The organism is Acinetobacter sp. XS-4 (assembly GCF_023920705.1).
In the GTDB taxonomy this organism is placed as follows: domain Bacteria; phylum Pseudomonadota; class Gammaproteobacteria; order Pseudomonadales; family Moraxellaceae; genus Acinetobacter.
This window is the reverse complement of the sequence record NZ_CP094657.1, coordinates 1,960,255-2,017,925: the sequence shown is the minus strand read 5'-3', so window position 1 is coordinate 2,017,925 and position 57,671 is coordinate 1,960,255. Positions and strand designations below refer to the sequence as shown.

General features: G+C 33.8%; 53 protein-coding genes and 2 pseudogenes (2 of these 55 only partly in view). 19 read left to right on the top strand and 36 right to left on the bottom strand.

Translation table 11 applies throughout. The annotated features are described in order from the left end of the window. The 4 genes from MMY79_RS09450 to MMY79_RS09435 form a co-directional block, all read left to right on the top strand. Positions 1–926 carry the 3' portion of a DUF1302 family protein gene (locus MMY79_RS09450; RefSeq protein WP_252613312.1) on the top strand. 319 nt of this gene lie to the left of the window's left edge, so the window shows 926 of its 1,245 coding nt (coding positions 320–1,245); its start codon lies off the left edge, out of view; the stop codon is at positions 924–926. Between the two features lie 257 nt (positions 927–1,183). Continuing rightward, complete coding sequence (locus MMY79_RS09445) at positions 1,184–2,263, top strand: amidohydrolase family protein (RefSeq protein WP_252613310.1); 1,080 nt, start codon at positions 1,184–1,186, stop codon at positions 2,261–2,263. A 121-nt stretch (positions 2,264–2,384) separates the two neighbouring features. Then, a complete protein-coding gene (locus MMY79_RS09440; protein ID WP_252613309.1) occupies positions 2,385–2,825 on the top strand; it encodes a DUF2147 domain-containing protein in 441 nt (146 codons plus the stop codon). 96 nt (positions 2,826–2,921) lie between these two features. Next, positions 2,922–3,158, top strand: a complete 237-nt coding sequence (locus MMY79_RS09435) for a VF530 family protein (RefSeq protein ID WP_003651786.1) — start codon at positions 2,922–2,924, stop codon at positions 3,156–3,158. Between the two features lie 391 nt (positions 3,159–3,549). Here the strand turns inward: MMY79_RS09435 and MMY79_RS09430 are convergent, their stop codons facing one another. The 5 genes from MMY79_RS09430 to MMY79_RS09410 form a co-directional block, all read right to left on the bottom strand. Next, positions 3,550–3,987, bottom strand: coding sequence for a hypothetical protein (locus MMY79_RS09430; protein WP_252613308.1), 438 nt, complete (start codon positions 3,985–3,987; stop codon positions 3,550–3,552). Then, positions 3,974–5,482, bottom strand: a complete 1,509-nt coding sequence (locus tag MMY79_RS09425) for a S1 family peptidase (RefSeq protein ID WP_252613307.1) — start codon at positions 5,480–5,482, stop codon at positions 3,974–3,976. Before MMY79_RS09425 ends, MMY79_RS09430 begins: the two co-directional genes overlap by 14 nt. A 444-nt stretch (positions 5,483–5,926) precedes the next feature. Beyond that, positions 5,927–7,231, bottom strand: a complete 1,305-nt coding sequence (locus MMY79_RS09420; RefSeq protein ID WP_252613491.1) for an MFS transporter — start codon at positions 7,229–7,231, stop codon at positions 5,927–5,929. Between the two features lie 298 nt (positions 7,232–7,529). Next, positions 7,530–10,637 (bottom strand): multidrug efflux RND transporter permease subunit AdeB, encoded by a 3,108-nt coding sequence (gene adeB, locus MMY79_RS09415; RefSeq protein ID WP_252613306.1) that lies wholly within the window; start codon positions 10,635–10,637, stop codon positions 7,530–7,532. Continuing rightward, positions 10,634–11,824: an AdeA/AdeI family multidrug efflux RND transporter periplasmic adaptor subunit gene (locus tag MMY79_RS09410; protein ID WP_252613305.1), complete on the bottom strand. Its 1,191-nt coding sequence runs from the start codon at positions 11,822–11,824 to the stop codon at positions 10,634–10,636. Before MMY79_RS09410 ends, adeB begins: the two co-directional genes overlap by 4 nt. Before the next feature lie 144 nt (positions 11,825–11,968). Here MMY79_RS09410 and adeR point away from each other — a divergent pair, with 144 nt between their 5' ends. From adeR to MMY79_RS09380, 6 genes are all read left to right on the top strand, one after another. Next, a complete protein-coding gene (adeR, locus tag MMY79_RS09405; RefSeq protein ID WP_252613304.1) occupies positions 11,969–12,712 on the top strand; it encodes an efflux system response regulator transcription factor AdeR in 744 nt (247 codons plus the stop codon). A 30-nt stretch (positions 12,713–12,742) separates the two neighbouring features. Then, the gene (adeS, locus tag MMY79_RS09400) at positions 12,743–13,813 is read left to right on the top strand and encodes a two-component sensor histidine kinase AdeS (protein WP_252613302.1); all 1,071 of its coding nucleotides are present in this window, start codon (positions 12,743–12,745) and stop codon (positions 13,811–13,813) included. 129 nt (positions 13,814–13,942) lie between these two features. Next, complete coding sequence (locus MMY79_RS09395; RefSeq protein WP_252613300.1) at positions 13,943–14,836, top strand: LysR family transcriptional regulator; 894 nt, start codon at positions 13,943–13,945, stop codon at positions 14,834–14,836. A gap of 103 nt (positions 14,837–14,939) precedes the next feature. After that, positions 14,940–15,353 (top strand): DoxX family protein, encoded by a 414-nt coding sequence (locus tag MMY79_RS09390; protein WP_252613299.1) that lies wholly within the window; start codon positions 14,940–14,942, stop codon positions 15,351–15,353. 66 nt (positions 15,354–15,419) lie between these two features. Then, complete coding sequence (locus tag MMY79_RS09385) at positions 15,420–16,019, top strand: dienelactone hydrolase family protein (RefSeq protein WP_252613297.1); 600 nt, start codon at positions 15,420–15,422, stop codon at positions 16,017–16,019. 92 nt (positions 16,020–16,111) lie between these two features. Continuing rightward, a complete protein-coding gene (locus MMY79_RS09380) occupies positions 16,112–16,876 on the top strand; it encodes an isochorismatase family protein (protein ID WP_252613295.1) in 765 nt (254 codons plus the stop codon). Positions 16,877–16,958: 82 nt separating this feature from the next. Here MMY79_RS09380 and MMY79_RS09375 read toward each other — a convergent pair whose 3' ends face one another. Both MMY79_RS09375 and MMY79_RS09370 read right to left on the bottom strand, forming a co-directional pair. Continuing rightward, positions 16,959–17,267, bottom strand: a complete 309-nt coding sequence (locus tag MMY79_RS09375) for a helix-turn-helix domain-containing protein (protein WP_199988203.1) — start codon at positions 17,265–17,267, stop codon at positions 16,959–16,961. Then, positions 17,264–18,595 (bottom strand): HipA domain-containing protein, encoded by a 1,332-nt coding sequence (locus MMY79_RS09370; protein ID WP_252613293.1) that lies wholly within the window; start codon positions 18,593–18,595, stop codon positions 17,264–17,266. The genes MMY79_RS09375 and MMY79_RS09370 overlap by 4 nt, the downstream gene beginning before the upstream one ends. 245 nt (positions 18,596–18,840) lie before the next feature. Here MMY79_RS09370 and adeT1 point away from each other — a divergent pair, with 245 nt between their 5' ends. Next, positions 18,841–19,836 carry a putative multidrug efflux protein AdeT1 gene (adeT1, locus tag MMY79_RS09365; protein WP_252613291.1) on the top strand — a complete coding sequence of 332 codons (996 nt, stop codon included), beginning with the start codon at positions 18,841–18,843 and terminating at the stop codon, positions 19,834–19,836. Positions 19,837–19,879: 43 nt separating this feature from the next. On the opposite strand, the pseudogene MMY79_RS09360 reads toward adeT1, so the two are convergent. From MMY79_RS09360 to MMY79_RS09310, 11 genes and pseudogenes are all read right to left on the bottom strand, one after another. Continuing rightward, positions 19,880–19,975, bottom strand: a pseudogene (locus MMY79_RS09360) (hypothetical protein); the annotation flags it as partial. Positions 19,976–20,095: 120 nt separating this feature from the next. Continuing rightward, positions 20,096–20,869 carry a formyltransferase family protein gene (locus tag MMY79_RS09355; RefSeq protein WP_252613289.1) on the bottom strand — a complete coding sequence of 258 codons (774 nt, stop codon included), beginning with the start codon at positions 20,867–20,869 and terminating at the stop codon, positions 20,096–20,098. Positions 20,870–20,895: 26 nt separating this feature from the next. Further along, positions 20,896–21,684, bottom strand: coding sequence for a PIG-L family deacetylase (locus MMY79_RS09350; protein WP_252613287.1), 789 nt, complete (start codon positions 21,682–21,684; stop codon positions 20,896–20,898). 187 nt (positions 21,685–21,871) lie between these two features. After that, a complete protein-coding gene (locus tag MMY79_RS09345; protein ID WP_252613285.1) occupies positions 21,872–22,099 on the bottom strand; it encodes an acyl carrier protein in 228 nt (75 codons plus the stop codon). Then, positions 22,089–22,964 (bottom strand): hypothetical protein, encoded by an 876-nt coding sequence (locus MMY79_RS09340; protein WP_252613283.1) that lies wholly within the window; start codon positions 22,962–22,964, stop codon positions 22,089–22,091. The genes MMY79_RS09345 and MMY79_RS09340 overlap by 11 nt, the downstream gene beginning before the upstream one ends. Before the next feature lie 14 nt (positions 22,965–22,978). Continuing rightward, positions 22,979–24,403 (bottom strand): AMP-binding protein, encoded by a 1,425-nt coding sequence (locus tag MMY79_RS09335; protein ID WP_252613281.1) that lies wholly within the window; start codon positions 24,401–24,403, stop codon positions 22,979–22,981. Then, the gene (locus MMY79_RS09330; protein ID WP_252613278.1) at positions 24,396–25,673 is read right to left on the bottom strand and encodes a condensation domain-containing protein; all 1,278 of its coding nucleotides are present in this window, start codon (positions 25,671–25,673) and stop codon (positions 24,396–24,398) included. Before MMY79_RS09330 ends, MMY79_RS09335 begins: the two co-directional genes overlap by 8 nt. 55 nt (positions 25,674–25,728) lie before the next feature. Further along, positions 25,729–27,423 carry a 1-deoxy-D-xylulose-5-phosphate synthase N-terminal domain-containing protein gene (locus MMY79_RS09325; protein WP_252613276.1) on the bottom strand — a complete coding sequence of 565 codons (1,695 nt, stop codon included), beginning with the start codon at positions 27,421–27,423 and terminating at the stop codon, positions 25,729–25,731. Continuing rightward, positions 27,413–28,663 (bottom strand): DegT/DnrJ/EryC1/StrS family aminotransferase, encoded by a 1,251-nt coding sequence (locus MMY79_RS09320; protein ID WP_252613274.1) that lies wholly within the window; start codon positions 28,661–28,663, stop codon positions 27,413–27,415. Before MMY79_RS09320 ends, MMY79_RS09325 begins: the two co-directional genes overlap by 11 nt. Beyond that, on the bottom strand, positions 28,648–29,967 hold the full coding sequence (locus tag MMY79_RS09315) for a nucleoside-diphosphate kinase (protein ID WP_252613272.1): 1,320 nt from the start codon (positions 29,965–29,967) through the stop codon (positions 28,648–28,650). Before MMY79_RS09315 ends, MMY79_RS09320 begins: the two co-directional genes overlap by 16 nt. A gap of 162 nt (positions 29,968–30,129) precedes the next feature. Next, on the bottom strand, positions 30,130–31,152 hold the full coding sequence (locus tag MMY79_RS09310) for a D-alanine--D-alanine ligase (RefSeq protein WP_252613270.1): 1,023 nt from the start codon (positions 31,150–31,152) through the stop codon (positions 30,130–30,132). A gap of 695 nt (positions 31,153–31,847) precedes the next feature. Here MMY79_RS09310 and MMY79_RS09305 point away from each other — a divergent pair. The 6 genes from MMY79_RS09305 (at position 31,848) to MMY79_RS09280 (ending at position 37,466) form a co-directional block, all read left to right on the top strand. After that, positions 31,848–32,804, top strand: coding sequence for a D-alanine--D-alanine ligase (locus MMY79_RS09305; RefSeq protein ID WP_252613269.1), 957 nt, complete (start codon positions 31,848–31,850; stop codon positions 32,802–32,804). Between the two features lies 1 nt (position 32,805). Continuing rightward, positions 32,806–33,534 (top strand): hypothetical protein, encoded by a 729-nt coding sequence (locus MMY79_RS09300; RefSeq protein ID WP_252613268.1) that lies wholly within the window; start codon positions 32,806–32,808, stop codon positions 33,532–33,534. Between the two features lie 174 nt (positions 33,535–33,708). Next, the gene (locus tag MMY79_RS09295; protein ID WP_252613267.1) at positions 33,709–34,374 is read left to right on the top strand and encodes a hypothetical protein; all 666 of its coding nucleotides are present in this window, start codon (positions 33,709–33,711) and stop codon (positions 34,372–34,374) included. A 266-nt stretch (positions 34,375–34,640) separates the two neighbouring features. Continuing rightward, entirely contained in the window at positions 34,641–35,417 is a 777-nt protein-coding gene (locus tag MMY79_RS09290; protein WP_252613266.1) for a glycosyltransferase family 2 protein, read from the top strand. A gap of 3 nt (positions 35,418–35,420) precedes the next feature. Then, entirely contained in the window at positions 35,421–36,542 is a 1,122-nt protein-coding gene (locus MMY79_RS09285; protein ID WP_252613265.1) for an acyl-CoA dehydrogenase family protein, read from the top strand. 57 nt (positions 36,543–36,599) lie between these two features. After that, positions 36,600–37,466: a hypothetical protein gene (locus MMY79_RS09280; protein ID WP_252613264.1), complete on the top strand. Its 867-nt coding sequence runs from the start codon at positions 36,600–36,602 to the stop codon at positions 37,464–37,466. Positions 37,467–37,472: 6 nt separating this feature from the next. Here the strand turns inward: MMY79_RS09280 and MMY79_RS09275 are convergent, their stop codons facing one another. The 4 genes from MMY79_RS09275 to MMY79_RS09260 all read right to left on the bottom strand — a co-directional run bounded on the left by MMY79_RS09275 (position 37,473) and on the right by MMY79_RS09260 (position 40,796). Next, entirely contained in the window at positions 37,473–38,711 is a 1,239-nt protein-coding gene (locus MMY79_RS09275) for a hypothetical protein (RefSeq protein WP_252613262.1), read from the bottom strand. Positions 38,712–38,948: 237 nt separating this feature from the next. Further along, positions 38,949–39,467: a GNAT family N-acetyltransferase gene (locus MMY79_RS09270; RefSeq protein WP_252613260.1), complete on the bottom strand. Its 519-nt coding sequence runs from the start codon at positions 39,465–39,467 to the stop codon at positions 38,949–38,951. A gap of 21 nt (positions 39,468–39,488) precedes the next feature. After that, positions 39,489–40,076 carry a hypothetical protein gene (locus MMY79_RS09265; protein ID WP_252613259.1) on the bottom strand — a complete coding sequence of 196 codons (588 nt, stop codon included), beginning with the start codon at positions 40,074–40,076 and terminating at the stop codon, positions 39,489–39,491. A 171-nt stretch (positions 40,077–40,247) separates the two neighbouring features. Further along, positions 40,248–40,796, bottom strand: a complete 549-nt coding sequence (locus MMY79_RS09260) for a TetR/AcrR family transcriptional regulator (RefSeq protein WP_252613258.1) — start codon at positions 40,794–40,796, stop codon at positions 40,248–40,250. Positions 40,797–42,179: 1,383 nt separating this feature from the next. Between MMY79_RS09260 and MMY79_RS09255 the strand changes: the two genes are divergently transcribed. Both MMY79_RS09255 and MMY79_RS09250 read left to right on the top strand, forming a co-directional pair. Then, positions 42,180–42,656, top strand: a complete 477-nt coding sequence (locus tag MMY79_RS09255; RefSeq protein WP_252613257.1) for a hypothetical protein — start codon at positions 42,180–42,182, stop codon at positions 42,654–42,656. A 167-nt stretch (positions 42,657–42,823) separates the two neighbouring features. Then, positions 42,824–43,264, top strand: coding sequence for an HD domain-containing protein (locus MMY79_RS09250; RefSeq protein ID WP_252613256.1), 441 nt, complete (start codon positions 42,824–42,826; stop codon positions 43,262–43,264). Positions 43,265–43,299: 35 nt separating this feature from the next. On the opposite strand, the gene MMY79_RS09245 is transcribed toward MMY79_RS09250, so the two are convergent. From MMY79_RS09245 to MMY79_RS09180, 14 genes and pseudogenes are all read right to left on the bottom strand, one after another. Then, positions 43,300–43,944, bottom strand: coding sequence for a hypothetical protein (locus MMY79_RS09245; RefSeq protein ID WP_252613255.1), 645 nt, complete (start codon positions 43,942–43,944; stop codon positions 43,300–43,302). Positions 43,945–43,955: 11 nt separating this feature from the next. Beyond that, positions 43,956–44,927 (bottom strand): 5'/3'-nucleotidase SurE, encoded by a 972-nt coding sequence (locus MMY79_RS09240; RefSeq protein WP_252613254.1) that lies wholly within the window; start codon positions 44,925–44,927, stop codon positions 43,956–43,958. 232 nt (positions 44,928–45,159) lie between these two features. Next, entirely contained in the window at positions 45,160–46,323 is a 1,164-nt protein-coding gene (locus tag MMY79_RS09235) for a hypothetical protein (RefSeq protein ID WP_252613252.1), read from the bottom strand. Next, positions 46,316–47,645 (bottom strand): annotated as a pseudogene (locus MMY79_RS09230) (TolC family protein). Before MMY79_RS09230 ends, MMY79_RS09235 begins: the two are co-directional and overlap by 8 nt. Then, a complete protein-coding gene (locus MMY79_RS09225) occupies positions 47,642–49,228 on the bottom strand; it encodes a GH3 auxin-responsive promoter family protein (protein WP_252613250.1) in 1,587 nt (528 codons plus the stop codon). The pseudogene MMY79_RS09230 and the gene MMY79_RS09225 overlap by 4 nt, the downstream one beginning before the upstream one ends. After that, positions 49,225–50,013, bottom strand: a complete 789-nt coding sequence (locus MMY79_RS09220) for a hypothetical protein (RefSeq protein WP_252613489.1) — start codon at positions 50,011–50,013, stop codon at positions 49,225–49,227. Before MMY79_RS09220 ends, MMY79_RS09225 begins: the two co-directional genes overlap by 4 nt. 188 nt (positions 50,014–50,201) lie before the next feature. Next, on the bottom strand, positions 50,202–51,749 hold the full coding sequence (locus MMY79_RS09215; RefSeq protein ID WP_252613248.1) for a DHA2 family efflux MFS transporter permease subunit: 1,548 nt from the start codon (positions 51,747–51,749) through the stop codon (positions 50,202–50,204). Positions 51,750–51,773: 24 nt separating this feature from the next. After that, positions 51,774–52,835, bottom strand: a complete 1,062-nt coding sequence (locus MMY79_RS09210) for an HlyD family secretion protein (RefSeq protein WP_252613246.1) — start codon at positions 52,833–52,835, stop codon at positions 51,774–51,776. 696 nt (positions 52,836–53,531) lie between these two features. Continuing rightward, a complete protein-coding gene (gene iaaH, locus MMY79_RS09205) occupies positions 53,532–54,992 on the bottom strand; it encodes an indoleacetamide hydrolase (RefSeq protein ID WP_252613245.1) in 1,461 nt (486 codons plus the stop codon). A gap of 91 nt (positions 54,993–55,083) precedes the next feature. Beyond that, on the bottom strand, positions 55,084–55,803 hold the full coding sequence (locus tag MMY79_RS09200) for a helix-turn-helix transcriptional regulator (protein ID WP_252613244.1): 720 nt from the start codon (positions 55,801–55,803) through the stop codon (positions 55,084–55,086). A 654-nt stretch (positions 55,804–56,457) separates the two neighbouring features. Then, positions 56,458–56,658: a helix-turn-helix transcriptional regulator gene (locus MMY79_RS09195; protein ID WP_057105506.1), complete on the bottom strand. Its 201-nt coding sequence runs from the start codon at positions 56,656–56,658 to the stop codon at positions 56,458–56,460. Then, positions 56,655–57,032, bottom strand: a complete 378-nt coding sequence (locus MMY79_RS09190) for a hypothetical protein (protein WP_252613243.1) — start codon at positions 57,030–57,032, stop codon at positions 56,655–56,657. The genes MMY79_RS09195 and MMY79_RS09190 overlap by 4 nt, the downstream gene beginning before the upstream one ends. A gap of 266 nt (positions 57,033–57,298) precedes the next feature. Beyond that, positions 57,299–57,526 (bottom strand): hypothetical protein, encoded by a 228-nt coding sequence (locus MMY79_RS09185; protein WP_252613242.1) that lies wholly within the window; start codon positions 57,524–57,526, stop codon positions 57,299–57,301. 82 nt (positions 57,527–57,608) lie between these two features. Beyond that, on the bottom strand, positions 57,609–57,671 hold the final stretch of the coding sequence (locus MMY79_RS09180) for a TonB-dependent siderophore receptor (RefSeq protein WP_252613241.1). 2,133 nt of this gene lie beyond the right edge of the window; only the last 63 of its 2,196 coding nucleotides appear in the window; its start codon lies beyond the right edge, outside the window — the gene reads right to left on this strand; the stop codon is at positions 57,609–57,611.

The window sequence follows — 57,671 nt, the reverse complement described above, 5'->3', positions numbered from 1 at the left end:
CTTTCGCTGTAGGGCTGAGTGTTTCTCCCTTATATGGAAATAAAGGCTCATGGGATGATGACTTTGTGGGACGATACAAAGGGTTAAAAACCGAAGTTACTGGTATTAATATGAACACATCACTAGCGTACGAGATCAATCCTCAGGTGATGATTGGAGTTGGGTTAAATTATCTCGATTTTGATGCTACTTTGACTAGAAAAACTGGCCCTCTTATCAATACAAATGCACCAGTTTATTTAGGTGATGCTCAAGGTGAACTAAAAGGTGATGGAGACGGTTGGGCAGGAAATATTGGTATTTTTTTGAGGCCAACCGATAAACTAGACTTGGGTTTGACATACCGCTCTGAAACCAAGCTTAAACTAGACGGTTCTCTTACAGTAACAACACCTGTAGCTGGCCTTAGTTACCCAGCAGAAGTCGATATTAAAATGCCACAAAGTGCAAGTTTAGCAGGTGCATATCGCTTTACTCCCCAATGGACCGCTCTCGCAGAAATAACTTGGACTGATTGGTCAGTATTACCAGAATTTAGTGCAGTTAATCCTGAAAATAATACTGTGGTATATGAGGAGCAACTACATTTTAAAGATGGTTTAAGATCAAGTTTAGGCGCTCTATATCAAGTTACCCCTGCTACACAACTTCGATTTGGTATGGCTTACGACAAATCTGTGGTTGACTCATCATCAGACCGAACTGTTCGTTTTCCTGACGCAGATAGAATTTGGCTTTCATTGGGTGCAGGTTTTCAGGTTAATAAAAATCTAAGTATGGATGTTGGTTATTCACATGTTTTTGCTAACGAAGCGACTATAGACAGCCAAACCGTTGTGGCTGGGAAGCCGACTATGCAAACACTTAAAGGAACTTTTGACACAAAAGCAGATATCTTTTCACTTCAATTGAATTATAAATTTTAATCAAATAGCCCGTATTAAACATACGGGCTATTTCCTTTAATTTTACTTTTTAATTGTAATATCAAAAACATAAGACAACTTATCTTTTTTTGATGTGTTTATGATCGAAAGCATCTTAACGCTTAATAATGAAAAATATACAAAATAATATAAACAACACTGTTCAATTTTGACCAATATTGTCTTACTATAATTCCATTAAGATTTTTTAGAAATGTAAGTATCTAAATAAATTAAGGCTCTTTTGAGGATGAGATATGGCTAATACAATATTTAAGCAAGGGAGAATTGATGTTCATCATCATATTGTTCCTCCAGTTTTTAAAGATGCCATGCTAAAGAAAGGCATTGATAAGGTTGCTGGTGCTCCATTACCAGTTTGGACGCCGTCTCAATCTATTGAGATTATGGATCAGATTGGTACTGAGACTGCGATTGTCTCTTTATCTGCACCAGGCGTGTATTTTGGAAATGTTCAAGAAGCCTGTAACCTGGCCCGCGGATGTAATGAATATACGGCTGAAATGCGACAGAACTACCCAAACCGTTTTGGTTTCTTTGCAGTTCTCCCAATGCCACTAACAGAACAAGCTTGTGCTGAAGCAATCTACGCCATTGAAGTTCTTAAAGCAGATGGAATTGTTTTACTAGGAAGTACTAATGGTATTTTTCTGGGTGACAGTCGATTTGAAGAATTAATGTTTGAATTAAACAAACGTAAAGCCATCGTTTTTATACATCCTAATTTACATCAAACCAGTGAAAATTTAGGTCTTACTACACCTGGCTTTATTTTAGAATTTTTACCAGATACAACTCGTGCAGCGGTCAATCTCATTACATCTGGCGTTATGGAACGTTATCCAGATATTCAGTTTATTTTAGCTCATGCTGGAGGTTTTTTACCTTACGTTGCTTGGCGAGTTTCTTTAGGCAATATGATGACAGAAATGAATAAAAATGCTCCTCAAGGAATTATGACCTATATAAAGCGTTTTTATTTTGATACAGCGTTATCACCTTCGCCATATGCAATGTCAGCATTAAAAGAACTTGTTGGCTCTGAAAGAATTTTATTTGGAAGTGATTTCCCATTTGCACCAGCTCCTGTATCACATATGCAAGTAAATACATTAGATGAACTCACCATTTTTAATGATTCAGATCAATATAAAATTCAAAGAGGTAATGCTCTATCACTGTTCCCACAATATAAAAAAATAAATGAAGATGTTAGTCCACGACCAATTTATCAACAGGAATCCTTAGGGAATAAGTTTAAACGCTGGATGGTCCAACCCATTATCGCCATCGCAGAAAAAAAGCGCTCCCAATAATATTGGCTGAAATTGAATCTCACTTATAGATCGTTCACCTACTACTTCCAAAGAAAAAAGCTTGGAAATAGAACCATTCTGACTATTAAATTCCCCATTGTTAATTCGAGAAACTATCGTTATGAAAAAATATTTATTCTTATTTTTACTAAGCTCTTTTTCCGTTCATTCATTTGCTTCGGATAGACTCAATGGCACTGTCTGGAAAACCATTGATGATGAAACGAATCAGCCTAGAGCCATCGTAAAATTTAGTGAAGATAAGAATGGTACATTATCTGCCAACATTGAAAAAATACTTGTTCCAAGTGAAGCCAATAAATGTACAAAATGCGAAGGCGCTTATAAAAATAAGTCTTTAGTGGGTTTAACCATCGTCAGAAATTTGAAACACTCGGGTCAAAACAACAAATATACCAGTGGAACGATATTAGATCCTAAGACAGGTAAGACATATAGCTTTAGTGCAACATTATCACCAGATGGGCAAAAATTTAGTGGCCGTGGCTACATTGGTATCTCTGCGCTTGGACGAAATCAAACGTGGCTTAGAGTTAAATAAGCTTTAGAAAAACTCTGTAGGTTTAAATTCAATCCCTCTCATTTTCCAACTAGCTCAGGTTATAATAATGGACTCCCAAAATATTGTTGATCTATTATGAACGCCTCCAATGACCCTTTACACGGCAAAAAACTTGCTGACATTTTGGATGAATTATTGGATTACTACGGTGGATTTGAAGGCTTAAGTCGTAAAATTGAAATTAGATGTTTTTGCATAGATCCAAGTGTTAAATCATCATTACGATTCTTACGTACCACACCATGGGCACGTGAAAAAGTAGAAAGCTTATATTTGTATGTCTTACGCCAAAAAGCCAAACAGAAATCATAGCTATCAAAACTCTAGCCTCAGCATTTTAATTAGTGGTGGATTGCCACAGATTTTGTAGATACCTTATAGTGAGTGGTGGGCTACACCACTCTCCTAGACAAATTTAGGCTATTCTTAAGACCTTTTTAGTAGAAAAATATCTATTCATAGCTAGGTTCATAAACCAAATATTTTATAAGTTATTATTTTAGTACTCTAAGTAAATCGTTATTGAACATAATCTAGACATCATTAGCCAATCAGATTGGATTATTGATATTGGTCCATTAGCTGGTGACAAAGGTGGTGAATTAAAAAGGAAATGGAAAAACCCCAATCTAAGAAAGATCAGGGTATGGATTTAGGTAAACAATTTAAAATACTGATATAGGAAATTCAATAAAACATTTACTCATTGACCAAAGACCCAAATCATCTTTTCTCCATTAAAACAACGATTATTGGAAATTTTCAATGTGGAAATTGCATTTTCTATGGAAGTTTGATGACCAATAAAGCGTGTTTCCTTACCTATTTCAAATACTAAATTTCCATTTGAAACGAAGTTATTGTTCATTTTAAATGTATTTGGAAAAATAATTGGGATATCACCATTATCATTTGAAAGGTAGATACAACTATTAACTTCTTTGAGAATACCAACAGTAAAAGTAAGCCTAGAGCCACCAGTCGATTTCTGATATGTAACTAATATGTCTCTACCATAAAGATGATTTTTCTGCTGTCTTATGCTTGAACCATCTAAATTTTTAGAGGTACAACTAGTAGAAATAATACAGACAGCGCCTATACCTATATAGGATAGGATACGTAATTTATTGAATAACAATGGTAGTACCTATAGTGCTTAAATAGTCTAAACTAGTATAAATTGCATAAAGTGCTGGTGTTGTATCATCACCTCCGGTTTGCCATTCACAAGAATGTGAAATTCCGTAGCCAGTTGTTAAAGCAAACCAAGGGCTACCACTGTCTCCATGATAACAGCGCAATGAACCAAGTCCTGTAGTGTGTGTGCTTCCAGCACTACCATTTGTATTTTTCACACGAACAAATGTATTTCCAACGTTATCTGCATTTGCTGAGTTTATTGATTCAACTTCACCACAACTTTGAGTTAATGTGGTTGCATAACCACCTGTTTTACCAAGATGACAGATGTATGATCCATTCACAGTACCATTATCCCAAGCTGTTCCCGAACGAGTTTTAGTGGCTGTTAATTTTCTAAAGTTTACACTTGAGTCAGCATAAAATTCAGCTTTTGCAAGTTGTGCAGAGGATGTTCCAGCTGGTAAAAATCCAAGATCAGCTACACTATCATCACGCCAACCACTAGTTGGTGATGCACCTGTTAAAAGAGGAATAACATATTGTGTTCCATCTCGATCTTTATATTGATACCTACTAAATTGTCCGACTTTTGCACAATGGCCAGCAGTAACAATTCCTAAAACACCATTTCTTTTCCCAATAAATCCACTAAAACAAGCAATTTGACCTTGTACGGATTGTGGTTCAAGTGCAAGTAATGGCGTGCCTCCTCTCGTTGCTACACGGGTTGGGCGTGGGCTTATAATTATTTCCACTGGAGTATTTAGAATACTTTCTGCAATTTTTTTTGTTGAACCATTATCTGCTGTAACAAATATTTTTGTATTTCCTGTTCTTTCATCATCATAAGCTTGATGCATTAAAGGTAAAGCAGCTTTCAATTGCTCACGTTTATTTTCAATATTATTCAAGCGTTGTAATTTTGTAGGATAGCTTTGTTTATTAAAATGAATAGGAGCAGTTACAGGTTGTGAATATTGTATTGCTACAGTTTTCATATCAGTATCTGTGATATTAAATTGCCTTCTTAGTGCTAAATTTCCTGAGCTTCTTATTATATTTTGAATAGCTGTTGCTGACCTAGGAGCAATGTTCAATGATCTGGGTAAAGTTTTTGGATAATTTGCTACATTAACATTTAAACCAAAATTATTTTTACCATTAGTAAAATAAAGACCTTGAAGTTCACCTTTAACGTTATTTCTGATATTTGATATTTCAGAGGAAGTACCATGCATAATAAGTAATCGTCTGACAGCTTCATCAAAGGGTACATTATATGAAGCAGCGTATGATTTTGCATCAACAGCTAAAGCCTCGGCCTCATTTACAATGTTTGAGTCATCTGCAAAAACATGAGCAGAAAATATTGAAATTGTGATTAAAGAAATATTTTTTAGCATTTTTTTACCATTCGGTATATTTAGAATCTTAAATATACTCATAACAAAATCAATTTTTATTATAGAATTTGAAACATAAAATTTCATAAGAATTATTTAAAAGAAAAATTTTTTTTTAATTTTCTACAAATAAAAAACTTCTTTAATTTTAACGGTTTTTAATAAGAAATTTACATTAAACAAAAAATACAAATTTTAAAACATTATTTTTAAAATTTTTTATTTTTGTTTCGATAAAATTTTTTTAATAAGCATATAGGGCTTTTACTATTTTTATTTCGAATAGATACAACTAAAACAATAAAAAATAAAACTGATATCTCTGAAAGAATTAAATAAATTTAATCAAAAATTTTTACTCGAGGCTCTTCACTAGTATATTTAAGCAGAATGGAAAATATTAAATATACTAGTAAAGGAATTACATGTTCGGCATGGCCCGACTACATTCGATAAATACAAAAGCTCTTGAGTTCACCCCTGCTTTTTTTTAAGCCATTATCCCCATAAATTTTATGTATATAGATAACCTTATGATCGATACTTGGCCTGAATCATCAGCATAATAATAACGAACAATGAAGGTATTGCAGCGATCACAAATAAATGGGTAATGACCAGAAATTGAGAAAGATAGCCACCAAATAATGGCCCAATGACCGAACCCAAACGGGCAATTCCAATACTCCAGCCCACACCAGTGGTACGAAGTGAAACTGGGTAATAACTTGCAGACAGCGCATTAATAGCAGGTTGCCCACCAACAATCGTAAAGCCAGCAATGAAAATGATGATAAATAATAAAACAATATGGCTAACAGCATAGCCAATTAAAGCAACACTGATCACTGCAACCAGAAAAACAGGAATTAATACTTTATAAAATCCAGTCTTATCGATTTTAAGGCCCATCACGATACTACCAATCGTACCGCCCAACTGTAAGGTAGAGCCGATCATCAATGCCTGATTTAATGACAGCCCTGACTCTTTGGCTAAAGTTGGTAACCAGTTCGCCAGAAAATAGAGACTAATCATATTTAAAATACTGATGATCCAGATGGAATAAGTAAAAAACGCACGCTTATTTTTAAACAACTCAAGCGGTGACTTCTTAACCTGAACTTCAGTCGTATTAATGATTTTCATCTCTGAATTGAATGTTAATGCAGGATAAAATTTCTTTAACCAAAACAAAATTTTGGGCGTATTTTTGCTATTTTCACTTAAAAAATATAAAGACTCTGGCAGCTTAAAGAACGTAATAAAGAAAATAATTAAAGGGACAATACCGCCAAAATAGAAAATCGCCTGCCATCCTCCCCAAGGAACTAATAAGGCGGATATGCCACCTCCTAACATTGCTCCTACTGTATAGCCACAAGAAATGACCATCATGGTGAAAATACGAGATTTATATGGAACAATTTCGGAGCTATAGGCCATGACATTTGGCATGATACCTCCTAAAAAAATTCCTGTAACAAAGCGAATTGCTGTTAATTGCTCAATATTGCCTACATGTGGTGTTACCAGCATCAACATAGAGAACATAAAGGTTGAGATCAGTAGAATTGGACGGCGGCCAAAACGATCGGAAAGTGAACTTAATAAAAATGATCCGACAAATAAACCAAATAAGCTGGCGCTAAACACAACGCCTAACATGGTTTTATGAACGCCCCATTCTTCTATAATCATTGGGGCTGCGTAAGCCATGGACTGAATGTCATACCCATCCATAATCATCAGCAATAAACAGGTGAATAAAATAAATTTCTGATAACGTCCAACTTTCTGCTGATTGATCAGATCACTTAATGCAACTTCTTTCATGGTCATCCTTTCTCCATGTTGTGCTTTAAATTATTTTCATTTTAATTACGTTATTCATAATTGGTTTACGAATAACGTAAAACAAAATAACAATATTCTCAACCAAAAGTCAAAACATTAAATTTTTCAGCTGATCGCACGGCGCTTATGGTTTACTTATCGCACCATAATTTTAAATTATTCTTTTACATTCAATATCTTAAGTTAAAAAAACCTCTAACTCAGCATCTCTTTATTCCAAAATTAAACTTCAATCAAGCATCAGAGGAAATTAAGTATTTCCCCTGATGCATTTAACTTAAGATGAGATTTTTTTCTTAGAAGATAGCTTTTCTACGGCGCCCAAAATGAAGATAAAGAACACGGGAACAAAGAAAATAGCCAGAATCGTTGCCGAGATCATGCCCCCAAATACACCCGTACCTAAAGCATGTTGAGTTTCAGAGCTTGCACCTGTTGCAATCACAAGAGGAATTACACCACATGTAAAAGCAAGAGACGTCATCAGAATTGGTCGTAAACGAAGTTTGGCTGCCGCAACTGTGGCTTCAATCAAACTCATTCCTTCTTCTTTCAACATTTTTGCAAACTCAACAATCAAAATCGCGTTCTTTGCGGATAGACCAATAATCGTAATGAGTCCAATTTTGAAGAACACATCATTCATTAGACCTCTCGACATAATGGCAATAATCGCACCGAAAATACCAAGTGGCACAACCAACATGACAGATAGTGGAATCGCCCAGCTTTCATAGAGTGCAGCCAATACCAAAAACACCACTAACATTGATAAACCAAGTAAGAAGGCCATTTGAGATTCAGACTGCTTTTCTTGTAAAGAAATACCTGTCCATTCGTAGCCAATGCCTTTAGGCAACTGAGCAATCAATTGTTCCATTTCACGCATTGCCACACCCGAAGATGTATCGAAGCTAGGAATACCAGCAATACTTAAAGATGGTCGTCCGTTGTAACGATTATATTGTTGCGGTGCTTTGTTCCATTGAGGTGTTACCACTTCAGACAACGACACCAATTGACCACTAGAACCCATCACTTTCAAGTTTAAGATATCTTTGAGTTGCATACGTGATTTAGCTTCAACCTGTACAATCACTTGTTGCATACGACCCTGATTAGGGAAGTCATTGATATACATTGAACCCATTGAGGTTGAAATGATGTCTGAAACGTCTGAGAATTTAACACCAAGGGTATTAAGCTTTTCACGGTCAATTTTTAAAGAAATATTGTCGCCTTGTGGTAAACCCTCATTCCAAACCATATAGAACTTTTTGTTCTTAGCCGCCATTTCCATTAGTTGGTCTTGGGCAGCCAATAAAGCAGGCATACCTAAGTTTGCACGATCTTGTAAACGTAAACTAAAGCCTGAGAATGTACCTAGTTCATCAATAGCAGGTGGAAGTACAGCCATTGTTTCACCTTCCGCACTGTTTGCCATTGATGCATTAACTGCATTTGTCATTTCAGTTGCTGAAGAAGTTCTCTCTTTGAAATCTTTTAAGGTCGTGAAAGCGACACCTACGTTTTGTCCTGCACCGCTAAAACCCCATCCCAAAATCGTCGTATTACTTTTGACATCTGGATTATTTTTAAGGGAGTTTTCAAATTCACTCACTACATTTCGTGTACGCGCTGCTGTTGCATCCGATGGTAACTGGAAAGATGTCATAAACCAGCCTTGATCTTCCTCTGGCATAAATGCTGTTGGCCAATACTTCATTCCAGCAAAAGTAATGCCTGTAATCACCACAAAGATCATCATGACTGGAACCGTATGTTTGATGATTTTAAGGAGCATCAATTCATACTTTTTAGTCACTTTATCAAAGCTACGGTCAAACCATGCAAAGAAGCCTTTCTTCTGATGATGACCATCAATGGGTTTTAAAATGGTTGCACAAAGTGCAGGTGTTAAAATGAGTGCCAATAAAGCCGAGAATAAAATAGACACGGACATAGTCAGCGTAAATTGTTTATAAATGATCCCGACCGAACCACTCGCAAAAGCCATTGGTAAAAACACAGCAGACAATACTAAGGTAATACCAATAATAGGACTGGTAATCTCTTTCATTGCCTTAGATGTCGCTTCTTTAGGATTTAATCCTTCGGTCGCCATAATCCTTTCGACGTTTTCAACCACGACAATCGCATCATCGACAATAATCCCGATGGCAAGCACCATACCAAACATGGTGAGTACATTAATTGAAAAGCCTGCAAGCAGCATCACGGTAAAAGTACCGAGTAACGCAATAGGTGCAACAATCGCCGGAATAAGCGTATAGCGTACATTGTGCAAAAATAAATACATCACAATGAAAACCAGAACCATTGCTTCAAGTAATGTATGAATTACCTTTTCAATTGAAATTTTAACAAACGGCGCGGTGTCGTAAGGGATACTAAACTGCATACCCTCTGGTAAGTTGAGCTTTAACTCTTCAATTTTTGCTTTAATACCTTCCGCTGTTTTTACTGCATTAGCACCCGGGCTTAACTGGATTGCAGCAGCGGTAGCTGGTTTACCATTTTCTAATATAGCGAAGTTGTAGGCTTGTGATCCAATTTCAACATTTGCGACATCGGACAGACGAATTATACTTCCGTTCGTTTTGCTTTTTAAGCTGATATTACGAAACTGCTCTACGCTTGATAGCTGACCTTGGGCTGACAATGGAACCGTAATAAGTTGGCCTTTATTTGCAGGTAAATCGCCTAGTCGCCCAGGTGCAATTTCAACATTATTTTCACGAATTGCATTGTTTACATCACTAATTGATAAACCATAGGAAACCAATTTATTTGGATCAACCCAAATTCGTAAGGCTTTCTCTGCACCAAAAGATTGAACTTTACCTACGCCTTCAACACGCTTTAGCTCTTCTACGACATTTCGAACCAGATAATCACTTAAATCTACTTCTGAATATTGACCATTAGGCGAGTTAATACTCACTAACATCAAAAAACCCGAAGATGATGCCTCAACCTGTAAACCTTGCTGACGTACAACCTGTGGTAACCGTGATTCAATACTCTTGATTTTATTCTGGACATCAACCTGAGCCATTTCGACATCTGTACCCGGTTTGAAGGTTGCAGAAATTTCTGCTGTACCCGAAGTATCCGTTGTCGCACTGTAATAAAGTAGATTTTTTACACCCGATAACTCTCTCTCAATTAAGGTAACAACACTATCGTTAATTGTTTTAGCAGTTGCTCCCGGATAAGTCGCACTAATGTTGACTTGAGGCGGAGCTACACTAGGGAAACGAGCAATCGGCAATTTTGGAATACTAAGTAACCCAAACAATATAATGAAAATTGCAATGACCCATGCAAAAACAGGACGTCGAATAAAAAATTGAGACATCATGGTTGAGCCCCCTGAGTTGTAGACGGTTTTGTTTCTACATTTGAAGCATTATTTTCTGATGCAGGTTTTTTCCAGATCGTCATTGCTAGCTTTTGATTTGGCTTAATACGTTCAACACCTTCAACAATGACTTTGTCACCGACTTTTAAACCTTTATTGGCGATATAGTACTGTTCATATTGCTGTCCAATTTCAATAGGACGAATTTCCGCTAATCCTTTTGGATTAATTACATATACCTGAGGTTCACCATTGATATTGCGTTGAATCGCTTGAGCTGGAACTAATAAGGCTTGTGGAATAGAAGCTCGGTCAATATTGACTCGCACATACATACCAGGGAGTAGTTTTCTCTCGGTATTATTTACTTCAATACGGAAAGTCACATCACCCGTTTCAGGGTCAACATTAATATCTTCAAACAGCATTTTTGCTGTGACGTTATATTGTTGTCCTTGGCTATTAGAGATACGTACAGTTTTTTCACTGTTGGCAGATAACTCTCCAGTTTTTAAAGCTGCTTGTAGACGCTCATATTCACTAATGGATTGCTTTACATCGACGTAGACTTTATCAATCTGTTGGATTGTGGCCATGGTATTCGTATCGCCTTGACCAACCAATGCACCTTCAGTGACAAAAGATTGCCCGATACGACCCGAGATAGGCGCTCGAACAGTTGCATATTGCAGATTCAAATTCTGTCTGGCTAGCAAAGCTTTCATTTGTGCGACATCAGCAAGCGCCTGACGATATTGAGCTTGAGCATTACTCACTTCTTGCTTACTAATTGCATTACTTGGTATGAGCTGCTCATAGCGATCTAATTGAACTTTAAGTCTCGCAACCTCTGCCTCAGCTTTATTAAGTGAAGCTCTATTACTATTTACATCTGCTTCAAAAGTTTCTGAATTAATTTTATATAAAGCTTGCCCTGCTCTAACTTCACTACCTTGTTTAAATAAAACCCTTTCAATAATTCCTCCGACTTGCGGTCGTATTTCAGCAGTACGGAATGCATGCACACGTGCGGGAAGATTTTCACTAAAATTAACTGATTGCGATTGAATGCTTAATACACTTACTTTCGCTGGTGCTGGCTCAGCTTGAGCCGCTTCTTTTGAACCACACCCCTGTAATATCAGCCCAATAGATAAAAATAAAGGAAGTAAAAGATGCTTTTGCATACTGTCCAAACCAAGTGAGTTTTTGATGCTGACATTATTTTTGATGAGTGTGTAGCGATCGTCACTAAAGTGTGGAGTAACTGTGGAGAAATACCAATAATTTAGCGTATGATAATTTGAAGCACCTCATATAGCCCGTTTTCTATGTTTGATCATTCTTTTTCTTTTAATTGCCAAGATAAAGTTATCCTCGTTGTAGAAGATGACTACGATATTGGCGACATTATTGAAAATTATTTAAAACGTGAAGGAATGACGGTTATTCGTGCCATGAATGGAAAGCAAGCGATTGAGTTACACGCTAGCCATCCCATTGATTTAATCTTACTTGATATTAAATTGCCCGAGCTCAACGGCTGGGAAGTACTCAATAAAATACGCCAAAAAGCTCAAACTCCTGTAATTATGCTAACGGCGCTAGATCAAGATATCGATAAAGTCATGGCATTAAGAGTTGGTGCAGATGACTTTGTTGTTAAGCCATTTAACCCGAATGAAGTAATCGCTAGAGTTCAGGCAGTTTTAAGACGTACTCACTTAACAAACAAGACATCTTATAAAAATAAGGTCTACAAAGATATTGAAATTGATACAGATACGCATAGTGTTTATCTTCACTCTCACAACAAGAAAATATTGCTTAATTTAACGCTAACTGAATATAAAATTATTTCGGTCATGATTGACCAACCCCACAAGGTATTTACTCGTGGAGAACTCATGAATCATTGCATGAACGATAGTGATGCACTAGAACGAACTGTAGATAGCCATGTAAGTAAGCTTAGAAAGAAATTGGAGGAACAAGAAATACTTCAAATGTTGATTAATGTACGTGGCGTAGGATATAGACTCGATAATCCACTAGCTGTAAAAAATGACGCCTAAATAATATTAAAAATATAGCTAGGGAATTTTATGAAAAGTAAGTTAGGAATTAGCAAGCAGCTTTTTATTGCTTTAAGCATTGTTAATTTAAGCGTTACACTTTTTTCCGTTGTGCTGGGTTATGTCATTTATAACTATGCGATTGAAAAAGGCTGGATTACTTTAAGTTCGCTTCAAGAAGATTGGACCAGTTTCCATTTTATAGATTGGATCTGGTTGGCTGCTGTTATCTTCTGTGGCTGTATGATTTCACTCGTGATCGGGATGCACTTGGCAAAACGTTTTATTGTGCCGATTAACTTCTTAGCCGAAGCAGCCAACAAAATTAGTCAAGGTGATCTCTCTGCTAGAGCTTACGACAACCGAATTCACTCCGCAGAAATGTCCGAGCTTTTATATAATTTTAATGATATGGCTCAAAAGCTAGAAGTTTCTGTTCAAAATGCACAAGTCTGGAATGCTGCCATAGCGCATGAGTTAAGAACGCCTATCACAATTTTGCAAGGTCGTTTACAAGGCATAATTGACGGCGTTTTTAAACCCGATGAAATTCTATTTAAAAGCCTTTTAAATCAAGTTGAAGGTTTATCTCACTTAGTCGAAGACTTACGAACAATAAGTTTAGTAGAGAACCAGCAACTCAGATTAAATTATGAATTGTTTGACTCTAAGTCTGTAATTGAAAAAGTTCTCAAGGCCTTTGAAGACCGCTTAGAACAATCTAACTTAATGCCAGAACTTGATTTAACGACAACTCCTGTACTTTGCGACCGTCGCCGTATTGAGCAAGTTTTAATTGCGTTAATTGATAATGCTATTCGTTATTCAAATGCAGGAAAACTTAAGATCTCTTCAGACGTTGCCTCAGAAAACTGGATATTAAAAATTGAAGATGAAGGCCCCGGAATTGCAACTGAGTTCCAAGATGACCTATTTAAACCCTTTTTTAGATTAGAAGAATCAAGAAATAAAGAGTTTGGTGGTACAGGTTTGGGATTAGCTGTTGTACATGCGATTGTGATTGCGCTTAAAGGTTCTATTCAATATAGCAATCATGGCTCAAGAAGTATTTTCACCATAAAAATTCCTATGGATCATTAAAACGCTGAAAATCTTCCACGGCTTATTTTAATTTTTACCCGCTTAACTTATACAAATTTTTTATGCTAAAACTACGATTACTAATTTAAGTAAAAATAAATCTATATGAATAGACTTGAATGTAATCGCATGTTTATTTCGATCATTGAGCAAGGAAGTTTTGTTAAAGCTGCCGAAAATTTAAATACAAGTGTCGCACAAGCATCCAAGCTTATTTCAAAACTAGAGAACGAATTAGGCGTACAGCTTCTAAAGAGATCGACACGCTCATTGAAGCCCACAGAACTCGGATTAGCTTATTACCACCGAATTAAGCAACTTATGGCAGAGTTTGATGAAATTGAAATTAGTATAAAAAATCAATCTCGCGCTCCAGTAGGTAAACTAAAAATAAGTGCTCCTAACTCTTTCGGAACAGTGCAATTAAGCAAAACACTGGTTAACTTTGCACAAAATTATAGTCAAATTGAATTAGATGTGAGTTTTACCGACCGCACGGTGAATGTCATTGAAGAAGGATTTGATATCGCCATTCGAATAGGCGAGCTTAAAGATAACAATTTAATTGCGACTTCTTTATCTCAAATTAGATTTTTATTAGTCGCATCTCCCCTTTATTTAGAAAAATTTGGCTATCCTCAAAGCCTTCAAGAGCTAGAATCTCATTCCTGCATAATTGATACAAATTTTAAAGATCCATATGAATGGGCTTTTTTTGAAAAATCACCTTCGAATGTATTACATACAATTAATGTGAATGGTCGGATTCATTTTGCCAATACAGAAGCTTGTTTAGCTGCAACCATAGCCGGACTCGGCATCGCAAGATTACCTATGTTTATTTTGAAAGACGCACTTATCGACAAAAAGATTATTCCTATTTTAGAAAACTATGAATTACCGCGAAGAGGTCTCTATGCGGTCTACCCACCAGCAAAACATCTAGCAAACAAGGTGAGAACCCTGATTGACTATTTAAAAGAGCAATATGCATATCCTGCAGAATGGGAAATTCATGAGTAATTATTTCCAAAATAGAAATAAATATTCAATTTTAGCCTACTTAATCACTTAAAAATTCAACAGTAGTATGTATTCATCAAGCTAATTCTCATCGAGACATACAATGAATACATCAAACACCGCTCCTTATGCGGCATTATTACTCCGTATAACCTTAGCGCTTTATTTCTTTGCCCATGCTGGTCTTAAACTATTTGTATTTACACCAGCAGGTACAGCGCAATTTTTCCAATCTGTTGGAGTTCCGGGATGGATGGCATATGTGACTATTCTCTGGGAGATTTTAGGAGCAATATTATTATTCGTTGGTTTTAAATCTCGAATTGTTGCCATTGCGCTAATTCCGGTCTTATTAGGCGCAATATTTACTGTTCATAGTGCTGCTGGTTTCTTTTTTACCAACCCTAATGGTGGCTGGGAATTCCCATTTATGTGGATTATCTCTTTAATTGCTCTCGCACTCATTGGTGATGGACCATTTTCTTTAAGTAAATCTTTTAAAAACCAAGCTAGTTAATAGGTGAGATGCCATTACATGAATGGCATCTAAATACCAAATATTCAACTCATTCAGGATATTAAAATGAAAGATCTATTTGTAATTTTATTACACGGCGTAGGTAGTAATGGTGAAGACTTAGAAGCAGTTGGAGAATTTTTAAAAGCCAATCATTCTAATTTGAATTTTGTCACACCCAATGCTCCTTTTAGCTTTATGAACAGTAAAGAAGCCTATCAGTGGTTTAACATCGCTGGGGTTAATGAGGAGAATCGCTTTAGTCGGATTAAAGAAGCCAGAGCTCATTTTGACCAAAAAATTCAAGAAATCATTACCCAAAACCAATTAGAAAATCACCTAGATAAAGTCGTTTTTTTAGGATTTTCTCAGGGTGCAATAATGGCTTTAGATGCGGTTGTTTCAGGACGTTGGCCTATTGCTGGGCTGATTAGCATCGCTGGAAGATTAGCAAGTCCAATCAATAATGAAATTAATCACAATACGAAAATTTTATTAATTCATGGTGAATCAGACACTGTTATTCCTCCAAGCGAAAGCCAAAGTGCATATCAACAAATGCATGCAGCAAACTTAAATGTTGAGTTGAATATTTTACCCGCTACGGGACATACCATTTCGCATTCAGCGCTTCAGTTAAGTCTTGATTTTTTAAACACTATTTAATCCATTTGGCCTAAACATCCAAATCAGAACTTAGATTGTCTTAAATCTAAGTTCCGTACTTTCTCGTCTCAAATTATTCTTCGGAGTTAAAAATGACTACATCAATCCGTGCAGAAGATATTATCAGCCCCATTACTGATACTATAAAAGCGAATGAAAACTCACCAAAAGAAGCAAAAAATCTAGGTTTATTTGCTTACGATAAACCAACCCCAGAAAATACAGTTTTATTACTTATTGATCATCAAGTTGGTTTAATGGCGAGTGTTCGTGATACTTCGAGCCTCGCTGAATTAAAAAGTAATGTTCTTGGGTTAGCGCGTACTGCTAAAGCTCTTAATATTCCAACACTCATTACATCATCAAACGCACAATGGCAAAACGGCGACACTCTCCCAGAAATTAAGTCATTGTTCCCTGATAATTCAATTTATCGACGTACAGGGATCATTAATGCATATGAAGATCCGACTTTTCGTAAAGCACTTATTAATTTACTAGAAGCAACAGGTCGAACCCATATTATTATTGCAGGCGTAACCATTGGTACTTGCTGTACTTTCCCGACACTGTCGTTATTAAATGATGGATATAAAGTCTACCCAGTCATTGATGCATGTGGCGCATGGAATCAATATGAGGTTCAGGCTGCTACATTACGCATGGCAAATGCAGGTGCAGAACCAGTAACGACCTTTAGTCTAGCTTGTGAATTACAGGCTGACTGGAAAAAGCCTTCAGCTGATCAAATGCTTGAGCCTTTCAAAGAGAACTTATCGGAATATGGATTTGTACTACAAAACTTCTGGGATAATGTCGGCACCCCAGCAGTTGAAGATCCTTTCAAAGTCAAATAACTGATTTTGCTTAAGCTTTGTATCTTTGATTTTTCGCTCAATCTAAAGATACAAAGCTTTCTAGTTTTATTTTAAGAATTAACTACTCGGATGGTTTTATAATTTTACCAACAATATGTTCATGTGTAGGTACAAGCCCTGCTTTTAAACCCAGCGGCTTAAACACCTTATCTAACACAGATTGGGTAAGTTTACCTTTATCCTGCTCAATATCAGTTAATGTTCGACGACTTACTCCAACCAAAGCAGCATATTGCTCTTGAGACAAGCTCAATACGTTCTTTCGCAAATACGTTAACAATTGTCCGAGCGTAATTTCATTAAATAAATATTGTTTATATAAATCGATGAGAACTTGCTGACGATCTTGAGTCTGATTTTTCATGTTTATAACAGCTCCCATCTTTTCAATTTAGCTTCTATGTAGTCAAATGAAAGTGCTGGCATTTCAATAATCTGTTGAGGTACACCTTTATCGATTAAGCGTTGTTTTAGTCCAACAAGATTACGTGCCAATGATTTTAATGTACCTATAGACAAATCTGGGTCACACCAAGGTGCAAGTTTTTGGGTAATTTGAACCCAACGATACTCACCGCCTTCTTCATATGGACTTCCCCATGTAGTCGATCTAATCACTACTTCTGGATCGGCTTTCATAGGCGCAAAATCATAAATAGGAGAAAGAGAAATTTTTCCTGATTTTTTTAGAAAAGATGTATTACCACCATGATTGTCTGAATTACCGAAAATAATATTAAGCAAATCTCGTTGTAACCACTCACAGATGAATTGTGAAGTATCAAAATCTGAATCAATGTGAGTCAGTAAATTACATAGATTCTCTATAACTTCAAAATGATTAAGATGACTACCTGAAGACTTATTTAATACCGAATAAACAGATTCCAAACCGTGACGGTGCCACTGTTGATTACGCCATTCTGTATCAAATCTTGGAAGCCACAAAGAAGGATACTTTGTACCTTCAATGAGCTTCATTTGAGTTGTCTCAATCGTATCAAAACCTAACTCATTGAGTATTTGATAGTAATAATATTCAGCTCTGACAATGTCGCAATCAATTTCACTGCATTTATTTCTTGGAAATTTAACTAAATAATGTTGATCTGGTTGATCGAAATTTTCTTGGTATGTATCAATCCAGACTTTTTGATCTGGTGAAACACGAATAAGTAATTTGGGCGCTTCTCCACCGGCACCAGTTGCACCACCACTAATCGCACCCATTTGCTGAGCGTACTCAAGGAAATCAACATTACGATCAGCTACATCTTCCTTACTGAAATAACGTAAGTGTAAGGTTGAGTCAGGATTTATAGGTGGAAGTGCTTCTTTAATCCGTAAATTACCAACAGGAGCAATGCCCCCTTTTTCTAATAAGATACTATCTTGCTCTGCATGGGTTAAACGTTGTAAGTCTAGATAATTCACCCAATAACGTCGTGCAGCACCAGAAGGAACGATATCATCTAAAAAACCAAACCATGTGCTCGATTCATGTTTTATAAGTATTTGCACAGGAAGTGACAAACTACAAGCGTGCTCATCGCGCTTGTCTAAATGTTGAATTGCATATTCCAATTCATATTCTAATTCACTTGCACTAGCCGAACCCTGTTTAGACTCTAACAGTTTTAGTTCTGCTATATCTAACCAGCTCGCATCAAGTAGTGCTTGTATCGTTAATTTTTTCATTGATATAAATGAGCAATTATTTTCTCAAAAATACTATAAAACAAACTTTTTGTGAATATATTTGCGCAATATTATTTAATTCATATCAATTATGAGCAAAATTTTGCTCATCTTCATATTACCTGATATTAGCTAGTAAAGTTGTCTTTTGACCTTTTCTCTTTAAATTCTTATTGAAGTGTCATATCTAATCTAACCCAGATTTATAAAATAATTTTTATAATTTAAATAATGGATAATTAAATATGGATCGTTTTAAAACTATTTTACTTATTGCAAGCACATGTTTAACAACAACTCTTTATGCCAAACAACAAGTCGTCTGTGTGTTTGACCCCCTTGGTAAATCGGGAGATGCTTTCGCTTTAGCCAAAGATTATGCACTTGAGGCCAAAAATTGGGGAGCTGATCTATCTTTAAAAGCCTATGTTGATGAACGCGTTGCGGCTGAAGATTTAAAAGTCGGCAAATGTGATGGCGCTATTATTAGCGGTTTACGTGGGCGTCAGTTTAATAAATATACAGGATCTTTGGATGCGGTTGGCGCATTAACAAATATGAAAACGGCAATTAATGCCTATAAGCTATTGTCCTCACCCATGGCATCAAAAAACATGGTGGTAGGTCCTTATGAAATTGCAGGTTTAGGCACAATTGGACCTGCTTATTTATTTGTAAATGATAGAAGTATCAATACACTCGCTAAAGCTGCTGGTAAAAAAATTGGGGTATTTAAATACGATGAAGCCCAACCAAAGCTTGTTCAACATGTCGGAGGTCAGGCTGTATCTGTAGATGTCACCAATGCTGGTGCGAAATTTAATAACCATGAAATTGATATTGTCCCTGCTCCTATTGTTGCATTTAAACCTTTTGAACTCTACAAAGGTTTAGGTGAAAAAGGAGCAATCATTCGTTTTCCTTTAACTCAAATTTCAGCAAACTTCATTATTCGTAAAGATCAGTTTCCAGCAGGTTTTGGGCAAAAGTCGCGAACTTGGGTAGCCAGCCAATTAAATAGAACCTTTGGCATTATTGCCAAATATGAAAGTGATATTCCTTCAAAATATTGGATGGATATTCCTAAAAATGAACAAGTAAACTATATGAAAATGATGCGCGAGGCACGCATACAGCTAACCAAGGCTGGTATTTACGACCCTAAAATGATGAATTTTTTGAAAAAAGTAAGATGTAAAGAAAACCCAAGTAACTTTGAATGTGCATTAAATGATGAATGAACAATCAAAACATATGCATATCTCATTTTAAGAGGTTCTACCCTCAGTGATTCATTTCCTCTCGGGCTTGTTGTGGCGTTTTACCCGACCACTCTTTATAAGCCCGTGTAAATGAGCTGTGCTCGGCATAACCCTGCATTTCCTTAATATTAATCTAATTTTTAATAACAATCGTATACAGAATAATTAAATTATGCATTATTAGTTAATAAAAATATACCTATTATATAAAAATTGATTTTCATATGCTTTACTTAATTTAAATTTTAAATCCTACAAGCCTCCTATAATAATATTTTAATAATTTATTAAAGTTAAAATCAGAATTCCTAGTATATTTACCTTGGTTGATCTGTTTTTCTACTTTTATTTCATTATCCTTTTGGTAATTTTCGATGAAATCTATTACTAGAGAACAACCTGATTCCATAATTTTTACAAATATTTCCTTAGGTGTATCATCTTCTTTAAGTATAGGTCTGCATTTTCCAATTATGTCCCCCCCATCAATTTTACTATTTAATTTCATCAATGTGCCTCCTATATCATATTTAGCCCCATCTATATATGCAAAGAGATGGGAATGTGCACCTCTATAATTTGGTGATATTCCTGAATGAAAATTGATAACTAGTGGTGCACAATTAATTATAGCTTCCTGGTATATTGGTCCACCATGACAAAAAACTATATCAGGCCTAAGTTCTTTGATCTTTTCTACAACTTTTTCTGAGTTTATGTTTTCACAATGATATGCTGGAATCGAATTTAATTCCAAATTATTTTTAAATAACTGATCTGCATAACTATAACCAATATTATTCTCTCCTAAAATATCATATGCTATAGATGGTAATAATTTATTTCTACTTCTAAATTCTTTACTTTTAAAATATTCTAATGTTCTTAAAGCTGGACGTTTCCAAATCTTAAAATAAAAAACTGAAATTACATTTAATTTTTTTGCCATTTCCGATACAAAATAATTCATATGTGGTTTATCTCCAGTAATAATTACTACCTTTTTCTTCATTCAACTGCCTCTTATCAATTAAAAAATCACTTACTAATACTAAGTTCAAAACCCATACTTTCCAATAAATTTATTGCTTCATTACATGCCCAATAATTTTCACCTCCTATATTATTTAACTTATTTGCCATATTTAAAACTTCTTCTCTAGAAAATTGTGAGGCATAACTATTTAATAGATTAACCCATAAATTCAGATTAAATTTATACTTGCTTTTTATTGTAAATAATTTTTTACCAGTTGATAACTCAATATCTATTACTCTATCTTTAATATCATCATTACTCATATCAAATCTATACGGTATATCCTCATATACTAGGATTGGAGCTCCTTTAAACCTCATTGAACTCGTTTTCGATACTATTACATGATCTTTATGTTGGAGTCCAAGTGGTAAAATTGCAAGTTCTGGTTTTTCTGGATATCTAGATAGTTTATCGAACAATTCATGGATATATCGCATAATTTCACCTTTATCATGCTTATAATAATTATCAGGTCGATAAATATCACACTTTGTATCCCACTCTTCTCTAAGAGGAGAATCATTCATACCAATACTGATTACTTCGATCATATCTAAAGCTATTTTTTTGACATATTTTCTATCTTCTAACTCTCTTTCCCTACTAATAGATTCAATACTTTTATTTTTCAAATAGGGAGCATAATTAGTTCTGGTAAAGCAACTTATCAACTTACATTGAACTTCTATATTTTTTGTATATAATTCATGTAATAATGAAGAAATAGATAACGCAATATCATCTTGATGCGGTGATATACAAATAATTAAAGGTTTTAATGGCATTTTTTTCTCCTAGTTTTAGTTTGTTAAGATACATCAACATCAAAATATCCTTTCTCAAGTGATATAAAATAATTTATATTTAAAAAACGAGGCACATGGTAAACTACCTCAATCAAAACCCATGCACCAGGGAGCAGAATTTTTTAAAATATATCTATTATTTAAAAATTTTAAATATATTTTAATTTTATTCATATATTTTTTGTTCAGTTATCTTAATTAAGTTTCCTAACGTCGGAGAGGAAAAGAAATCATTAGGATCTAACTCTATTTCAAAAAAATTATTTAGATCAACTAATAAATGAATAGATCCTAATGAATCTCCACCAACATCAAAGAAATCCTCACTAAGTTTCTCTTGAGAATCTTTAGTTCGATTTTTCCAAATTTTTATAACATTTTGTTTAATACTCATATATATACCCATATTTTTTGACTTGTGAATTACTATTAATTGCAATTTTTAGAATAGGATCCTTTTTCAGATAACTCATAACTAAATTTATAAATTCCTTTACATTCTCCTCATACATTTCTCCTGGGATAGTTAACTCATCAAAATATAAAGTATAAAATAAAGACTTTATCTTAGAGTCTATATTTAACTTATCAAAACTTCTCAACCATTTATATCCATTATCATAAATATCAAAACTTGCATATATACATTGAATGAACTCAACCAGTGCATATTTGATAAGATATTTATAAAGTCTTGGGTTTCTAGTCTTGTGAATAATAGCATCTTCCATATGTTTTAAAGCACCAACCAAGTTTCTCAAAACACAAAATAACCTTAATTTACCATCTTCTTTTACCTTAGATAAAAATTGACAATATTCAGTTTCATAGATAGACCAGCTATTAAATATTCTAGAAAAAACATGAAGTTCTTGCACAGTGAAGTTACATTTTGTATGATCCAATCTATTTAATATTCGAGTGATTTTATCTTGCGAAACAAATAAAATATCAAATTCAATATTATTGTAAAATACAACTTTATTAAAAAAAGCTAAAGGATCATTATCAAAAGAATAAAAACCATTAAAAACAGCATTATCTTTAGCATTAAAATTTATATTTTCATAGTCAGTTATACAAATTATATCTATATCAGAAACTTCACTAGCATTTCCTTCCGGAATAGAACCAACTAATAAAAATAAAGCCTGATTGTTATCATGAATATAAGTGTATAGTAAATCATTAATACTTTGACCAAATAATTTCTCAAAGTAATTATTAAATTCAATAATATTATTAGAAAGGTAAAACATAAAATATATTACTCCTAAGTTGATAAAATTTCTTTAGCAATAATTTTAAGACTACTATAATCCAACTTGCCATTTTGATTTAGAGGAAACCTATCTAAAACCAAAATATTATCAGGTTTCATGTATGACTCCAATTTATCATCAATAATATTCTTAACAATTAAAACATCTATTTTATTATTTATTATAAATATTATTTTTTTCACATCATCTAAATCTAAATCAATAACTTCCAATTCAATATTATTTAAACTATTTTTTATAATACTTTTTATTTCATTGATATCAATTCTATATCCATTACGTTTGATCTGAAAATCATTTCTGCAAACAAAATTATAATTTCCATATTTATCTTTATAAACCATATCACCTGTTCCATACCACTCATCCATACATTCATCTAATAAATATCCAGAAAAAACTTGTCCCCCAGAAAGAAATAATTCTCCTATTCCTTTTTCATCTGTTAATGTAATTTTTGATTTAATATTTTTTAGATCAGTACCAATTGGCAATAGATAAGTCTCATAATCTATATCTAAATCAAAAAGATATACTGTGGAAAAAACAGTTGCTTCTGTTGGACCATATGCATTGTAAACTTTAGAGTTTGGGACAATATTTAACCATGATCTTGCTAATTGAACGGGCAATCCTTCACCACAAAATATGGTGATACGGACATTATTTAAAATATATTTTTTAATCTTATTTAATTCCATACAATAATTTACATAACTTGGAACAGACATCCAAATAGTAATTTCATTTTCCTCAACAAATTTTAATGGATTTCTTTTTTCAAAATTATCTGGTATTACTAAGCAAGCACTATTACCTATAGTTAAAAATATTTCAGCAATCGAGAAGTCGAAAAAATAATCTGCATAAAAACTTACTCTATCATCTTCATTTATATCAACTACTTCTTTCATTGAATCTAAGAAACATTGAAGATTAAAATAAGAAATTCCTACTGCTTTAGGCAATCCTGTACTTCCTGAAGTAAAAATTATATACGCATAGTCTCCTTCTGATTTTTTGTAATTACAAATAATATTGTTACTATTTTTTAAATCATTTAAATTTATAATATTAACTCCTTCGATAATAAAATTTTCATCAGAAATAATATTTTCTATTCCATAATTTTTTAATATATTTATCAATCTATTTTTTGGTGTTTTTTTATTCAAAGGTACATACGTATTTCCACTATGCATTATAGCCAGCAATATACATAAAGAATTATAACTTTTATCAAACATAAAACCAATTTTTTGGCCATTATTTGACTCAACTCTACTTCCTATTGACAAAGAGTACTGAATTATATCTTTATAAAGTTTATCATAAGAATATGATATTCCTTTATAGATTACAGCATTATTTTTTCCTTTAGCTTTAGAAAATAATATTTCAATAAAATTACGCATAACTATCTACCAAAAAATTATTAAATTCACTTTTAAATTTAGTTAAAAGATTATTAATAGAAACACTAGAATAAATTTTATTTGAAAAATCTATGGAAAAACAGTAACAACCATCTCTAATATAAAACCCACTACTTAAAATAAAAGCACGTTGTGAGTTTTCATTCATTTTATTTTCTATATTAATATTTGCTACTGCAACATCATCTAAATTTATTTCTCTATTTTCTAAAGCAATATTTATAGATATTTGTGCCTCAGGAATATTTACTAGCAATGGAAGTTTGACAATATATTTTAAAATTCCATAACTGGAACTATTAGCATACATATAATATATTTGTGTTCTTAAAATTTCTATAAGTTTTTCTGTTGGCAAACTATTTTCTATAGAAAATGGAAAAACTTGATTTAACCAACCAACCAGATTAGCACTATTTATTTTATTATCAAAATATTCTCTTCCATGATATACAAGATATATTAAGTTATTTTTCATCTTACCATTTGACCAAAAGTAAAGTGCTCTTGAATATGAAATTAATAGAGAAATAGCCAAATCCCTTTTACTAATTCTATTAATAATTTCTTTTATATTACCAGTTAGTTTTATTTCTAATTTTTCTGAATTTTTCTCTAGTAAATATTGACCATCAAATTCACCTAGACTATCAAATTTCTTTAAGTAAAAACTTTCCCAATAAAATATAATATTATCTTTTAAATTTTTTTCATTTTTCCAATATTTCCTTACCTCTTCGACATATTCTTTGTATGATATTTTTTCACCAATCTTAGGGTCCTCAAGTAAATTAAAAAAGCGGTTCTTTATCATTACATATGAAATTAGATCACAAGTAATATGATGAACTAAAAAATATATATAAACTTTTTCATTGGCATCCATAGTAATAAACAATTTAAATAATTCTTTATCTCCACCTAGTATGTCTTTATATTTATTTATCCTATAAATAATATTATTTTCAATATCTTCTATTTTTATCACATCAACACAACTAATATCAATATAACTTTCTACATTATATACTTCCTCTATAAACTCAAAAATTTCTTCATTAAATATTTTAAATTTAATTCTTAAACTTTCACATTCCTCTAATAAAATTTCTAATGAGTAGAGTATTTGTTTTTTATTTATTTTTTTATTACTAACATAAACCTTCGAACTTATAAACCAATCATAAAAATTTGATTTTTTTTTGAGCAGATAAGAATATCTATTAGGAAGGCTTTCTATATATTCCATAATTATGACCTCATCTATAAATTAATAAATATTAAATTTAAGTCTTTAATAAAACTTAAAGTTTAATTTCATCAAGAAACTCTTGACAAGTCTTAGCAATACTACTGGAGTCAATTTTATTGATTTCCCATTGCCAAAAAACATCGCCATGTGGAGTTAATTTGTTAGTAATATATACTTGCTTAAGGGGTACTAGTGTTTTCCACATTGCACCAATGATATTTCCTACTGAACCTGTTTCAGCGTGTTCTTCAACAATAATTACTGGCCCTTTATTTTGAAAATAAGATACGGTATTTTCACTAATAGGATGTAGTTTAATTAATTCTATTACATTACAAGTAATATTATTTTCTTCTAAGATATCAGCAGCTTTTATGCATTCTTCAAGAATTCTACCATGACTAATAATTGTTATATTATCGCCATATCGATGAGTACATATACCCATTGCCCTATCTAAAATTGTTTTTTCTGAGTTATTAATTAGTCCTCCTTTAAAAATACGAATTGCTAAAGGAGCACTTCTTTTTTTCCAGAATAATTCTTGAGCTATATTAAATAAATTATTATTTGAACAAGAGTACACTTCCATCATTGGACATGACCTTAAAATTGCTAAGTCATAAATTCCATGATGTGTAGGACCATCTTCAGCTCCAAGACCACATCTATCAACTAATAAAACTACTGGAGATTGATTAACACCAATATCATGTAAAAGTGCATCTGCGGAACGTTGTAAAAAAGTTGAATATATATGTATGAAAGTGAAATCAAAACTTTTAGTTGCTGCTGCGGCAATTGTAAAGCCAGTATGCTCTGCAATACCTACATCTAAATAGTGAATTTTACTATCTTTTACAATACGACCAAAACCTGCTGTCTCAGCCATCCCTATCGAAATAAAAAATAATTTTGATTTATGCGCGGCATTAATCAAAAATTGGCTCAAAACTTCTTGTGAACTTTCTTTTGAAGCGGGAGGAAGATTTTTTCTTATTACTGACTGAATTGCATGATATTTAAATGGATTAGAAGAAGCATACTCATCACTATAGCCTTTAACGGTAGACACATGGATTAATGAGCTCTTTCCTAAATTTTTGAGTTTTTTTAGTTTAACTGCTAAATCAAGAGGTTCATTACCATTTATAGTTCCAGCAAAATCTATATCTGCAGCTAGTGCCAAGGCTTCATAACGAGAAGAATTCATAGTTCGTAATGAAGAGACTGCATCTGAAATACTGTGCACATTATCATTTACTATAATTAGAACTGGACGTTTAGCTTTATGTATTAGTAAAAGTGACTCTAGCGAAACACCATTTGCAAAAGCAGCATCTCCAACAATAACTATTACCCAGTCATCAGAAGGAATCACTGAAAGCCCCATAGCTATTGCTAATGCAGTACCAGCGTGACCAACACGAAAATGATCATGATTAGACTCTGTAGGTTCAGGAAAACCACTGATACCATGGGCCTGACGAATAAATTTAAAATCTTCGTGTCTGCCTGTAATTATTTTATGTGCATAGCATTGATGTCCTGTATCAAAAATAAGTTTATCTTGTGGAGAATTAAAGACATAGTGTACAGCTACGGTAATCCCTACAACACCCAGTGGACTTGCATAATGTCCACCAGACATTTCGATGGATATTTTTAAATATTCTCTTAAATTTTTTGCGAAACTATCTAGATCAAGATAAGTACTTTTTTTTAGTGTAGTAAGATCAAATTTCACAATTGCCCCTCTCCGTATCAAACAATTCAATACCAAAGATATTTATTGCTTCCCATACCTTTTCAAAAGCTTGAACCACTGCATGTAATTGAGAAATTCCATTGGGCGGGGCAATTTCAGAAATACAGAACATGGAGTTCAAAATAGCTTTTGTATTTGGATAATTATCCAAATCATATTTATTTTTCCATATAGGAATATATTCCCACACTGGACGTGTTAACCAGACGGTTACGGGCACATTCTCGGCAGCTAATAATTCAACTATTCTATTACGTACCTCCGCCGTCTCAGGTAATCCTAATGCTTTAAAGTTAATTCTCATGGGAACTGAACAAAAACCGCTACTCTCGTAATCCATTCCAAAGAGACGATTAATTCCTGGTAACTTTTCAAGATGAGTAACTAGATATTGGGCATTTTCACGTCTTATCTTAATTTGTTCATCAATTTCACTAAATCTATCAATTGCAATAGATGCAGAGAAAACATTAGGGCGATAGTTATAACCGAGAGAGGATGGAGAAAATATTCTTTCGCCTTTGCGTGAGGAGCTACTTAAGGACACATTATCAACATGTTCGATTAATCCTATGGAGTTAGTGCTAAGTAAACCTAATTCACCAGAAGCTAGATGTTTTGCACCATTTCCTGAAAGGATATATGCATCACTTTCCAAATGCAGAGTATGTTGCAAATACCGGGGGACATTTGCTGCTTGTGCACAATCATCTATTATCGCTATATTTTCTGCTCGAGCATATGAACGAAGTTTATTTCTAGAAGCACAATTACCGAAAAGATGTGTAATCTGCACTAAAGAAACATTTTCTTTATCCATATGAGATATTGCAGAAGCTTCGTCAATACAACCATCCTCAGCTGTATCAACAAAAATAGGATCTAGACCACAGTGTGCTATAGCAGCTATAGCGCCTGGCCAATTAAGTGCACAAACTATTGCTGAATTACCTTTTCCCGCAAAATAGTTAGTTGCCACATGTAAAGCAGCACTTCCAGAAGAAACTGCTCTAGAGTACTGAGTTCCACAATATTCTCTACTTCGAGCTTCGAGTTCCTCAATAAGTGGGTGATTAACACGATGAAATTTTCCACTATCTAATACTCTCTGAAGTGCATTTAGATGATTAGTGTTTGGAGCAGGCCAAGGAATAAAAGAGCTTTTCTCAACACTTGGTTTGCCGCCATAATAAGCGAGATTCTTTAATTTATTTTGCATTTTAATTCACAATCCGAGTAAATTTTAGATAGGTTATTGTCTGACTTATATCCAGCTTTAAATGCTTTATCCAAAAGATCAGAAATTTGTATATTTTGTTTTTCTATTAACATCTGGGCAACTTTCTGATCACTGACTGCTCTATCACTTCTTCCCATACTTAAATATTCAATGGCGCATTCGACCGCTGATTGAAAATAATTATTCTTTTTCTTACTTTCTTCATCATTCAAAATTATATGAATATTATTGCGACAATGAGTATCACCCGTAAATTCGATATCCCATCCTTGAATATTAAGACTCACTACATTACTACTATGAGTACCAGCATCAATAAACTCTATATTTTTCGAAAAATAGTTAGCAATTTTATAAAGATCTTTTTCTTTACATCTAATATCAAGATCTCTTGGAACAATAGGAATCCCATAATGCCATAATGCAGTACTTCCGCAGATCTCCCATGTGCTTACACCTAAACTATTTAAAACATTACCAATAAAATCAATAACATTTTCAATAGGCTCTTTTAACCACATAGGAGCTGAATCAGCAAAACTTTCAATTGCCAACCTTGATAAATTATTTTTAAATACTATTTTTTTGCTTAAAGTATTTGAATCAATAAAATTAAGTAAAGGTGAGAAATTTCCTAAGAAAAAGTTCTCGTGTACACTTCTAAATTCTGCGCAATTATTTGCGTAATTATTTAATAAAGTAAACACATGTCTTATATTCTTCTGTGGTTGCTCTTTAATTTTTGATATTATTCTATCTTCTATTTTATAATGGAAAACTTCTGATATTAAATCAATATAATTAAGTATTCCTAAATGAGCATGTGGTGAAGTTATTACATTTTTTTTCTGATTTTCCTTAATCTTACAACTATTTAATATATCAAATTCTATTGCAGCAGTTTGGGAATCATCACTACAATGTATTAAGTTTAATATCTGATTATCACATGGGAATTCATGTCTAATAGTATGCTTCAAGGAAAAAGCTGGATGAGCAGCTCCTTTTAAAAAATTAAGGAAATATTTATATGGAATTATATCCCAATACAACACTAATGAAGGGCCAATTGAATGCAGTTTTTTAACTTTGTCTAATTTATTTTGGCTTAAATGCGGATATAATTGGGAAACTTGAGCAGTACCTAACTGACTGTGAAAAATATTTGTGGGCGACAAAAACAACCTATCTTTACAAAATTTCACTATCAATTTATCCAAACCTGCTTGTATTGCTTCAGGTGAAATAACTGCTAGACCTCCACTTTCTTTTTTTCTTAACATATAAATCCTTTGATAAATATTTTGAAATAAAGCTGTAATCTAAAATCATTCTAGACATTGTTTTTATACAAATGTCACGTTAATAAATTTTATAAAGCTCAAAATTCAATTATTAATAAAAATCCTTCGAATATTCTTTTGTTAATAAGTATTTAAAATAGCTCATTTTTTTGTACGTTTGACAGCAAGAGAGGCTATTTCCTCACATAACTGAGGGAAACTAATACCACTAGCTTCAGCTGATTTAGGTAATAGGCTGGATGTTCTCATTCCAGGTAAAGTTTCAACTTCCAAGCACCATAATTTACCATTCCCATCCATTCGAAAATCAGCACGACTATAGTCATTAAGTTTTAATGCCTTATGAGCAGAAATTGCAAAATGACAAGCTTGATTCGCTTGCTCTGGAGTAATCTCGGCTGGAAATACTACTTTTGCAGCTTTGGTTTGATTTTTACTCTCATAATCATATATTCCTGATCTCGGTAAAATGATCTCCCCTACTGTTAAAGCTTTATCTGCAAGAATGCCAACCGTTAACTCACGACCTTCTATAAATTTTTCAATCATTACTTCATCATCATGTTGTAATGCAAAATTTACAGCATCCTGTAATTGATCCGGATTCCTAACCAAAGTGAGGCCTATTGTTGATCCCTGTTTGTTAGGCTTTACGATTACAGGAAATCCGATTTTTTCACTAACAATCCTTGAATCTACTGGTGCCATAACCCAATCTGGAGTTGGTACACCTGCTTTTACAAGAAGTCGCTTGGCAATATCTTTATCCATAGCTATAGCACTTCCCAAATGCCCACTACCGGTATATGGCAATTTAGCTAAATCAAGCATTCCTTGTGTAGTTCCATCCTCACCATTCCCGCCATGTAAAACTAGAAAAACTATATCCACATCAAATAAATCACCTGTTTTAGTTAGAACAACTTGATGAATTGAGTTTTCTTCTACCTCAGTTTCTGGCGAAAGCAATGAAGTTGAGCCTGTTTCAATTAGCATTTTTTGAGTTGATTCGTCTAAAACACCTTGTGCTGTATCAACAGCTAGAACTTCATGACCTGCGCGTTGCAGAGCTTTGACCACTTCAATGCCACTTTCAATAGAAATATCTCGCTCTGAGCTATTCCCACCAAAAAGTACTGCTATTTTTAGTTTATCAACACTCATATTATAACCTCTAAATTACAAGTATTATTTTATTAATTAAACACTTATAAATGCTAAAAAATTAATAAGCGCATATGAATATTAAATACTTATTAAAACTAATATTTTCAACAATCTACTAAGCAAACAACTAATTATTACACTTTAAGTTTTAGTTATAAAAGTTAAAAATCACTCTCCTCTATGTTTTTTACATCTTATAAAGATAATAAAAAAAATTGCAAGTCAAATATTGAGAAATAAAAATAATAATATCCATTTCATAAAAATTAATAAGTTAAAAAAAATTATATAATTTTTTATACCAAAAATTATATATAAATATTTGTTTTATATTAAAAATAATTAAATTTAACCAATACATAAAAAACACAAATTTCTAGCAATATATATATAAATAATGTGAATTATAATTAACCACAAGCTCAATGATATATACAAAAGACTAACAAAACTAAATTTAATTTTTTTCAAACATCAATTATTAATATACTAAAGCAAGCAAAAAACAAATAGCTGCTTTTACCTGTTGAATATATATGAATACTTATGCAATTCAGTAAACAAATCAGATGGTAAATGATTGTTTTTCTTCACTGAATAATACTAAATCACATCTTTGATTATAAAGATTGAAGCAAAGTAATTTATTTGTGAACCAAAATTATGAACTAAAACTAAAGAAGGATTTAACTATGGAAAATACAACGAAAAAATTAAAAGTTGCTATTATTTGTGGTGGCTTCTCCACCGAATCTGAAGTATCAAGAAGTTCAGCTAACGCTGTAGCTAAAGCTTTAAGAAATTCATATGCGGATATTCATGTACTTGAACTCGATAGTGAGCTTCCAAAGAAGTTGATTAGTGACAACTTTGATGTTGCATTCCCAGTTTTACATGGAGCTATAGGAGAAGATGGGACTATTCAAGGTTTTCTTGAAATACTAGGCCTACCTTACGTTGGCAGTGGTGTTAAAGCTAGTGCATGTGCCCTTCACAAACCTACAGCAAAGTTGATTTTTGCGGCTGCGAAACTTCCTTGTGCATTAGGTATTACCATTAATAGAGATGAAGAAATAGAGGAAGTTGTTAATAATATTTTAAAAAATGTTGGAAATGATGTTGTAATCAAACCTTGTGATCAAGGCTCTGCTCTAGGGATTGAGTTTGCTCAAGGAAGTCAAAATATTGCCTCTTCAATCAAGAGAGTTTTTGATAATAGTGCAGAAGCTGTTGTGGAAAAAAGAATTATTGGTCGTGAAATCACGATAGGAGTTTTAGAAGATCATACACAAATTAAAGCTTTACCTATAGTTGAAGTAATCACTCCACTCGGTCAATGGTATGATTTTGAGCACCGTTATACTGAGGGTGCCAGTCAGCATGTAGTACCAGCTCAACTACCGCAAGATGTATATGAACGCGCCTCAGAGATAGCCATCCAAGCCCATCAAGTACTAGGTTGTAAAGATCTATCAAGATCAGATTTTATCATTACAGATTCTTCAGAAATTTACTTACTTGAAACTAATACTTTACCGGGTATGACCCCAACTAGTCTTTATCCTGATGCAGCCCGAGCTGCTGGTATATCTTTTGATGAACTAGTAAAACAATTAGTTGACACAGCGTTCATACGTGGTAGTAGATAATATGAATAAAAAAAATATTTCTGGTTACCTAGACCTAAATATAGATTTAGTCATTAAATTTGGTGGAAGTCTTTTAAAAGACCCAGAAGAAGCTGGTGCTTTGCTCGAAATAATTAATGAAGCTTCACAGAATGGGGCTAGATTATTAGTTGTGCCTGGTGGGGGGCCGCCAGATAAATCTATTGAAGAGATTTATGCCAAAAGAAAATTTACTATGCCAACAGCTCATGAGGCATGTGCCTTAGCTCAAGATCAAATAGGATTAATTCTTTCAGATCCTTATTACTCAAAGGCATCGTTGACTTGTCGAAATTTTAAAGATATCCGAATAGCGTTAGACAACTTAAAGACACCTATTCTTCTACCCTCACAACTTATAATGTCTTTAGATCCAGTTGAATATAGTTGGGATATTACATCTGATGCAATCGCGGGTTGGATTGCTTGGCAAGTAGGAGCACCAAAATTGATTGTACTCACGGATGTAGATGGTATTTATGATCAGGATACTTCTGGAAACCTACTAAAAGAAAAACCAATAGAATCTGCTTCGGCAGCTGATGTTGTAAAAATAGGACATACTTCAATTGATGTTTGTCTCGCACAATGGATAGCGCATGGCTTTATTAATGAGTGTCTCATTATAAATGGTAAGTATTCAGAGCGTTTACAAGATACTTTACTTAGTAAAAACACCTTATCCACACGAGTTTATTATAGTAATAATTAATATTGATTAAATTTTTACTAAAAATTTTATAGAAACTTTTACTAACACAAATATTGAGTTTCTATAAAATTTAACAGAATATTAAATAGAGATTATATTCTTGGAACAATTTAGATATAGCTAAAAGCTAAATATCTATCTTTGACCAATAAATAATATATAAGGAGTTTTGAAATGCTTACAAGTGGTATTGTTCAAGAAATACAGAAAATAAAAAGAACCGATTTTTCAAATCGCTCACTATATATAGGGTTTACAGGACTTGATGGTGCAGGGAAATCAACACAAGCAGGTATGTTAGGTCAATATTTAAGGTCATTAAAACGGCAATGTTATGTTTGTGAACCTAAGGATGATTTAGTTCCTCAACTTGCTACAGCAATAAGCAGACAAAATTCAATGCTTCCAAGAAGCTATTTTGGAACATATCCTTTTGAATTAGCTAAAGCCTTTAGTGCTGTACGACATCATTACAGTGCTATTTTACCTTGTATCAATACTGGTATAGATGTTATTGAACCACGTACAAACTTTTGTCGACTCGGCCTAGCAGTTGCAAATAATTGCAAAGATATCAATAAGATTATTGATGTTTATGAGTCTGCAAAAAAATATGACTTCGTATTTTGGATAGATACTCCTCCTGAAATTGCATATAAGAGAGTTAATGATAGAGGAACAGACTACGAACCACTTGAAGAACTACAAAATTTTCATAATGCATTATGTCAATTGGCAGATGACAACTGTATTAGAATTGATGGTTCAGGCACAAAGCATGATGTATTTAATAGAATTAAACTTAAATTTATTGAGCTAGTAGGAAATTTAAATAGTTGATTCAAGTTCCTATTTGTATTTTACAACTTCTATTATATAAATATTTTTTAAATGAGAATTTCATATATTTAAAATGAAAACTATAGTTTGGAGGATTTTACATTGATTGTATATATCAAAATATTAAAACCAGCTTCTAAAAAAGATATTAAAAATCTCTCAATTTTCTTTAACAAGAAGTTAATTAATCTTATAAAACAGATTGTTTTTTATTAATAAATATCAATTTTAAAATATAAGTTATTCTAGAATCAGGATTAAAAACAATGAAAAGTAGTCCAACTTTCTCAATAGTTATTCCAACATTTAATAGACCTCATGAATTAATTAGAAGTCTTAATAGTGTTGAAAAACAGACTTTCAAAGATTACGAAGTAATAATAGTAGACGATGGTTCTACAGAAAAAATTGATCGCGAAAAATTAAATAGATTCAATTTTAGGATCAATTATATTCAGAATCATGAAAATCTGGGAGCTGCTACAGCTAGAAATATAGGTATTAAAGCAGCTTTAGGGAAGTATATAAGTTTTTTAGATGATGATGATGAATATTGTGAAACTTTTCTAGAAGATTCATTAAATGCCTTAATTGAAAATCCCAATATTTCAATTACCTGGTGCTCAGTCCAATACATTAATAGTAATTGCTATATTGATCCACCAGAGAGAATTGAAGTTTTCAAAAAGAAAATTGATATATTTAAAAAACTACTTAGTATAGGTATAGGTCATGGTGTTACTGTAAGATCTTCACATATTAATAAACAACAAAATTTTTTTGATGAAAAAATTAAGGTAGTAGAAGATACAGATTTTTTTATTAGGCTTTTATCCAAAGGTTTCATTCCTCACTTTATATCTGGTAAGGCTAAAGTTAAAGTTCATAACCATAATAAAATAAGAATGACTTCTCCAGAATTTAATAATTTAAGAGTAAAAGAATCAAAAATTTTATTAAAAAAGTACGAAGGATTTTTTACAGAATTCCCTGCGTTGAAGCAACAATTAGAAAATCACATAGCCTATTTAGAAGGAAACTAATTAATGAATATAAGCAAAATAGAGAAAAATCTTTCATATTCATTTAAGAAAGCACTAGAAATTATTAATAAAGAAATAATTCCTGTATTAAAATCAGAAAGTAAAGTTGTCCATGAAAAATCAATATTTCCACATCAGACTTTCTCTAAATTGAAAGAGAAAAAACTTTTAACTACAATAATTAATTTAAAAGATAACCCTTATCAATTTAACTTGTATGACCAATTTTATTTTATCTATATTTTATCAAAAGAATGTGCTTCAACTGGTATGATATATGCTATGCATATTACTCAATTATACGCAATTATTAACGATAAATGTAATGAAAATTTACTATATAATATTTTTAAAGAACAGTCTTTAATTGCATCTGCTACTTCTGAAATAGGAAAAGGTGGCGATATCTCTAGAAGCATTACTAAAATTGTAAAAAATAAAAATAATTTATTTTTTTTAAATAAAAAATGTCCAGTTATTTCTTATGCTGATTATGCTGATGCTATTTTATTAACAGCCAATGACTACAACAATAAGCAAGTATTTATTTATTTAACAAAAGAAAAATATACTTTAGAACTATTAAGTCTTTGGAATTCAATGGGTTTAAGAGGAACATGTAGTAATGGATATGATTTAAGTACTGAATTTAATGAGTCAGATATATTATTATGTTCTTCAAATAAAATAATTAATGAAATTATATTACCATATAGTCATTTATTATGGAGTGGATGTTGGTTAGGAATAGCCTCAAATGCCTTTGACAAGACATTAAAGCATTATAAAATTAATGAAGAAAATGGCATTAAAGTTGCTGAAATTTATAATGACTTACTTTTGATGGAAAACTCTATAATTACTAATTTAATTTCATTCAGCAATGACTATTGTGAAGGATTTACAAAAAAACTAGAGATCACTTCTATGAAACCACAAATATCAGAATTATGTATTGACATATGTTTAAATTGTCTTAAAGTTTTAGGAATTATAGGGTATACTAATAATTCAGAATACAGTATTACAAAAAATATTTCAGACTCATTATCTTCTCTAGTTATGATCAATAATAATAGGATCAACAATAATATTTCGGAACTATTGAAAATAGTTAAATTATAAAGAATAAATTCCTTATAATTAAATATTATATTTTTACATAAAACATGAGTACTTTTAATGAAATCTTTTCCTCTCTTTTTAAATGATCTATTAGAGCAAGAATCTGGTATATCACCAAATAAATTTAACTGGTACATTGATAACTATAATAATAAAGTTATTGACTATTATGATGTTGAGTCTCCAGGTATTGTTAAAAGAAATTATATGACTGGAAGACCACTTTCTAAGAAATTAACTGTATATGAATACTTTTGTACTTTAGGTATAGCTCATTTATTTGATGCTACCAATCCTGATTGCATAAAAAATATGCAATATCATTCTATAAATGCTTTAGGTTTTATTGGATATCAATTTGGTGAAGCATTACTTTATGACTTAGAAATTTACATACCTAGTAAAAAGCTAAGACAAAATTTATTAGTAGATTCGTATTATATGGGTGGTATTGATGACAAGTTTTGGAGTGCGGGAGTTACTGAATATTATACTTACAATGAGTTTTTAAATAAGGGTATTATAGCGACACATGTAAATTTATGGGAAGGTGAATTTAAAGGTTTACTAGGTTTAAATAATTTTGACGATTTGAAATCCCCTTTAATTCAAGAAAAAATTATAATTAAAGCATTTTACTATAACTTAAAAATTCTAAAGAAGCTTTTTAATATTTCTAAGGGAATAGATCTATTAACGATCTTTAAAGAAAATAAGTATCCTGAATCAACTTTTCATGAACTTTTTGAAATCTACGATGAAGGTATTTTATCTGGAATTTTAGCAGCTATGCATTTATGTGGGCCATATGGTTTTTATGATCTTTATAGTAAAAATAAAATAAATTTTGATGAGTTTTCTGTATCCATTGTTAAATATATTCATAAGTTTTCCAATTACGATGTATATGATATTTTTATATAAAATATTTCATTTAGTTTTTTTTAGATCCATGTTATTAATTGACAAATAACTAAAAATCTGAAGAAACAATATAAAGATAAAAAATGTACTCCAATTATATTTCGAAATTAAAATAGATGCAAATGGAACTGAAACAATTAATAATAGCATAGGTAAAGATGACAATATAGAGTATTTAAATGAAGAGTTATCTCCTTGAACAGATTGCATAATATAATTGGAATAAGTATAAGTAATAAAACTTGATGAAAAAACATTTAATATAAAAGCTATTAATACGAATAAGTTACTATTTAAACTTAAAAAATTAAGAAGCATAAAAATCATTATAGTTATTGATTTAATCAATAAAGAATAAAGCATTATTTTTTTGAGTGAAAAAATTTTACTTGTAAATTTCCATAAGTGACTTAGAATTAAAATCGATAAAAGAGGAACGATTGTGTTGATTACTCCAAAAAATTCAATAGATAATTTAAGCTCCTTAATAAAAAATACAACGACAAATGATGATAATGTTAAATCAAATAACTTATAAAATAAAGAATACACATAAAATTCTTTCAAATTCAAAAAAATAATTAATGACTCTTTAAAATTATTAAAACTAGTTTTCAATATAAATAAGAAACAAGTACAAGGAATTATAAGGAAAAAATATAATTTATTTTTCGAAATAAATTCTAAAAATTTTTTTATTTCTGTAAAATTAAATATATTTAAGAATATAAAAAAAATAAATGATGAAAATAAAAATAGAAAATCAATATTTTTATCAAATAAATTATTAAAAATAAATAAAACTGCACCACCTGCGAATATTGAAGACAGCCTCCACCCACCAATATAATATGAAAGAAAGAATGGTCTTTTTTCATCTGAAAAATTTTTAATTAAATTTAAATCAGTTAAAATATCAAAGCATGCTCCAAGAAAAGCAATATTAAACAACATTAACATAAAAATTAACATTTTAATCTTTGAAAAAAATATTAAAACAACAAATGACAAACATATCAAAAGAGCAAAAAATGATATTAAATATTCTATATTTTCCTTTTCAACCGAATCAGCAAAACTACTCCATAAAAATTTAAAAGAATATGGAAGTAAAGCAAAAACTAAAGAAGAAATAAATGAAATATCATATCCTAAAGTAGCAAAAACTGCTTGAAGAGTGATGGTTAAAAAACAATATATATATCCAGACAAAAAACCATATGCAACAAGTTTAAATTTATTCATGTTATTTAAATATCAAATATCAACCAATAATTAAAAATTTATTTAATACATTAATAATATAGATATTTCTAATGGTATTTTTTGTTCTTATCTGTATAAAATTTTATTATTCTATGTAATCTAAAAAATAATAACTGACACATCTTTAGCTAAATTTAAAATAAAACGATTATATAGAATAACTAATAATTTAGGTACATACGCCAAGAAAATACCGAAATTCCCTAAAATCTAATTTCAAACAAGCTTCTTATAATAAATAGCTGTGCCGTCGTAGTTCCCATTTGAGCTTAATGCAAAACTTGGAATTACACCTACACGAACAAATCCAATCTTGCTATATAAAAGCTCGGATACATCACCTTCACGCGTATCTAATACAAGTAAACATAGACCTTTTTCTCTTGAAAAATTTTCTAGTTCATTCAGTAATAACGTTGCTATTCCTTGTTTTCTTGCTGTTGTCAGAACCATGAGTTTTTCAACTTCAGCTCTGTGAACACCGTTCTTTTTACTCGCTAAGGATAATTGAACACTACCTACAATCTTTCCTTGTTGAATAGCAATCCATAGACGGCTATTACCTTGTGCTAATTTATGGTTGACCTCACACCAATAATTTAAGACTTCGTTCTTTTCTACAGGAGCCAGAAAACCTATTGATGCTCCGTTATTTACAGAATCTTCTAATAGTAGCGATAAGCCTTCTTCATAATCGCCAATTTCATTTATATCTAAAATTTCAATGTCTTTCATATTTTTCTCAATTAGTTCAAATCAATCTTTTGCCAAATGCATATGTGGTGCAAAAATAAAATGTCGAGGTTCTTGGTATTGCATAATTAATGAACGCAATTCGGTAATGAATGCCTCTGCTTCTTCTTTGTTAAGATTAATACCAAATGAACAACCATCATCATAACCAATTAAATGAATAGTACCTTTGTGGAACTCTGGCAAAAAAGGTGGATACGCTCCACCACTCCAAGGTCTGTAAACAATTTCGATAATCTTCTGAGTATTAATATCCGTTGTTAACAAATTTTTTCCAAGGCAGTCTTTAGAAATGCGAAGATTATTTTTGGAAATAAAAAATGTTTCCTCGGCATTCTTAGCCCATCGTTTATTTTTTCTATATTCATAGTGCTTGTAGAAAAGAAATAATAAAAATAATAGTAGTACAATAAATGTTTGAATCCCTTCATTTTCTATATATGCTTCAAAAGCAATACATACAAAGAAAATGTCATATGTAGTTACTATTACACGGTCCCAAATTATTAAATTTTCTAAATTCTCACCATTCATTTTTAAATGAATCGTAGTTCCCACATCTGAAGTATGTGTTTCAAATTGATTTGGCATCCAATACTCAATTTTCTATGTTTATTGTTTAATAAAACAACTGTACTTATTGAACCTTACTTATTAGCACGGCGCTTAAAATTCGCTATTGATGTGTATTATAAAATTACCCAACAGAATTTTATAGCGGTTTAAGACGACATGTCCGCATATTAAAAACTCTCCTATCTTTCACCCCATCCCCCTCAAAAACACCTCAACCACCCTCTCATCAACTTCATTTGAGCTTAAACGCTGAATAACGGCGCCTTCGATCATATATAAAAAGAGTTTGGCATCGGTAAAGGAAACATCGGGGTTAAGCCCTCTAAGCTGGCTATATATTTCATTGATGAGCCATGTTCTGTAACGCACGGCGGTTATGTACGCTTTTGGATGGGTTAGTTTTGTTTCAAAAATAGCTTTAAATAATAAGTAATACAGCCCGTCTAGGTCTGTGTGTAAAAGATAGAGCTTTTTGAGTTTATCGATTGCGCTTATGTCATGGTCGTATTCAACCACTGAAACCACCTTTTCTTTTAAGCGCTCTTTTTGCACAATCAGGCAGATTTCTATCAACCGTTCTTTTGAGTGAAAGTAGTTATAAAAAGTCGCTTTGGTAACTTCACATTCTTTCACAAGTCTGTCGATGCCGACCAGATGAAATCCGTTGTAGTGAAATAACTCAATTGCCTTATTTACGACTTTTAATGCACGTGTTGGGAGAACTAAATGTGGCATATTTTTACCGTTATAAAAAATTATTGTTGTATATAAATGAGATGTAAAAACCGCTGCCTTTGGGAGAAAAAAAAGGCATAGTAAAGCCGTAAAGACTGTGCTCAGCACATCTCAAGGTTTAATTGTCTAAGTTTTAAGTAATAACGAGCTAAAGCCTGAAAAAGCCTTACGGCGATCAAGCTGCGTTAAATGTTTTAAGCTGTGTCGTTATAGCTTTTGGCAAAGGCTGCCAAGAAATGATGAATGTGCAAAGCCAACTCCTTATATATGGAGTTCTGCCAAGACATTAGAATTATGGTGGCAGAACGGAAGTGGGTTAGCAGACTGGTTAAGACATCCAGCACACCCGTAGGTGTCCCACTCCCGTCCTACCGCAACGGGAGGGAACGAGATGTGCACGCACAAAACTATTCCTCAGAAGAAATAATCCTGATGCGGTCTTAAAACGGTCTGCTAAAACCGACTGGCGATGTAGGCCAGCCCGCAAATGGTAATCTTCAATATTTAAGGTGTCAATGTGAAATTGGCTAGAAATTATTTAAATAGTTATTATTTTTCATTTAATTACATAATTAAGGGAATTCTTAAGTAATATTTACAACCTACTTTTATATCATTAAGTTAAAGTTCAAAATCATTAAAACTTAAGGTCTAGTATGGCTTAAATATTAAACAACTATTTTCTTTTATGAGTCTATATCAACAAATAAAAAATATTCTAGATTATTTAAGCAATTAACAACCACACCCCACCTATTAATGACATAATTTATAAAATTAAAGGACGTTACCATCATAGCACTAATATTTATAAATATTTTCATCAGGATAATTATTTCAAATAAAATACCTTTTATTTTTAATTATTAATATTTATTATAACACTACCCAATTAAAATCCATAAAAACCACATTTAAATTAAAATATTAATACAACTTAACAATAAAGCCATAAATTCAACCAAGCTAAAATATAATACCCATACCAATGATATCAATTACTTATAGTAAAAATAGAACAATAAAGTTATTTTCAATCAGTGCTTTAATTATCAATTTTAGTCACATTTCAATTAAAAGTTATCTTTCTTGATAAAAAATAAAACCATTTCCACATCTAAAAACAACATAGTGAAAAAATACCAGTAAAATATAATTTGTATCAAAAACGGTTTATTTTTTAATAAACACTATATTAACAACCCAACTCAAATGGTATTTTAATAAAGACAAAATATAAGCCTAAGGCATATAAATAAATCATACTTCAAACGCTTTATAACCAATGGTATTTAAAATACCAGACAAAGCATCCAGCGCGATTACTTTTATAAACAATAAAATAAAGCGATTGGATAAAACATAATTTAAGAGGATTTAATCATGTCAACTTCATCAAACACTGTTGTTATTATCGATGATACTGGGCTATTAACCAATATCACATATATTGATAATTCTGTTGTATATACAGACGGCGAAACCTGTGATCCGCCACCCTCTATTACTAAAAAAGGAAATGTTTGGACTATCACTTTAGACTGTAACCGTAGCGGCTCATCGCAGGTTGCTAATAGTTATGTTGAACTATTACAAAAAGGTAGTCACATGTTTGCTGATAGTCAAAGTAGTGGAGACACCCCTAGCAAGCTTAACTTCTACTTTGGCGTTAATTTGCAAACTTCATCGGCTTCCATTCCCGTATATCTCGCTCAAGGTCACTATGTTGGTCATAACAATTGGTGGTTTGGTAGTCTAGCCGTAACTAATATTGGTGGAAATAAACCTGTTCTATTAATCAATGGTACGAACGTCGCTTTAACTGGCGGTAATAGCTCATTCACTTTATCAAATATTTAAAGCTTATGAATAATACGCCGATTCATCGTTCACTTAAAAATGAGCAGTCTCATTTCGAGGCTGCTTTTTATATATGCCTAATTTGAGTATTCAGTATAAACTTGTATTTAAGCGACCAAATTCAAGAATTAGGCCGCGTCATATACTTAAAGTGATAAGAGCAAAAAATGACTCAAAATGAAGTTGAATTAGCAGAGAAATTGTCAAAAGAATCTCATCAAGGTCAAAAGTATGGTTCTCATGATTACTTCGATTACCATATTAAAGGTGTGGTCAATTCATTAATTGAGCATCGATTTTCAGAAGTCTATATTATTACAGCCCTTCTACACGATAGCGTTGAAGATACACCTCTTACGCTAGACAAAATCGAAAGTTTATTTGGCAAAGAAGTCCGTGATGCCGTTGATGGATTAACTAAACGGGAAAGTGAAACACGCGAAGAATATTTAATTCGTTGTAGTTCGAATCTGATCGCTCGAGTCGTGAAACTTCATGATGCAGCCTTTAATGCGCATAACTCACATAAGGACAATAATCACTCACGAGTAGATTATTACCTTCAAACCATGTTAATTGTTTCAACGGCGCAAGATAGGTTGGAATGAAAAGACAACGAAATAAATCCGTTGTCTTTTTATGTTTAAGATTGTGCAAATGCCCAAATATCTTTTGATGCAATCGTGTCAGATACGAGTCTAAAACTCATAGGTTCTAAGTCTTCATCTACCACAACATAGCCTTTCGAGTTATTTTTTAGCGCATCACACTTGTTATCGGTAAGTTGATAATTTGCAGTGTTCGCTAAAGCGCTTTCAGTAATAACGCCTGTAAACACACAATTTGGGTCTTTCGAGACAATTTTGCCTTGTGCATTAACCTCGGCATTTACCGTTGTTCCATCAGGGAAAGATAAATCGTATGTTCCGGCCAATTGATTAAGCAAAATTTTCTGATCATCAATTTTTTCATAATGTGCCAATTCAACGGTCATCGCTTGATTAGACTGATTGCTCTGCCAAGCTTTGGTTTTTACGTCATAGCTCATCACAATTTTTGCACGATTTTCGTCATCATCTAAAACCAATAATTTAGAACCATCTGCGCCAGAATAGTATTTACCCGCCAGAGGTAACTCTTCATCAGTTTCAGTACTAATAATATAAGTACCGACATCTAAGCTCGGAGCTAATGCAGGTTTTTCAGCAGTTACTTGGTCATTATGATCATCGTCATTACAAGCCGCCAATCCAAGCCCAAGAAGTAAAACCAACAAACAACGTTTCATGGTCTCTCTCCTTACTTGTTAAATAGGCTTTTTAAACGAATTTTAAGCCACTCTTGAGCTGCTGGTCGCTGGTCGTAAGCAACTTGCATTGGGGTAACAGCAATTTTACTAAGCATTACGGCGCTTTCATCCGACATTTGAGCTGCGGTTGGAGCCGATGGTGCCGCATCTATTCCTAGACCAAATTGGTTGTTGCCTTTATTGTCTTTTGTCACTTGGAACTTCAGCTTATATAAGTCATAAGTCCCAATTTTTGAAAAAGCAAAAGGTGTGCTGGTTGTTAAATTTTTAGGAAAATTAACATTAAGCGTGATGCCTTTTGGCAACAACTGGCCCTTACCTGCCTTAGCTTGTAATTCTTTTAATAACACTACGGTTTGTTTTGCCACAATCGCAGAGTTAGGGTTGTTTAAAGTTTTGTCATCTACCGTGTTTGTATCGGCGCTTAATGCAATAGATGGAATGCCACGTCCTGCCGAAAACTGAACATTACCAATCGTGCCAGAGTGTACAACGACTTTTCCGACATTTTGTCCTTCATTCGGGCCAGATAAAACTAAGTCTGGCGCTTTACCCCAGCGTTTTGGTGCAACCACATCTAGTCCATAAACTGTTGCCATGACTGGTGTACCATGCGCGTAGTTCCAGTCACCATTGGTATAACCCGCTTTGGTAAAGGTTCCAGCAGCAGGTGCGCCAATTGGTGCTGCGCCATTGTGACAACCGTTTTCAGCCGCAATTTGCTTATCATTATCCGCGGTAATCATTGTCGAGCTGTACATCACGATTGCGCCACCACGACCACTTTGTGGTGAACAAGGTACAGACACAAGCACGCTATGGCCATTTGCTTTTAATTCATCATAAAGCGCTTTGACATTGCTGGTTAGACCGTCATCGTTAACCAATAAAATATTTAACGCAAAAGCTGGAGTTGTACACAAAGACAGAATAAGGCCGCCCAATAAACTTTTTTTCATCACTTAACTACCATGTTCTTAAATTTCGATTTGTATAGTAGTTGCGCTATATGTACGTTTAGTGACTACGCATCAATAAAAATTAAAATACTTTTCCATTAAAAATTAAACAATTATATTATAAATTATTGCTAAGTTTTCTTTTATAAACTGATCTTCAACTTCAGCGCTCGTATTCAAAATGACAAAACCCACATTCGTGGGCTTCATTCAAAGTATCAATTCAAGCTTTAAATTAAATACGTCCAACCTCTAAGTATGGAATCAAGTTTTTATCAAAATGTGGTCGTGGGTCGCCTTCATAACTAATAAAACCATGCATTCCTGTTAAGCGTTCGCCTTTATAAAACTGGTTTAGCTGATAGCGCGGGTCTTTATGTGAAAGCGTAAAACTCACCACACCAACACCCTGCTGTTTTGACTTGTTATAGGCATCTTCGAGCATTTTATGATGCAAAGCCAAATCTTGTGGATGGCACATAAGCGTATGTAGCACATGATACTGAATAGAGTCACCCAGTTTAGGCAAACGCATCCCTTTGGTTAGCGGAGTCAACAAGTTATAAACGGGTCTAAAAATTCCAATGACTGAACTGTAATGCAAGATTTTGGTTTGCTTAATACTATGCTGATCCCATAAACCAAACATGCCCACCAGCTTTTCACCCTTAAAGTAAAGTGAAAAGTCTGAGAGTTTTATTCCTGAAAAATACTGATGTCCTTCGGCAAGTTCTTCAAAGTTATAGGCAGGAATAAAGTTATAAAACTCTGCCATGTTGGCAATAAATTGATTCATGACTGGCACATGCTGAGCTTTAGCAACACATGTACGAATCTCTTGTATGTCACTTTGCTGAGAAGTCTGCTTTAAAAAAGCCGTGACTTTTCGTTTTGCACCAGTGTCGGTGAGGCTTAATGTTTCGATAAGCCCTTCGTCATAATAATCAGGCATTCCCGTTTTGCCTGTTTGGATGGCAGCGCGTGCCGCATGGTTATCATCAAAAATAATCATTTGGCTATAGTTCGGTTCATGCATGGTTTGTTTTACATGCTTTGCTAAAACCTTCACCAGTGATTTACCTCGATAGCTATGATCTACCCGTAAATCACCCGCGTACCTTAAGTTTTGAACGTTCCGATCGACATAACATGGGCGGTAACCGTTGCTATAACAAGCAACATTTTTCTGACTCTCGGTGTCTTCAATCAACACATGTAATTTATGTCGATAGACAATGTCGGACGCTTTAAAATAACTCGGTTCGCGCTGAAAGCTAATTTGTATGCCTTTGGTGGTCATCGGTACGGCGACTAAATTTCTTAAAGCCTGATCATCTGCCAAAGTTGCTTCTCGGGTAATCAGGCTATTATCAGCAAGTGGTGGATTTGTTTTATTCATTATTCACCTGTTGTACGGTCTGTATGGGGAACTACGTTATTTAAACGCCCCATTTGGTCGAGTAGCTGATAGACAAACACCACTTCGTCTTGGTCATTCACGGTTTTCTGAGTTTCTGCATCGAGTAACTTTTGCTCGGTATTGAGCAAATCAAACGTGGTTTTGGTGCCAACATCAAACTCTTTACGTGTGTAGACAAAGGCAATAGACGCAGCCTCAATGGCATTTGCCAGTGCTTCTTTATTTTGTCGAATGGTTTGAAGCTGTGCATAGGTCGTGCGTGTACGCTTATTTAAATCCAGTTCAAGACTTCGCGTTTTTTGGTTAGCCAAATCTATATCGGCCTGTGCTTTTTTAACATTGGCGCGATTTAAACCATCGTCATAGAGCGGTACATTAAGCTGTACCCCAACCATATAGTTATTACTTTCCGAACCAATATAGCTTGCTTCATCTTGCTTTCCGGCACGGCTGGTGAGCATGACCGTAGGCCAGAGTTCACGTTTAGTTAAAGCGTATTGTTTCTCTGCAGCCTGCTTTTCGTATTTGCTACGCATTAAAGCTGGATGGTTTTTGGTTTGAGCCAAAATCTCATCTAAGTTAGCCGGAATAGCGGGTAGTTGCTTAATGGCAGCAAGGTTTTCAGGCGTTTCACCTGTCACTTGATAAAACTGCGCTTCGCTTACGGTTAGGTTAGATTGGGCCTGTGTAATATCGGCTTGGCCTTGTGCGACTTGCGCCAAAACTTGGGCTAAGTCTGCACGGGTAATCATCCCCACGTCAAAACGGCGCTTTGACTCATATAAAGATCGTTGCAGATTTGCCATGGTCTTTTGTCTGAGTTCTAAAATAGCTTTCTTCTTTAATACATCGGTATAGACCATCACGGTATTTAAGATAGTTTCCGATCTTTGATCTGACAAACCTTGGTTTTGTGCAGAAAGCTGGCTTTCGGCAACATCTATTCCTAAACGGTGTCGTCCAGACGTATAAATCGGATAATCAGCCTGTAATTGCAAACTTCGGCCTTTACGGTTTCCTTCGGTTGGAAATAGAACGTGTGAAGGCGTATCTATTCTTTCATAGTCCAGTTGCCCAACTAAATTGACTTTGAGTCCATCACGCTGTTTAGCTTGCTCAAGCATTGCGGTGGACTGGTTCACGCTTAAACGGCTGACCTCAAGCTGACTTTCATGTCTTAAACTGGCTGACAAAGCCTCATCTAAAGTCATAGCGTGTGTGTTCGACACAACCAACACGCCCAGATACAAGGCGTGTCGAAGTGTTAAAAACCGAGTATTAAATGGCTTCATCCCTTTCATAGTTGTTCCAAACTATTCAGGGTGACTTTCTTGAGTGGCTCAGGTTTGATATTGCCTTCGATAATGCCATCAAACATGACCAATTTTTTGTAGGCATTCCAACCATTATTGGCTTGGCGAATTTGAGGTTGATCAAGCTGTCCTAAGTTTCGAGCAAGTTCGTAATGGAAGTTTTGACGCAAAATACTGTCGATATATTCATTGCTAATGCTGTGATGAATTTCACCTTCAAAAAGCACGCAATAAAATGGTTTAACGTATTGCTGGGTATCAATCGCGAGTAAAGAAATCGCTTTAGATTCCGTTTCATTTAACTGCGACAATAATTGCTGAGCAGTTTCAGGTGCGAGTTTTTCACCGACCAGATCGACCCCAAAACGGCGACCTTGGAACTCAAAACACGGAATTTGCTCTATAAAACCTGTTACCCGTAAGCAATCATCCAGACAGTAACGAAGCAAGCCATTACCCGAGGTAATCAGCGGGCTCACCACATCGCCTTGTTTAAGCTGCCACGACGGAATGATTTGTCCTTGTTTATCACCTTCTAAATATTCAAATTCGTAGAAGTGACTTTGATACGCCAGTGGATATTGGTCGTTATAGGGAATGGTGACGACACCTTCAGTCGCCCATAGACCTTTTCCTTCAAACTGAACACTGGGTAACTTCTCTTGTAATTTTTCGGCCCAAGCTTTTGAACCTGCGGTATCCCAACTCGACACTAAACTTAACTTTGACCAGAGCTTTTTAAAGTCAATCTGTGTACCGTTTGAACTTGCAATTAAGGCTTGAGCACTTTCAGGGCTATGCGGCGCAGTGACTTCTTTTAATGAAGCCTGACGGTTACCCCATAAACCACTTTGTAAAACTTCAATCACATCTTGTTGTAGCAACTCTAAACGTTCGAGCAATTGCAGCGCAAAAGTTGGACTCCACACCGAAATCATGGCTAAGTTACGGTTCGCGACCAAATAGCAAAGGGTGGCAAACAGTGCGTCATCGGCATTGGCAGCAAAGGCAACATTACTTGGAACCGCTTGAGTAAACTTCGACAAAATTCGCTTACCGACACCGAGTAGTGCACTATCATCATTTAGGTTTTTGTCTTTTAAAACTTCACGCTGGCTTTCAGGTAACCACGACACCGACCAATAATGTGTGCCTGAACTGAGCTGTGGGCATTTACGGTATAAACTCGCCATCCACGGCGCAATCGCATGATCAAGCTCATCTAAAAACAGCTTGGTATATGGAATAAACTTGATTTGCTCACTCGAACCACTGGTCGGTTGGAAACGGACTAGCTTACTGCTAGACAGTGACAGCTTTTGTTCACGATAACGCTGAATATCTTCTCGCCATGCGCCATAACGTGTCGCAGGAAATGATTTTACAAACTGATCATAGTTTTGAACTTTTTTATCTTTAGCAAACGTCGAGGTCTGTAAAATCGAATGCAAGATTTGTCGTTGTGTCGCTTCTAAAGCATTAAACTGTTTTTGAAAATTACGGTCAGATGCATCACACCATTTTTTTAAAATTAAATGTGAGCCAAGCGTCAGCCATTCATTAGATTTCATTGGATGGCCTCTCTACGTTTTGCTTTAGACGTTACACAGGCTTCAAATTTTCCCTTACTTGTAGGCTTAGTGATGAGCTTCACTGGGAACCGAGCAATATCTTTCCAGCCTAATCGACCAATACACGGTAGTTCTGTGCCTGCTTTCCATGTCGGATTCAACTGCTCAAAGAAATGAATATTTGGGTTTTTTTCTCTCATTTCGGCAGTAATGGGTGCGACTTCACCTTTTAATGGTTGATAGTCATCTCCAAAATTTAAGAGCCCCGCATCTTTGTCATAATATTCGCCAAAGAATTTCTCACAATAGTGTTCGACGACTTCCGAGAGATGCTGGTTTTCATCTTTAATATTTGGGTAATACACATAGTAGTTATTGGCAAGTAGCAGGTAAGTTTTATAGCCTTTAGAAATCAGGAGCCAATAGAGTTCGTTAAATGGATATTTCACTCTTAACTTGATCATGAGTTTGAGCATGGTACTTTGTAGACTACGTGTACCCCAAAATTTCTTCAAAATGACCGTATCACCGCTAAATAATACGGTGTAGTCCTTACCATTTAAGTAGAAATGCTGCACCACAACGGTAGAGAAGCCTACAATCTCATTTGTTTGTGAATCAAAAATTAAGATTGCACCGCTTTTATTTTGAAAATCATCTACGAAAATAGAAAATCTCGTATTTTCATAATACTGTTCGTAAATGGAATACATCACTTTTAATCGCTCAGTATCGATTTGCTCTTTTTCAAAATATTGACCATAAGTCGTGTTTTTCAGGTTCAATTTTGAAATTAGTTTATACGTTGTATTAATCATAATCCTTTAACCTTCCACCTCTAATTTGCGAGTTCCCCGATCTCATCAACCGATTTTAGAAAACTCATCTCAATGTTCTTTTTCTATGAAGGGATACGTTTTGATATGCCCTATTGTTTTTCATTCTTTAAAAGCTGCTCTTTATTTCTAAATCGCTACATGTTCATTTTCTTCCCCCGATCCATAAAGATGGTTAAAAATGCGGTCACAAACATGATGATTGCGAGCATGCGTAATAGGTCATTAAAACTCGATGTCAGTGCCTGAAAATGAATATCGCGATAAATCACACTGAGTGCGATTTGCTGGGCATTTGAGCCAACTTCTTGATATTGCGCCGTGAGTTGATCGAGTCTTTCTGTAAAAATCCAGTTTTGCGGTGTCATCGACTGATTAATCTGGGTGACATGTAGCGCAGTCAGCCAATCTAAGGATGAGTTAATCAGTGCTAATCCAACCGCGCCGCCAATATTACGCATCAAGTTATAAATACCACTGGCATCGGCTACTTTGCTGAGTGGCAAAGTGCTCATGGCTAAATGCGAAACCACAATCAGGCAGATCATGAGACCAATACCACGATAAATTTGCGGCCAAAACATAAAGTCATAATCACTATGAATGCTCAAATGTGAATTGAGCCAGACACCAAAGCCAGCCAGAACCATTCCGACAAATACGGTTTTTCGGGTATCAAAATTGGGAATAAGCCATGCAAGAAATGGCGCAAAGCAGAACATGACAATGCCTGTCACCATCATGACGTGACCAATTTGGCTACTGTTCATTTCACGGACTTGCCCAAGAAACACTGGAATCATGTAACCCAAGCCATAGAGCGCCATACCAATCACAAAAGTTGTGATGGCACTTAAGGTAAAGTTTTTATTTTTAAACACGGATAAATCGAGCAAAGGTTTAGGCTGGGTAAAACTTCTAGAGAAGAAAATCATTCCGCCCACAACGCAGATCATGAAAGCAATACGAACGCCTGTGTCTGCAAGCCAATCATGCCGTGCGCCTTCATCAAGGAAATATTCCAGCCCACCCAAAAACATCGCCATACCAATCAGGCTGAACCAGTCCATACTTTTGATGAGTGAATAGTTCGCGCGGTCGATATTTGGACCCGAGTAGATGACGGTCGCAATGATAATGCCCGGAATAATATTAATCAGGAACATCCAGTGCCATGAGAAGTTATTGGTTAACCAGCCGCCAATGGTTGGGCCAATCGCCGGCCCCAAAGTACTGATCATTCCAAACATGACTAAAGGCAATGAGCGTTTTGCTTCAGGGAAAAGTAGATACAACGCGGTCATGGAAGTTGGAATCATTCCGCCGCCCATAAAACCTTGAATGCCACGAAAAACCAATAAACTTTCCAAGTTCCATGCCAAGGCACAAAGTAAAGAACTGACCGTAAAACCAATTGCACAGATGGTGTAATACACCCGTGTTGAAAGCACCCGCGAGACAATACTCGACATTGGAATTGCAATAATCTCGGCAATTAAATAAACCGTTTGCACCCAAGTGACTTCGTAACGACTTGCACTCATTCCAGCTTGAACTTCGTTTAAAGAACTTGCCACAATCTGAATATCAAGAATCGCCATAAAGTTGCCAAAAATCATGGCCGCAAAAATTGCCCATGCCGTCTTTGCGGGAAACATCCACTCGGCGTCAACGTGCTTATTCATGTCTTATTACCTAAAATTTTATTATTAAGTTCTTAGGTCAACGGTGGCACTGACCGACATACCAGGTTTTATCAAATCAATATGTGGGCTTGAATCTATGGCAATACGTACAGGAATACGCTGAACAACTTTGTTAAAGTTTCCTGTGGCATTGTCTGGTGGCATGAGTGAGAAAGTTGCGCCTGATGCTGGTGAAAAGCTTTCAATTTTTCCGCTGTAAGTCAGGCTTGGGTAAGCATCAAGTTTTAATTTAACTTTCTGACCAATATGCATTTTTTCAATTTGGGTTTCTTTGAAGTTCGCTTGTACATACAAACTATTTTCAGGAATGATCGCCATTAAGCGAGTTTGCGGAGAAACACGTGATCCTTTCTGGATTGCAAGGCTTCCTATTTTCCCTGCGACTGGGCTCACCACTTTTGATGAAGCCAAATCAATTTGATAAAGGTTTAAGTTTGCATTGGCACTTTGAATATCTGCCAAAAGTTGCGCTCTACTGGCCTGTAAACTACCCAACTGAGCTTCTGCTGAATTTACGGCGGCTTGTGCCTTGCTTAGCTGTGCCTGAGCCGTTAAATATTGAGATTGAACCCCTTCAAAGTTTTGACGAGTAATTACCCCATCTTTTAATAAATCTTGATAACGTTCAAAATCTTTTCTTAAGCGAGATAAGTCTGCTTGTGCCGCAACAACGCCACTATTTGCTTCAGTAATGGAAGACTTGGCAGACTTTTCATTTTGCTGTTGTACACCAAGCGCTGCTTCTTTTAAGCTCACGACAGAACTAGCCTGATCATAACGAGCTTGATAATCGCGGTGATCTAATACAGCTAAGGTTTCCCCTTTTTTTACAAACTGATTATCGTTAATTAATAACTCAATCACTTCGCCTGAAATCTTTGGCATCACCCAAGTAACATCTGCTTGCACATAAGCATTATCAGTAGATTGATAAAATCGGTATACAAAAAAATAATATATGATGCCTGCGACTAAAAATAACAACAGGACACTAAAAACACCCCAAGTTATCTTTTTTCGACTTTGGAAATTAGTATCAGTTTCTAGCTGAGCTACGTTATCCATATTCATTCCGTTTATTTGTAATATTCGATTTTTTATTTACACCAATAAACTATTAGCGTCTTTTTTACGTAACTTTTCACTTGGTTTATTCAATGAATCGTGACAGCGTAAAATTTGGTGCAAATTATTATTCTTAAATCTATTAAATATCATTGACCGTTTTGACATATATTTTTTATATTTAAGCCAATACACTGCATACTATAAAAAATATGTTTAAAAATTATGTGATTTTATATTTTTTAAAAAATTTAATTATAAAAACTTTCTTTAAAAATTAATTTAAATAAATAAAATCAACAAATTACAAATATAATTATTTATATAAAAGTGATTAATTGATAGAATTATTTATTGCATTAATATTAAAAATTAGCTTTTACTTTGTATAACTTGTGTGGATTTAATTAGGTTAATATGTAATTTAAAGAAATTCTTCAAGAATTTTATTAATATTTATAGAAGCATAAAGTATAAATATGTGGGTTTATTAAGAATAGCAAATAACAGCTTATTAAAGATGTATTTTCAATATATTTATAATTAATTATATTAAGTTAAATAACATAAAAATTTTCAGACCAAATCCAACTTATTTTTAAGAAACCAAGCAATATTCAAAAATAAAATTAATCTAAAAAAGAGTTACTTTTAACTCTTTTTTATTTAAAAAATACAGAATTATCGGTTTATTTTTTACTTATTTAAAACCTTAAATATTTCTTCTAAAGTCATCCCAATCGCAAGTATTTCACTATCTTGACCAAGTAAACCATCAATTTCTAATCCAACGGGTAGTTTCGATTTCGCTCCCTTTCCAATGGGTAAACTCAGCCCTGGTAATCCAATATTACTTCCGGGGTCCGTATTTCGAATTAGTGTCTGGAAATTTTCAATTGAATTGACTTGTTCATTTGCCAGCGGTGCAACAATCGGTGATGTCGGGAGTAATAAAGCATGTAAGTTATGCGCTTTAAATGTGTTTTGGTAGAGTTCAAGCAATTGGGGACGAGCTTCACTGATGGCTTTTTGATAGAAAGGTAAAACAGGAACAAGTTGCCCCATCTGATCTTGAATTAATTGGGGAAGAATATTCTGTTTAAAAATTGCCTGTACATCTGGGCTTGAGATCTGATCAACTACAGTCTCAATGGTCAAATTTACATGATGATCTTTCAAATATTGAATAAGGTCATATTTGCCTTCATAGACGACCACTGGAAATGAAATCGCATGATTGAGTTGTTCTAAATTTGGCATATCGACATTAATAATTTCGACTCCTGCCTCTTTTAAAAGCTCAAGCGCAATATGAGCCTGCTCACGAACATCTTCATCTAAATGATTCCAAAAATATGGATTGATGCCAAGCCTAATTTGATGAGGCTGTAATGGTTCTTTCTTTGGCTCTTGAGTAATAAGCTGATCAATTAAAATAATGTCAGATACTGTGTGTGCAATCGGGCCAGCCGTATCCCGCGTATGTGAAATTGGGGTAATACTGTCTTGTGAGTATCTTCCTACCGTTGGACGAAAGCCAACACAACCATTTAATGCACTTGGCAAACGAATAGAAGCACCCGTATCTGTACCAATCGCAATCGGAACCATTCCAGCGGCAACAGCCACAGCGCTGCCTGAAGAAGACCCGCCAGCAATGTGTAATGGGTTTACGGCATTTCGTGTACCGACAACGCCTTCAATGTGCATGGCAGTATTATAACCAGTTACCCCAAAGGCCAATTCATGCATATTGGCTTTACCTACAATAATCGCGCCGTGGTCAATGAGCTTTTGAATAATCGGTGCGGAGCTTTTAGGCTTAAAATCAGCTAAAGCTGGTGTACCTGCACTATTTGAGAAACTAGCAACATGAATATTATCTTTAATTGCAATTAAAATGCCCATTAAAGCTGGACATGGTTTTCCACTAAGTAAATATTCATCCCAATATTGAGATTGTTGAATTGCTGAAGCTTTATCTGTGCTAATAAATGCATTTAAAGACTCTTGTTTTTCAATAGCGGCAAAGTAGTGATGCACGAGTTCTTCACAAGATACTTCTCTCTCATGAATCAGTTGAGTGATGACATCTACTGAAGCATTTGCTAAACCCTGTAATTCAATCCAATTCTTTTTTTCAACTGCATTTGACATGGTGACTTAAAATCCATTTAAGTTGTGATCTTAAGAACTTAGTACAAATTGCTTGATAATTCGTATCCTCAAAATTGAGGATTGCTTTGCTTTAATGTTGAATGAGTAAAGCCATTTCAGTGCGATTATTGCAGCCTATTTTTCTCATAGAATTATTCAGATGGGTTCTTAATGTGGTAAAACCAATACCAAGTAAACTTGCCACCTCTTTATCACTTAAACCTTTAGAGACCAAATGAACCACTTCTTGTTCACGTGGAGTCAGCCCATATTGTGTTGATAAATCTGCTGGTAAGGCTTGGGTAAAATAAGGTTCAAGCAGATTTAATATTCTTTTTTCACGTTCACCAAACATGTCAGCGTCTTGCGCACGCCAAATGCGTAAATCACCAATATCTATACCATTTCGGACAAAATAAATATTTATACCGTGATACAAACCATAGGTTTTTAAAAACTCATTGTAATAGCCTGTTTTTTCCAGGTCTGCGAGAGGCATGACTTCGTTTACAAATGTCGGTTTCTGGAGTTTATGAAGCTGTGCAGTAATGGGGTCATCAAATTGCCAAATACACTCATAGTCCAGCATCGCTTTGGGATCGATTTTCCATATCACACCTTCTTTCGATAAGTTATGTGTTGAATCCCAAATATAAGATGCGGCAAAATCAGCCCGCAACAAGATGGCAATATCTGCAATGATATTTTCACGTAAATTATATTGCCCTTTTCCTGAGCCAAGTTTCCATAATATTTCAGAAAACAAGGTGAACTCAGACGGGCTGAAATCCTTTTCTAAAAGTGCGGTCATCGTCTACCTATTTAACGAAATCCATCGAATTTTAAGAAGTTCGGCTAAACACTGCTTTTGAGCTTATTCTTATTACCAATCCCATCCTTTTCTATAACATATCCATTTTTTGATTTGGTAAGTAATAGCTATATTTTCTCCATAAAGAATAAATATTTTAGAAATTCCATATCTATTTGATTAATTTTAAGTTTATTAGATTTATTTCGATGTCCTGCAAAATAAATGCAAAATTCCTGCAAAACAGTTAAATCTAATAATCATTTTACTTACATAAGTGACAACATCTATTTTGAAGCTTTCTTTAAAGATTTCTTTTTTAAGATGTTGTAATTTTCATGTAAATAACCATCTAGACATTACATCTATTGGAGTCATTTTTGTACTGGTGTTTGATAAGGATTACAAAAACATAAAAATATTAATTTTCTAGTTTTTATATGCTCATACATAAAAAAGCCCTCCGAAGAGAGCTTTTAAAGACGCGGGTTCAACTCCCGCCATCTCCACCGAAATATTAGTTTCTATTTAGCAAATGATAACGGTCCATTGGTGGTAAATGCCAAGGATGAGTATCTATACGTTTGTGTAGCTCAGCCCTCTTATCTTTCTCAATGAATAACCAAGCGACAAAATCATTGTATATCTACAGTTTTACTCGTTCTCGTCGTATTGAAAAATTACTTCGATTGCTAGATCAAAAACCTTCGAGATCTTAAATGCTAATTCCAAGCTTGGATTATAGCGCCCTTTTTCTATAGCAAGAATTGTCTGGCGCGATACCCCAAGCAACTCAGCTAATTGCTGCTGTGATAAGTTATGCTTACCACGTAATTCAGGTACAATATTTTTCATCTATATCGTAAACACCCTACCACAACACCAATCCCCCATAGAAATGCCATTATTGGCCATACAATAAACATTGAAAAACTTGGGAATCCGATATTTTCTAAAAATCCATAACTAAAAGTTAACAGTGCTGTTCCAGTAAAAGCAAATGCAAGTGCAAATAATTGAATATGTTTCTGCAACTCATCTAATCTAGAGATCTGTCTCAAAACACTCCAAACTACTAATAAACATGGAATTACTGGTAATACTGTAATAAAAATTTGTACTGTATTGTCAAGATTATCTTTCTTTAAATACCTCAAAGAAAATACTAGTACTACAAGATAAAGTATTAGTGCAGAACCAAGTTCTATCAAATATTTATATTTTTTCATACATCTCTCATGTAAAGTAAACTTTACACAAGGTACCCCACCAGCATCAAAATGTAAAGTAAACTTTACATTCCTTTAAAGTAAGATAGATAAAATTGTTATAATGGGAAATTAGAAACTTATAGATAAATACTCAGCTCACTGACTAGATCTATTCAAATCTACTTTTGATTAAGATATTTATTCGAACTATGGCTACCCTCTTCTTTTTATAAGTAATGTGGTAGTTATTCTGATGATTTGTGATAGCCACACTCAAAATCAAGTTAGATTATATTTTCTACTCTATAGGTTTTCCCAGTCAGCATACTCAGAAATACATAGCGTTCATTCGGTAATATACGTTCATCTCCAATCACAATATATTCAATATAATTTAATCTCTTTAGTGGTGCAGATATCTTTTTCGCAATCCACTTATAGATATATGCATTAACATAAAGCTCTATTCCCCTTTCATCTTTAACTTTAACTTTAACTCGAAATTCTTCCATGATGTCCCTCAACTAACTACCTTTATAAAACTTGATAAGGGCCTATATGAAAGCCCCTATCAATTCAAAACCAGCTGTACTTTTAGAAACTGTAAGTCATAGAAGCGATATACGTTCGAGGATCACCATAGGTATTGTTAGATAC

Coding starts and splice junctions, on each gene's coding strand:
- MMY79_RS09445 (WP_252613310.1), top strand. CDS start 1,184: ATGGCTAATACAATATTTAAGCAAGGGAGAATTGATGTTCATCATCAT.
- MMY79_RS09440 (WP_252613309.1), top strand. CDS start 2,385: ATGAAAAAATATTTATTCTTATTTTTACTAAGCTCTTTTTCCGTTCAT.
- MMY79_RS09435 (WP_003651786.1), top strand. CDS start 2,922: ATGAACGCCTCCAATGACCCTTTACACGGCAAAAAACTTGCTGACATT.
- MMY79_RS09425 (WP_252613307.1), bottom strand. CDS start 5,482: ATGAAATTTTATGTTTCAAATTCTATAATAAAAATTGATTTTGTTATG.
- MMY79_RS09420 (WP_252613491.1), bottom strand. CDS start 7,231: ATGAAAGAAGTTGCATTAAGTGATCTGATCAATCAGCAGAAAGTTGGA.
- adeB (WP_252613306.1), bottom strand. CDS start 10,637: ATGATGTCTCAATTTTTTATTCGACGTCCTGTTTTTGCATGGGTCATT.
- MMY79_RS09410 (WP_252613305.1), bottom strand. CDS start 11,824: ATGCAAAAGCATCTTTTACTTCCTTTATTTTTATCTATTGGGCTGATA.
- adeR (WP_252613304.1), top strand. CDS start 11,969: ATGTTTGATCATTCTTTTTCTTTTAATTGCCAAGATAAAGTTATCCTC.
- adeS (WP_252613302.1), top strand. CDS start 12,743: ATGAAAAGTAAGTTAGGAATTAGCAAGCAGCTTTTTATTGCTTTAAGC.
- MMY79_RS09395 (WP_252613300.1), top strand. CDS start 13,943: ATGTTTATTTCGATCATTGAGCAAGGAAGTTTTGTTAAAGCTGCCGAA.
- MMY79_RS09390 (WP_252613299.1), top strand. CDS start 14,940: ATGAATACATCAAACACCGCTCCTTATGCGGCATTATTACTCCGTATA.
- MMY79_RS09385 (WP_252613297.1), top strand. CDS start 15,420: ATGAAAGATCTATTTGTAATTTTATTACACGGCGTAGGTAGTAATGGT.
- MMY79_RS09380 (WP_252613295.1), top strand. CDS start 16,112: ATGACTACATCAATCCGTGCAGAAGATATTATCAGCCCCATTACTGAT.
- MMY79_RS09370 (WP_252613293.1), bottom strand. CDS start 18,595: ATGAAAAAATTAACGATACAAGCACTACTTGATGCGAGCTGGTTAGAT.
- adeT1 (WP_252613291.1), top strand. CDS start 18,841: ATGGATCGTTTTAAAACTATTTTACTTATTGCAAGCACATGTTTAACA.
- MMY79_RS09355 (WP_252613289.1), bottom strand. CDS start 20,869: ATGAAGAAAAAGGTAGTAATTATTACTGGAGATAAACCACATATGAAT.
- MMY79_RS09350 (WP_252613287.1), bottom strand. CDS start 21,684: ATGCCATTAAAACCTTTAATTATTTGTATATCACCGCATCAAGATGAT.
- MMY79_RS09345 (WP_252613285.1), bottom strand. CDS start 22,099: ATGAGTATTAAACAAAATGTTATAAAAATTTGGAAAAATCGAACTAAA.
- MMY79_RS09340 (WP_252613283.1), bottom strand. CDS start 22,964: ATGTTTTACCTTTCTAATAATATTATTGAATTTAATAATTACTTTGAG.
- MMY79_RS09335 (WP_252613281.1), bottom strand. CDS start 24,403: ATGCGTAATTTTATTGAAATATTATTTTCTAAAGCTAAAGGAAAAAAT.
- MMY79_RS09330 (WP_252613278.1), bottom strand. CDS start 25,673: ATGGAATATATAGAAAGCCTTCCTAATAGATATTCTTATCTGCTCAAA.
- MMY79_RS09320 (WP_252613274.1), bottom strand. CDS start 28,663: ATGCAAAATAAATTAAAGAATCTCGCTTATTATGGCGGCAAACCAAGT.
- MMY79_RS09315 (WP_252613272.1), bottom strand. CDS start 29,967: ATGTTAAGAAAAAAAGAAAGTGGAGGTCTAGCAGTTATTTCACCTGAA.
- MMY79_RS09310 (WP_252613270.1), bottom strand. CDS start 31,152: ATGAGTGTTGATAAACTAAAAATAGCAGTACTTTTTGGTGGGAATAGC.
- MMY79_RS09305 (WP_252613269.1), top strand. CDS start 31,848: ATGGAAAATACAACGAAAAAATTAAAAGTTGCTATTATTTGTGGTGGC.
- MMY79_RS09300 (WP_252613268.1), top strand. CDS start 32,806: ATGAATAAAAAAAATATTTCTGGTTACCTAGACCTAAATATAGATTTA.
- MMY79_RS09295 (WP_252613267.1), top strand. CDS start 33,709: ATGCTTACAAGTGGTATTGTTCAAGAAATACAGAAAATAAAAAGAACC.
- MMY79_RS09290 (WP_252613266.1), top strand. CDS start 34,641: ATGAAAAGTAGTCCAACTTTCTCAATAGTTATTCCAACATTTAATAGA.
- MMY79_RS09285 (WP_252613265.1), top strand. CDS start 35,421: ATGAATATAAGCAAAATAGAGAAAAATCTTTCATATTCATTTAAGAAA.
- MMY79_RS09280 (WP_252613264.1), top strand. CDS start 36,600: ATGAAATCTTTTCCTCTCTTTTTAAATGATCTATTAGAGCAAGAATCT.
- MMY79_RS09275 (WP_252613262.1), bottom strand. CDS start 38,711: ATGAATAAATTTAAACTTGTTGCATATGGTTTTTTGTCTGGATATATA.
- MMY79_RS09270 (WP_252613260.1), bottom strand. CDS start 39,467: ATGAAAGACATTGAAATTTTAGATATAAATGAAATTGGCGATTATGAA.
- MMY79_RS09265 (WP_252613259.1), bottom strand. CDS start 40,076: ATGCCAAATCAATTTGAAACACATACTTCAGATGTGGGAACTACGATT.
- MMY79_RS09260 (WP_252613258.1), bottom strand. CDS start 40,796: ATGCCACATTTAGTTCTCCCAACACGTGCATTAAAAGTCGTAAATAAG.
- MMY79_RS09255 (WP_252613257.1), top strand. CDS start 42,180: ATGTCAACTTCATCAAACACTGTTGTTATTATCGATGATACTGGGCTA.
- MMY79_RS09250 (WP_252613256.1), top strand. CDS start 42,824: ATGACTCAAAATGAAGTTGAATTAGCAGAGAAATTGTCAAAAGAATCT.
- MMY79_RS09245 (WP_252613255.1), bottom strand. CDS start 43,944: ATGAAACGTTGTTTGTTGGTTTTACTTCTTGGGCTTGGATTGGCGGCT.
- MMY79_RS09235 (WP_252613252.1), bottom strand. CDS start 46,323: ATGAATAAAACAAATCCACCACTTGCTGATAATAGCCTGATTACCCGA.
- MMY79_RS09225 (WP_252613250.1), bottom strand. CDS start 49,228: ATGAAATCTAATGAATGGCTGACGCTTGGCTCACATTTAATTTTAAAA.
- MMY79_RS09215 (WP_252613248.1), bottom strand. CDS start 51,749: ATGAATAAGCACGTTGACGCCGAGTGGATGTTTCCCGCAAAGACGGCA.
- MMY79_RS09210 (WP_252613246.1), bottom strand. CDS start 52,835: ATGGATAACGTAGCTCAGCTAGAAACTGATACTAATTTCCAAAGTCGA.
- iaaH (WP_252613245.1), bottom strand. CDS start 54,992: ATGTCAAATGCAGTTGAAAAAAAGAATTGGATTGAATTACAGGGTTTA.
- MMY79_RS09200 (WP_252613244.1), bottom strand. CDS start 55,803: ATGACCGCACTTTTAGAAAAGGATTTCAGCCCGTCTGAGTTCACCTTG.
- MMY79_RS09195 (WP_057105506.1), bottom strand. CDS start 56,658: ATGAAAAATATTGTACCTGAATTACGTGGTAAGCATAACTTATCACAG.
- MMY79_RS09190 (WP_252613243.1), bottom strand. CDS start 57,032: ATGAAAAAATATAAATATTTGATAGAACTTGGTTCTGCACTAATACTT.
- MMY79_RS09185 (WP_252613242.1), bottom strand. CDS start 57,526: ATGGAAGAATTTCGAGTTAAAGTTAAAGTTAAAGATGAAAGGGGAATA.